The organism is Streptomyces sp. NPDC091279 (genome assembly GCF_044757465.1).
In the GTDB taxonomy this organism is placed as follows: domain Bacteria; phylum Actinomycetota; class Actinomycetes; order Streptomycetales; family Streptomycetaceae; genus Streptomyces.
This window is the reverse complement of sequence record NZ_JBIVVA010000009.1, coordinates 226,777-284,447: the sequence shown is the minus strand read 5'-3', so window position 1 is coordinate 284,447 and position 57,671 is coordinate 226,777. Positions and strand designations below refer to the sequence as shown.

50 protein-coding genes and 1 pseudogene (2 of these 51 only partly in view) are annotated in these 57,671 nt (G+C 70.0%); 36 read left to right on the top strand and 15 right to left on the bottom strand.

Annotated features, from left to right (window positions below; genetic code table 11):
- Together ACIQOU_RS23925 and mshC are read left to right on the top strand one after the other, a co-directional pair.
- Positions 1–200, top strand: partial view of an SCO1664 family protein gene (locus tag ACIQOU_RS23925; RefSeq protein WP_401538836.1) — the end only. It extends 619 nt beyond the left edge of the window; 200 of the gene's 819 nt are visible here — the last part of the coding sequence; its start codon lies beyond the left edge, outside the window; its stop codon occupies positions 198–200.
- Positions 201–398: 198 nt separating this feature from the next.
- A complete protein-coding gene (mshC, locus tag ACIQOU_RS23920) occupies positions 399–1,628 on the top strand; it encodes a cysteine--1-D-myo-inosityl 2-amino-2-deoxy-alpha-D-glucopyranoside ligase (RefSeq protein ID WP_401538835.1) in 1,230 nt (409 codons plus the stop codon).
- Positions 1,629–1,715: 87 nt separating this feature from the next.
- Here mshC and ACIQOU_RS23915 read toward each other — a convergent pair whose 3' ends face one another.
- The 6 genes from ACIQOU_RS23915 to ACIQOU_RS23890 all read right to left on the bottom strand — a co-directional run bounded on the left by ACIQOU_RS23915 (position 1,716) and on the right by ACIQOU_RS23890 (position 9,049).
- Entirely contained in the window at positions 1,716–2,702 is a 987-nt protein-coding gene (locus ACIQOU_RS23915) for a PAC2 family protein (RefSeq protein WP_401538834.1), read from the bottom strand.
- Between the two features lie 204 nt (positions 2,703–2,906).
- Positions 2,907–3,578, bottom strand: a complete 672-nt coding sequence (locus ACIQOU_RS23910) for a FadR/GntR family transcriptional regulator (RefSeq protein WP_401538833.1) — start codon at positions 3,576–3,578, stop codon at positions 2,907–2,909.
- Between the two features lie 185 nt (positions 3,579–3,763).
- Positions 3,764–5,380 carry an FAD-dependent oxidoreductase gene (locus ACIQOU_RS23905; protein WP_401538832.1) on the bottom strand — a complete coding sequence of 539 codons (1,617 nt, stop codon included), beginning with the start codon at positions 5,378–5,380 and terminating at the stop codon, positions 3,764–3,766.
- Positions 5,381–5,431: 51 nt separating this feature from the next.
- The gene (gene glpK, locus ACIQOU_RS23900; RefSeq protein ID WP_401538831.1) at positions 5,432–6,970 is read right to left on the bottom strand and encodes a glycerol kinase GlpK; all 1,539 of its coding nucleotides are present in this window, start codon (positions 6,968–6,970) and stop codon (positions 5,432–5,434) included.
- Positions 6,971–7,019: 49 nt separating this feature from the next.
- Positions 7,020–7,814: an MIP/aquaporin family protein gene (locus tag ACIQOU_RS23895; RefSeq protein ID WP_401538830.1), complete on the bottom strand. Its 795-nt coding sequence runs from the start codon at positions 7,812–7,814 to the stop codon at positions 7,020–7,022.
- A 470-nt stretch (positions 7,815–8,284) separates the two neighbouring features.
- Positions 8,285–9,049, bottom strand: coding sequence for an IclR family transcriptional regulator (locus tag ACIQOU_RS23890; protein ID WP_401538829.1), 765 nt, complete (start codon positions 9,047–9,049; stop codon positions 8,285–8,287).
- A 453-nt stretch (positions 9,050–9,502) separates the two neighbouring features.
- Between ACIQOU_RS23890 and metH the strand changes: the two genes are divergently transcribed.
- The 3 genes from metH to ACIQOU_RS23875 all read left to right on the top strand — a co-directional run bounded on the left by metH (position 9,503) and on the right by ACIQOU_RS23875 (position 15,884).
- Positions 9,503–13,015 (top strand): methionine synthase, encoded by a 3,513-nt coding sequence (gene metH, locus ACIQOU_RS23885; RefSeq protein WP_401538828.1) that lies wholly within the window; start codon positions 9,503–9,505, stop codon positions 13,013–13,015.
- Between the two features lie 128 nt (positions 13,016–13,143).
- Positions 13,144–13,842, top strand: a complete 699-nt coding sequence (locus ACIQOU_RS23880; RefSeq protein ID WP_401538827.1) for an HAD family hydrolase — start codon at positions 13,144–13,146, stop codon at positions 13,840–13,842.
- Between the two features lie 437 nt (positions 13,843–14,279).
- Positions 14,280–15,884 carry an ABC transporter substrate-binding protein gene (locus ACIQOU_RS23875; RefSeq protein ID WP_401538826.1) on the top strand — a complete coding sequence of 535 codons (1,605 nt, stop codon included), beginning with the start codon at positions 14,280–14,282 and terminating at the stop codon, positions 15,882–15,884.
- 79 nt (positions 15,885–15,963) lie between these two features.
- On the opposite strand, the gene ACIQOU_RS23870 is transcribed toward ACIQOU_RS23875, so the two are convergent.
- Both ACIQOU_RS23870 and ACIQOU_RS23865 read right to left on the bottom strand, forming a co-directional pair.
- The gene (locus ACIQOU_RS23870) at positions 15,964–16,635 is read right to left on the bottom strand and encodes a response regulator (protein ID WP_401538825.1); all 672 of its coding nucleotides are present in this window, start codon (positions 16,633–16,635) and stop codon (positions 15,964–15,966) included.
- Positions 16,636–16,649: 14 nt separating this feature from the next.
- On the bottom strand, positions 16,650–17,561 hold the full coding sequence (locus tag ACIQOU_RS23865) for a RecB family exonuclease (RefSeq protein WP_401538824.1): 912 nt from the start codon (positions 17,559–17,561) through the stop codon (positions 16,650–16,652).
- A gap of 178 nt (positions 17,562–17,739) precedes the next feature.
- Between ACIQOU_RS23865 and ACIQOU_RS23860 the strand changes: the two genes are divergently transcribed.
- The 3 genes from ACIQOU_RS23860 to ACIQOU_RS23850 all read left to right on the top strand — a co-directional run bounded on the left by ACIQOU_RS23860 (position 17,740) and on the right by ACIQOU_RS23850 (position 20,976).
- Complete coding sequence (locus ACIQOU_RS23860) at positions 17,740–19,239, top strand: site-2 protease family protein (RefSeq protein ID WP_401538823.1); 1,500 nt, start codon at positions 17,740–17,742, stop codon at positions 19,237–19,239.
- Between the two features lie 50 nt (positions 19,240–19,289).
- On the top strand, positions 19,290–20,192 hold the full coding sequence (locus ACIQOU_RS23855; protein ID WP_401538822.1) for a tRNA (adenine-N1)-methyltransferase: 903 nt from the start codon (positions 19,290–19,292) through the stop codon (positions 20,190–20,192).
- A 214-nt stretch (positions 20,193–20,406) separates the two neighbouring features.
- Positions 20,407–20,976, top strand: a complete 570-nt coding sequence (locus tag ACIQOU_RS23850) for a hypothetical protein (protein ID WP_401538821.1) — start codon at positions 20,407–20,409, stop codon at positions 20,974–20,976.
- Positions 20,977–21,034: 58 nt separating this feature from the next.
- Here ACIQOU_RS23850 and ACIQOU_RS23845 read toward each other — a convergent pair whose 3' ends face one another.
- Positions 21,035–21,340, bottom strand: a complete 306-nt coding sequence (locus tag ACIQOU_RS23845; protein WP_401538820.1) for a ferredoxin — start codon at positions 21,338–21,340, stop codon at positions 21,035–21,037.
- A 244-nt stretch (positions 21,341–21,584) separates the two neighbouring features.
- Here ACIQOU_RS23845 and arc point away from each other — a divergent pair, with 244 nt between their 5' ends.
- The 6 genes and pseudogenes from arc (at position 21,585) to prcA (ending at position 27,527) form a co-directional block, all read left to right on the top strand.
- The gene (gene arc, locus ACIQOU_RS23840) at positions 21,585–23,351 is read left to right on the top strand and encodes a proteasome ATPase (RefSeq protein ID WP_401538819.1); all 1,767 of its coding nucleotides are present in this window, start codon (positions 21,585–21,587) and stop codon (positions 23,349–23,351) included.
- Between the two features lie 232 nt (positions 23,352–23,583).
- Positions 23,584–25,095 carry a depupylase/deamidase Dop gene (dop, locus tag ACIQOU_RS23835; protein ID WP_401538818.1) on the top strand — a complete coding sequence of 504 codons (1,512 nt, stop codon included), beginning with the start codon at positions 23,584–23,586 and terminating at the stop codon, positions 25,093–25,095.
- Between the two features lie 190 nt (positions 25,096–25,285).
- Positions 25,286–25,504 (top strand): ubiquitin-like protein Pup, encoded by a 219-nt coding sequence (locus tag ACIQOU_RS23830; protein ID WP_401538817.1) that lies wholly within the window; start codon positions 25,286–25,288, stop codon positions 25,502–25,504.
- A 106-nt stretch (positions 25,505–25,610) separates the two neighbouring features.
- Positions 25,611–25,907 (top strand): annotated as a pseudogene (locus tag ACIQOU_RS23825) (endonuclease VII domain-containing protein); the annotation flags it as partial.
- On the top strand, positions 25,859–26,704 hold the full coding sequence (gene prcB / locus ACIQOU_RS23820; RefSeq protein ID WP_401538816.1) for a proteasome subunit beta: 846 nt from the start codon (positions 25,859–25,861) through the stop codon (positions 26,702–26,704). The pseudogene ACIQOU_RS23825 and the gene prcB, both read left to right, overlap by 49 nt.
- 58 nt (positions 26,705–26,762) lie before the next feature.
- Positions 26,763–27,527: a proteasome subunit alpha gene (gene prcA / locus ACIQOU_RS23815; RefSeq protein ID WP_401538815.1), complete on the top strand. Its 765-nt coding sequence runs from the start codon at positions 26,763–26,765 to the stop codon at positions 27,525–27,527.
- 64 nt (positions 27,528–27,591) lie between these two features.
- Here the strand turns inward: prcA and ACIQOU_RS23810 are convergent, their stop codons facing one another.
- Complete coding sequence (locus ACIQOU_RS23810) at positions 27,592–28,650, bottom strand: LacI family DNA-binding transcriptional regulator (protein WP_401539027.1); 1,059 nt, start codon at positions 28,648–28,650, stop codon at positions 27,592–27,594.
- 78 nt (positions 28,651–28,728) lie between these two features.
- Between ACIQOU_RS23810 and ACIQOU_RS23805 the strand changes: the two genes are divergently transcribed.
- The 16 genes from ACIQOU_RS23805 (at position 28,729) to ACIQOU_RS23730 (ending at position 45,159) form a co-directional block, all read left to right on the top strand.
- A complete protein-coding gene (locus ACIQOU_RS23805) occupies positions 28,729–29,988 on the top strand; it encodes an MFS transporter (RefSeq protein ID WP_401538814.1) in 1,260 nt (419 codons plus the stop codon).
- A 9-nt stretch (positions 29,989–29,997) separates the two neighbouring features.
- Positions 29,998–31,359 (top strand): Pup--protein ligase, encoded by a 1,362-nt coding sequence (gene pafA / locus ACIQOU_RS23800; RefSeq protein WP_401538813.1) that lies wholly within the window; start codon positions 29,998–30,000, stop codon positions 31,357–31,359.
- A gap of 134 nt (positions 31,360–31,493) precedes the next feature.
- Complete coding sequence (locus ACIQOU_RS23795; RefSeq protein ID WP_401538812.1) at positions 31,494–32,498, top strand: FKBP-type peptidyl-prolyl cis-trans isomerase; 1,005 nt, start codon at positions 31,494–31,496, stop codon at positions 32,496–32,498.
- A 61-nt stretch (positions 32,499–32,559) separates the two neighbouring features.
- Positions 32,560–32,931: an FKBP-type peptidyl-prolyl cis-trans isomerase gene (locus tag ACIQOU_RS23790; protein WP_401538811.1), complete on the top strand. Its 372-nt coding sequence runs from the start codon at positions 32,560–32,562 to the stop codon at positions 32,929–32,931.
- A 128-nt stretch (positions 32,932–33,059) separates the two neighbouring features.
- Entirely contained in the window at positions 33,060–34,013 is a 954-nt protein-coding gene (locus ACIQOU_RS23785; protein ID WP_401538810.1) for a helix-turn-helix transcriptional regulator, read from the top strand.
- Positions 34,014–34,031: 18 nt separating this feature from the next.
- Positions 34,032–35,081 (top strand): helix-turn-helix transcriptional regulator, encoded by a 1,050-nt coding sequence (locus ACIQOU_RS23780; protein ID WP_401538809.1) that lies wholly within the window; start codon positions 34,032–34,034, stop codon positions 35,079–35,081.
- Positions 35,082–35,092: 11 nt separating this feature from the next.
- Positions 35,093–35,389: a hypothetical protein gene (locus ACIQOU_RS23775; protein WP_401539025.1), complete on the top strand. Its 297-nt coding sequence runs from the start codon at positions 35,093–35,095 to the stop codon at positions 35,387–35,389.
- A gap of 10 nt (positions 35,390–35,399) precedes the next feature.
- Positions 35,400–35,594 (top strand): hypothetical protein, encoded by a 195-nt coding sequence (locus ACIQOU_RS23770; protein WP_401538808.1) that lies wholly within the window; start codon positions 35,400–35,402, stop codon positions 35,592–35,594.
- 262 nt (positions 35,595–35,856) lie between these two features.
- On the top strand, positions 35,857–36,138 hold the full coding sequence (gene tatA, locus ACIQOU_RS23765; RefSeq protein ID WP_401538807.1) for a Sec-independent protein translocase subunit TatA: 282 nt from the start codon (positions 35,857–35,859) through the stop codon (positions 36,136–36,138).
- A gap of 47 nt (positions 36,139–36,185) precedes the next feature.
- Positions 36,186–37,133: a twin-arginine translocase subunit TatC gene (gene tatC, locus ACIQOU_RS23760; RefSeq protein WP_401538806.1), complete on the top strand. Its 948-nt coding sequence runs from the start codon at positions 36,186–36,188 to the stop codon at positions 37,131–37,133.
- A 134-nt stretch (positions 37,134–37,267) separates the two neighbouring features.
- On the top strand, positions 37,268–40,120 hold the full coding sequence (locus tag ACIQOU_RS23755) for a DEAD/DEAH box helicase (protein ID WP_401538805.1): 2,853 nt from the start codon (positions 37,268–37,270) through the stop codon (positions 40,118–40,120).
- A 539-nt stretch (positions 40,121–40,659) separates the two neighbouring features.
- The gene (locus ACIQOU_RS23750) at positions 40,660–42,252 is read left to right on the top strand and encodes an ATP-binding protein (RefSeq protein ID WP_401538804.1); all 1,593 of its coding nucleotides are present in this window, start codon (positions 40,660–40,662) and stop codon (positions 42,250–42,252) included.
- A complete protein-coding gene (locus ACIQOU_RS23745) occupies positions 42,249–42,656 on the top strand; it encodes a roadblock/LC7 domain-containing protein (protein WP_401538803.1) in 408 nt (135 codons plus the stop codon). Before ACIQOU_RS23750 ends, ACIQOU_RS23745 begins: the two co-directional genes overlap by 4 nt.
- The gene (locus tag ACIQOU_RS23740) at positions 42,653–43,051 is read left to right on the top strand and encodes a DUF742 domain-containing protein (RefSeq protein WP_401538802.1); all 399 of its coding nucleotides are present in this window, start codon (positions 42,653–42,655) and stop codon (positions 43,049–43,051) included. Before ACIQOU_RS23745 ends, ACIQOU_RS23740 begins: the two co-directional genes overlap by 4 nt.
- Positions 43,032–43,652 (top strand): GTP-binding protein, encoded by a 621-nt coding sequence (locus ACIQOU_RS23735; protein ID WP_401538801.1) that lies wholly within the window; start codon positions 43,032–43,034, stop codon positions 43,650–43,652. Before ACIQOU_RS23740 ends, ACIQOU_RS23735 begins: the two co-directional genes overlap by 20 nt.
- 52 nt (positions 43,653–43,704) lie before the next feature.
- Positions 43,705–45,159: a cytochrome P450 gene (locus tag ACIQOU_RS23730; RefSeq protein ID WP_401538800.1), complete on the top strand. Its 1,455-nt coding sequence runs from the start codon at positions 43,705–43,707 to the stop codon at positions 45,157–45,159.
- Here ACIQOU_RS23730 and ACIQOU_RS23725 read toward each other — a convergent pair.
- Positions 45,153–46,103, bottom strand: a complete 951-nt coding sequence (locus ACIQOU_RS23725; RefSeq protein ID WP_401538799.1) for a pseudouridine synthase — start codon at positions 46,101–46,103, stop codon at positions 45,153–45,155. The two genes, ACIQOU_RS23730 and ACIQOU_RS23725, sit on opposite strands and share 7 nt — an antisense overlap.
- A 236-nt stretch (positions 46,104–46,339) precedes the next feature.
- Here ACIQOU_RS23725 and ACIQOU_RS23720 point away from each other — a divergent pair, with 236 nt between their 5' ends.
- Entirely contained in the window at positions 46,340–46,921 is a 582-nt protein-coding gene (locus tag ACIQOU_RS23720; protein ID WP_401538798.1) for a GNAT family N-acetyltransferase, read from the top strand.
- A 196-nt stretch (positions 46,922–47,117) separates the two neighbouring features.
- On the opposite strand, the gene ACIQOU_RS23715 is transcribed toward ACIQOU_RS23720, so the two are convergent.
- Both ACIQOU_RS23715 and ACIQOU_RS23710 read right to left on the bottom strand, forming a co-directional pair.
- On the bottom strand, positions 47,118–47,963 hold the full coding sequence (locus ACIQOU_RS23715; protein ID WP_401538797.1) for a siderophore-interacting protein: 846 nt from the start codon (positions 47,961–47,963) through the stop codon (positions 47,118–47,120).
- Between the two features lie 196 nt (positions 47,964–48,159).
- A complete protein-coding gene (locus tag ACIQOU_RS23710; protein ID WP_401539023.1) occupies positions 48,160–49,107 on the bottom strand; it encodes a 5'-3' exonuclease H3TH domain-containing protein in 948 nt (315 codons plus the stop codon).
- A 254-nt stretch (positions 49,108–49,361) separates the two neighbouring features.
- Here ACIQOU_RS23710 and ACIQOU_RS23705 point away from each other — a divergent pair, with 254 nt between their 5' ends.
- The 4 genes from ACIQOU_RS23705 (at position 49,362) to ACIQOU_RS23690 (ending at position 54,902) form a co-directional block, all read left to right on the top strand.
- Positions 49,362–50,447, top strand: coding sequence for a glycine betaine/L-proline ABC transporter ATP-binding protein (locus ACIQOU_RS23705; protein WP_401538796.1), 1,086 nt, complete (start codon positions 49,362–49,364; stop codon positions 50,445–50,447).
- Positions 50,440–53,052, top strand: a complete 2,613-nt coding sequence (locus ACIQOU_RS23700) for an ABC transporter permease/substrate binding protein (RefSeq protein ID WP_401538795.1) — start codon at positions 50,440–50,442, stop codon at positions 53,050–53,052. Before ACIQOU_RS23705 ends, ACIQOU_RS23700 begins: the two co-directional genes overlap by 8 nt.
- A gap of 561 nt (positions 53,053–53,613) precedes the next feature.
- Positions 53,614–54,177 (top strand): helix-turn-helix domain-containing protein, encoded by a 564-nt coding sequence (locus ACIQOU_RS23695; protein WP_401538794.1) that lies wholly within the window; start codon positions 53,614–53,616, stop codon positions 54,175–54,177.
- Positions 54,177–54,902: a helical backbone metal receptor gene (locus tag ACIQOU_RS23690; RefSeq protein ID WP_401538793.1), complete on the top strand. Its 726-nt coding sequence runs from the start codon at positions 54,177–54,179 to the stop codon at positions 54,900–54,902. The genes ACIQOU_RS23695 and ACIQOU_RS23690 overlap by 1 nt, the downstream gene beginning before the upstream one ends.
- 45 nt (positions 54,903–54,947) lie before the next feature.
- On the opposite strand, the gene ACIQOU_RS23685 is transcribed toward ACIQOU_RS23690, so the two are convergent.
- The gene (locus ACIQOU_RS23685; protein ID WP_401538792.1) at positions 54,948–56,141 is read right to left on the bottom strand and encodes a TDT family transporter; all 1,194 of its coding nucleotides are present in this window, start codon (positions 56,139–56,141) and stop codon (positions 54,948–54,950) included.
- Positions 56,142–56,211: 70 nt separating this feature from the next.
- Here ACIQOU_RS23685 and ACIQOU_RS23680 point away from each other — a divergent pair, with 70 nt between their 5' ends.
- Positions 56,212–57,135: a LysR family transcriptional regulator gene (locus ACIQOU_RS23680; protein ID WP_401538791.1), complete on the top strand. Its 924-nt coding sequence runs from the start codon at positions 56,212–56,214 to the stop codon at positions 57,133–57,135.
- Between the two features lie 17 nt (positions 57,136–57,152).
- Here the strand turns inward: ACIQOU_RS23680 and ACIQOU_RS23675 are convergent, their stop codons facing one another.
- Positions 57,153–57,671, bottom strand: the 3' portion of a protein-coding gene (locus ACIQOU_RS23675; RefSeq protein ID WP_401538790.1) for a gamma-glutamyl-gamma-aminobutyrate hydrolase family protein. Its footprint extends 168 nt past the window's final position; only the last 519 of its 687 coding nucleotides appear in the window; its start codon lies off the right edge, out of view; the stop codon is at positions 57,153–57,155.

Genomic DNA, 57,671 nt, shown 5'->3' with positions numbered 1-57,671 from the left:
TCACCGAGGAGGCCACCGGCGTCCTCACGTCCCTCCAGGACGCCCTGAGCCCCACCGGAGCGCTCACCGCCCGCCTCACCTCCCTGATCACCCCGGCCGAACTCGACGCCACCCGCGCCAGGGTCGACGCACTCCTCACCTCCGGCCGCCACCCGGAACCCAGCGGCGAGTGGCCGGCCATCCCCTGGCCGCCCGTCTAGAACCCCTGGCCGCCGTCCAGAACCTCCCGCCGCCGGTCCGGAACCTCCCCGCCCGCACCACCCGTTCGCCCTCGCCCGTCCCCGACCGGACCCGGTGGTGGCGGCACATCCGGGCGCCCGCGCGCAAGACCGCCTAACCGGCCAGCGGGCGACTGGTCCGGTTCGTATCCGGAAGTACCGTCCGGTTACGCTCATGACATGCATGCCTGGCCCGCTTCCGAGGTCCCCGCCCTGCCCGGTCAGGGCCGCGACCTCGCAGTCCACGACACCGCCACCGGGGGGCTCCGCACCCTCACCCCCGGTCCCGTCGCCCGTCTCTACGTCTGCGGCATCACGCCGTACGACGCGACCCACATGGGTCACGCGGCGACCTACAACGCGTTCGACCTCGTTCAGCGCGTGTGGCTCGACACCAAGCGGCAGGTCCACTACGTCCAGAACGTCACCGACGTCGACGACCCGCTGCTGGAACGCGCGATCCGCGACGGCGTCGACTGGGTCGCCCTCGCCGAACAGGAGACGGCCCTCTTCCGCGAGGACATGACCGCCCTGCGGATGCTGCCCCCGCAGCACTACATAGGAGCCGTCGAGGCCATACCCGGCATCGTGCCGCTCGTCGAGCGGCTGCGGGACGCGGGCGCCGCCTACGACCTCGACGGCGACGTCTACTTCTCCGTCGAGTCCGACCCCCACTTCGGCCAGGTCTCCCACCTGGACGCCACCGCCATGCGGCTGCTGTCCGCCGAGCGCGGCGGCGACCCCGAACGGCCCGGCAAGAAGAACCCGCTCGACCCGATGCTGTGGCTCGCTGCCCGCGACGGCGAACCCAGCTGGGACGGCGCCTCCCTCGGCCGGGGCCGCCCCGGCTGGCACATCGAGTGCGTGGCGATCGCCCTCGACCACCTCGGCATGGGCTTCGACATCCAGGGCGGCGGCTCCGACCTCGCCTTCCCGCACCACGAGATGGGCGCCTCCCACGCCCAGGTGCTGACCGGCGAGTTCCCCATGGCGCAGGCCTATGTGCATGCCGGGATGGTCGGCTACCAGGGCGAGAAGATGTCCAAGTCCAAGGGCAACCTCGTCTTCGTGTCGGCGCTGCGCCGCGACGGCGTCGACCCCGCCGCGATCCGGCTCGCCCTGCTCGCCCACCACTACCGCGCCGACTGGGAGTGGACCGACCAGGTCCTCCAGGACGCCCTGGCCCGCCTCGACCGCTGGCGGGCCGCCGTGTCCCGGCCCGACGGACCGTCCGCCGAGCCGCTGGTCGAAGAGGTCCGCGAGGCCCTCGCCCACGACCTGGACGCCCCGGCCGCACTCGCCGCCGTCGACCGCTGGGCCGCCCGGCAGGCGGAGCACGGCGGCACGGACCTCGGCGCCCCCGGTGTGGTCTCCCGCACCGTCGACGCCCTCCTCGGCGTGGCCCTGTAGTACGCGCAGCATCAGAAAGGCGCCCCCTTTGCTCCCAGGACGGGAAGGGGGCGCCTCTCGTATGCGTGCTTCTGCGTGCCGGTCCGCTCACTCCTCCGTGGAGTCGTCGTCGTCCGACGCCGGCTTCGGGGGTTTCGGCGGGCGCGTACGGCCCGGGTTGTCCCGCAGGTAGGCCGTCGAGCCGGGCCCGTCAGTGCCGTCCGCCGTCGCGTGCCCGCCGGCCGTCGGACCCGAGCCGTCCCGGCGCCGCAGATACCGTTCGAACTCCCGGGCGATCGCCTCGCCGGACGCCTCCGGCAGCTCCGCGGTGTCCCGGGCCTCCTCCAGCGACTGCACGTACTCGGCGACCTCGCTGTCCTCGGCGGCCAGCTGATCCACACCGACCTGCCAGGCCCGCGCGTCCTCGGGCAGCTCGCCCAGCGGGATACGCACGTCGATGAGGTCCTCAAGACGGTTCAGCAGGGCCAGCGTCGCCTTCGGGTTCGGCGGCTGCGACACATAGTGCGGAACGGCGGCCCAGAGACTGACGGCCGGGACACCCGCGTGCGTGCACGCCTCCTGAAGGACACCGACGATGCCCGTGGGCCCCTCGTACTTGGTCTCCTCCAGATCCATCCGCCGGGCCAGATCGGCGTCCGACGTCGTCCCGCTGATCGGCACCGGACGCGTGTGCGGGGTGTCCCCGAGCAACGCGCCCAGCACGACGACCAGTTCCACCCCCAGCTCATGGGCGAACCCCAGCAGTTCGTTGCAGAACGAACGCCAGCGCATCGACGGCTCGATCCCGCGGACCAGCACCAGGTCACGCGGTTTGTCCCCGCCGATCCTGACCACCGAGAGCCGGGTCGTCGGCCAGGTGATCTTGCGGACCCCCGCGTCCATCCACACCGTGGGCCGGTTGACCTGGAAGTCGTAGTAGTCCTCGGCGTCGAGCGCCGCGAACACCTCGCCCTTCCACTCCCGGTCCAGGTGCGCGATCGCGGTGGAAGCGGCGTCCCCGGCGTCGTTCCAGCCCTCGAACGCGGCCACCATCACTGGGTCGATCAGCTCGGGAACCCCCTCCAGCTCGATCACCCAGCGCCTCCTTCCGACGTGCCCTCGCGTACGTCTCAACCTTACGGCGTGCGACGGGGGCGCCCGCAGCCCCCTTGCGCGGGGCAGTGAACGGATCACTGCCCCGATCGGCCGCCCGAAACACCCCGGCCCCACCGCCCGCCGAAGCGCACTCCCGTACGAGGGAGCACCGGGACACCTCCGATGACCGGCTCACGGCCCGGCTCACAGCGTCGATCTGAGCCACTGCTCGACGCTCGCGATGTGCACAGTTGCCCAGGACCGCGCCGCCTCCGCGTCCCGGTCGCGCAGCGCGGCCAGGATCGCCCGGTGCTCGCGCAGGGTGCGCGCGAGGGCGTCCTCCTGGGTCAGACCCCGCCAGATCCGGGCCCGGGTGGTCGGCCCCGACAGCCCGTCCAGCAGCGAACAGAGCACCGAGTTGCCCGAGCCCTGCACGATGCCCCGGTGGAAGTCCAGGTCGCAGCCGACCAGCTCCGCCACCGACGGCGCCGCCCCCAGCTCGTCCAACTGGGCCTCCAGCACGTCCAGTTCCTTCTCGCTGATCCGGGACGCCGCCATCGCCGTCGCGGCCGGCTCCAGGATGCGGCGCACCGCGAGGAACTCCAGGACGGTGTCGTCGCGATGGAAGTCGACGACGAAACTCAGCGCCTCCAGCAGGAGTTGCGGGTCCAGACTGGTCACGTAGGTGCCGTCGCCCTGCCGCACGTCCAGGATGCGGATGAGCGACAGGGCCCGCACCGCCTCGCGCAGGGAGTTGCGGGACAGGCCCAGCTCGGCGGCGAGTTCGCTCTCCTTGGGCAGCCGGTCGCCGGGCCGCAGCGCGCCGGAGACGATCATCCCCTTGATCTTCTCGATCGCCTCGTCGGTGACTGCCATGGCGGGCCTCCCTGCCGTTCACGCATGCCGGTGAAGACATCCGATGTCTCAGCTCATTATGGCGGCTGCCCGACCCGCCGGAACGCCGAACGCTCAGGTCAGGGGAGGGCCCACGGCCCGCGCCCGCCCGGGCACGCGAGAGGGGCGGCCCCCGCCCGGGAACCGCCCCTGCACCGCCGTTGCGCCTACTTCTTGTCGAGCACGTCCTGCACCTTGGCGCGGATCTCGTCCGTGGCCAGGCCGCGGATGGTCAGCGTGGTGCGGCGGCGCAGCACGTCGTCCGGGGTCTCGGCCCACTCGTGGTCGCGGGCGTAGACGACCTGCGCCCAGATCTCCGGGGCGTCCGGGTGGACGCGCGCGGCCAGCTCCGGGTCGTCGTTGGCTATCCGGGCGATGTCGAAGGCCAGCGAGCCGTAGTGGGTCGCCAGGTGCTTCGCCGTGTCCGCCGACATCCGCGGACCGGGCGCCGGGTGGTCCACCAGGAGGCGGTGGGCGACCGCGCGCGGGTTGGCGACACCGGGCAGCGGCAGCTGCTTGGGCAGCGAGGCGATCGGCTCGAAGTCCTCACCCAGCGGCCGTCCCGGCAGCCGTTCCAGCTTCTGCATCACCGTGCGGCCGATGTGCCTGAACGTCGTCCACTTGCCGCCCGCCACCGACAGCATCCCGCCCCGGCCCTCGGTCACGACCGTCTCCCGCTTCGCCTTCGCGGTGTCACCGGGACCGCCCGGCAGCACCCGCAGACCCGCGAACGCGTACGTGATGAGGTCCCGGTCGAGCTGCTGGTCGCGCACCGAGAACGCGGCCTCGTCCAGGATCTGCGTGATGTCCTTGTCGTTGACGGCGACATCCGCCGGATCGCCCTCGTACTCCTCGTCGGTCGTGCCGAGCAGCAGCATGTCCTCCCAGGGCAGGGCGAACGTGATCCGGTACTTGTCGATCGGGGTGGCCAGCGCCGCCTTCCACGGCGCCGTCCGCTTCAGCACCAGGTGCGCCCCCTTGGACAGCCGGATCGACGGCGCCGCCTTCGGGTCCTCCATCCGGCGCAGGTGGTCCACCCACGGGCCGGTCGCGTTGAGCACCAGCCGGGCGCTCACCCCGAACTCGTCACCGGAGGTACGGTCGCGCAGCTCGGCGCCGGTCACCCGGCCGCTCGTGAAGCGCAGCCCGGTGACCTCGGCGTGGTTGAGGACGACGGCGCCCGCCTCGACGGCCGCGCGGACCGTCATCAACGCCATCCGCGCGTCGTTCATCTGGTCGTCGCCGTACACGGCCACGGCCTTGAGGTTCTCGGTGCGCAGCTCCGGCACGTCCTGCGCCGCCTTGGCGGGGGAGAGCAGGTGGCCGACGCCGTCGCCGAACGCGGAGAGCGCCGAGTAGGCGAAGACGCCCGCCCCGAGCTTCGCCGCGCCGTGCGGGCCGCCCTTGTACACGGGGAGGTAGAAGGTGAGCGGGTTCGCCAGGTGCGGGGCCACCTGGCGGGAGACCGCACGGCGTTCGAAGTGGTTCTCCGCGACCAGCTTCACCGCGCCGGTCTGGAGGTAGCGCAGACCGCCGTGGAGCAGCTTGGAGGAGGCGGAGGAGGTGGCGCCGGCGAAGTCACCGGCGTCGACCAGAGCCACCCGCAGCCCGGACTGCGCGGCGTGCCAGGCGGTGGAGATGCCCAGGATGCCGCCGCCGATCACGAGAAGGTCGTACGACGCCTTGGCGAGCTGCTCCCGGGTCTCGGCTCGGCTCGGGTTCGAGCCGGAGGCCGGGCGCGTGCCCAGGGCGGGCACGGACTGCATGGTGGACTGACTGGTCATGTGGGGTTCTTACTCCTCGTCAGCTGTCGGCCGGGTCACGGCCGCTCGCGGCTAGTTCTCGTCGTCGATCCAGCCCATGGTCCGCTCGACGGCCTTGAGCCAGCTCTTGTACTCACGTTCGCGGGTGTCCGCGTCCATGCGGGGGGTCCACTCGGCGGCCCGCCGCCAGTTGGCGCGCAGGTCGTCGGTGCTGTTCCAGAAGCCGACGGCGAGACCGGCGGCGTACGCGGCACCGAGGCAGGTGGTCTCGGCGACCATCGGGCGCACCACGGGGGCGCCCAGGAAGTCCGAGAGGGTCTGCATCAGCAGGTTGTTGGAGGTCATGCCGCCGTCGACCTTGAGGGCGGTCAGCTCGACGCCGGAGTCCTTGGTCATGGCGTCGCTGACGTCCCGGGTCTGCCAGGCGGTGGCCTCCAGGACGGCGCGCGCGATGTGCGCCTTGGTGACGTACCGGGTCAGGCCGGCGATCACGCCGCGGGCGTCGGAGCGCCAGTACGGGGCGAACAGGCCGGAGAAGGCCGGCACGAAGTAGGCGCCGCCGTTGTCCTCGACGCTCAGGGCGAGGGTCTCGATCTCGGCGGCGGTGGAGATGAGGCCCATCTGGTCGCGCATCCACTGCACCAGCGAACCGGTGACGGCGATCGAGCCCTCCAGCGCGTACACCGGCTTCTGGTCGCCGATGCGGTAGCCGACGGTGGTCAGCAGCCCGGAGTACGAGTTGATGATCTTCTCGCCGGTGTTCAGCAGCATGAACGTGCCGGTGCCGTACGTCGACTTGGCCTCGCCCTCGGCGAAACAGGTCTGCCCGAACAGGGCCGCCTGCTGGTCACCCAGGGCGGAGGCGACGGGGATGCCGCCGAGCAGCTCGCCGAGGCGTCCTCCGGTGACCTCGCCGTAGACCTCGGCGGAGGAGCGGATCTCCGGCAGCATCGCCATCGGGACGCCGATCGACTCGGCGATCTTCTCGTCCCACTCCAGGGTGTGCAGGCTCATCAGCAGGGTGCGGGAGGCGTTGGTGACGTCGGTGTAGTGCTTGCCGCCGTTGACGCCGCCGGTGAGGTTCCAGATGACCCAGCTGTCCATGGTGCCGAAGAGGATGTCGCCGGCCTCGGCGCGCTCGCGCAGCCCCTCGACGTTGTCGAGCAGCCAGCGGGCCTTGGGGCCGGCGAAGTAGGACGCCAGCGGCAGGCCGGTCTGACGGCGGAAGCGGTCCTGGCCGACGTTGCGGCCCAGCTCCTTGCAGAGGGCGTCGGTACGGGTGTCCTGCCAGACGATGGCGTTGTGGACGGGCTCACCGGTGTGCTTGTCCCACAGCAGCGTCGTCTCGCGCTGGTTGGTGATGCCGATGGCCTTGATGTCGTCGCGGGTGATCCCGGCCTTCTGGATGGCGTTGGCGACGACCTCCTGGACGTTGGTCCAGATCTCGGCGGCGTCGTGCTCGACCCAGCCCGGCTTCGGGAAGATCTGCTCGTGCTCCTTCTGGTCGACGGAGACGATGCGTCCGTCGCGGTCGAAGATGATGCAGCGGGACGAGGTGGTGCCCTGGTCGATCGCGGCGATGAACGGCCCGGTGGTGTGTGCGTCGGTCACGGTGTGCTCCTGGGGTTCCGTGCGGAAGGGGTGGGTGCTGCCCGGTGCGTCAGGCGAAGGCGATGTTGTAGAGGCCTGCTCCGAGGGCGGCGCCGATCAGCGGGCCGACGATCGGAATCCAGGCGTAGCGCCAGTCGGAACCGCCCTTGTTGGGCAGCGGCAGGAGCGCGTGCACGATGCGCGGGCCGAGGTCACGGGTCGGGTTGATGGCGTACCCGGTGGGGCCGCCGAGGGAGAGACCGATGGCGACGACGACCAGGGCGGTGATGAGGCCGCCGAGGGCGCCGAGACCCTTGCCGCTGTCGTTGAGGCCCTCGGTGAGGACCGCGATGATCAGGACCACCGTGGCGATGATCTCGGTGGCGAGGTTCTGCCAGGCGACGCGGACCTCGGGGCCGGTGGAGAAGATGCCGAGCACGGGGCCCGCGGCCTTCTCCTCGGCCTCGACGGACTTGACCTTGACCGGCTGCCGGGGCGGCTCGCCCACGATCTCGCGGTCGGTGAGGTGCGCGTGGAACTGGCCGTAGTAGACGATCCAGACCAGGGCCGCGCCGATCATCGCGCCGAGCAGCTGGCCGCCCCAGTAGACGGGCAGCGTGCTCCAGTCGTCGTTCTTGATCGCGAGCGCGAGGGTCACGGCCGGGTTGAGGTGGGCGCCGGAGAGCGGCGCCGAGACGTAGACCGCCGTGAGGACCGCGAAACCCCACCCGAAGGCGATCGCGAGCCAGCCGGCGTTACGGGCCTTGGAGGCCTTCAGCGTGACGGCGGCGCAGACGCCACCGCCGAGCAGGATGAGCAGGGCGGTACCGATGGTCTCGCCGATGAAGATGTCGGAGCTGGACACCCGCGACTCCTTTGTCCTTCGTCCAGGGAAGCCGAACCCCGAGTCCCTTCGGGGGTCTGGCGCCCTCTCAGGGGGTGAGAGGGGTACCGGTCCTTGGCGTTGTCACACTCTAGCGCGTATTGCCGGTAGGTGTTCGACAATGCCGACCGATGGACGGGAGTCTCGCTCCGGCATCACGCGCACGTCAAGGGTTCATTTGTCGAAAGTGCGAACTGTGCTGATTGCTGTGAGCTGTCGATCTTGTACTGAGGTCATTGTAGGCTTTTGTGACCAATGTCCACCTGGGGGAGAGGTGACGGCAACGGCGGGAGCGCGGCGCGAACGGGATCGGGAACGGGTCGGGCGGAGCCGGAACGGGGTCGGGGCGGGCTCGAAGCCGGGCCGGGATAAGCCGAAGGGCCGGGACATCGACATGACGTCCCGGCCCGTTCCCCCACGGACTCCCGGGTAATCCCCGGCGCTCCGAACCGTCAGAACCGCCCGGCGCCCAGATCCCTCGAAACCGCGCGGGCGCAGTCCCGCACCGCCGCGATCAACTCGGGACGCAGCTCACCCTCCGGGCACAGCCGCTCCACCGCACCGGTGACGCCGACCGCCCCCACCGGCATCCGGCGCCGGTCGTGCACCGGCGCCGCGACCGACGCCACGCCCTCCCAGGTCTCCTCCACGTCCGCCGCGTACCCGCGCGCCCGGGTCAGGTCGAGCGCCTGCTCGAACCCCGCCGGGTCGGTCACCGTGCGGTCGGTGAACGCCGTGCGCACCGCCTCCAGGGCCTCGCTGTGGGCCACCGGGTCGTACGCCGAGAGCACCTTGCCCAGCGCCGTGCAGTGCAACGGCTGCATCGCCCCGATCTCCAGCACCTGCCGGCTGTCGTCGGGGCGGAAGACGTGGTGCACGATCAGCACGCCCTGCTGGTGCAGCACGCCCAGGTACACGCTCTCGCCGCTGGAGCGGGCCAGGTCGTCCGTCCACACCAGGGCCCGCGCCCGCAGCTCGTGCACGTCCAGATAGGTGGTCCCCAGGCGCAGCAGCTCCGCGCCCAGCTGGTAGCGGCCCGAGGCGTCGTCCTGCTCCACGAACCCCTCCTGCTGGAGGGTGCGCAGGATGCCGTGCGCGGTGCCCTTGGCGAGACCGAGCGACGAGGCGATGTCCGACAGGCCGAGTCGACGCTCGCCGCCGCCGAGCAGCCGCAGCATCGCCGCCGCCCGTTCGAGCGACTGGATGTTCCGTGCCATCGCCGTCCTGCCTCCGTCCCCATCGACCGCGACGCATTCCGCCGCAGCCACCGTTCGGCAATGCCGAACACTACCGGTCCATGTCGACCTGCCGCCAATGATCGACGGAGACCAGCCACATGACCTCACATCCCCCCACCGACACGCACAGCACCCCCCGACAACCGCCCCCCACCCCCTCACCGGCCCCCCAGCCACCGCCGTGCACGACACTCCCGAACCATCCAGGCGCCGCCCCGTACAACACCCCCCCGACGCCCAGCGGGCCGCCCCGCACGACACCCCCGGACTCCTAGGGGGTGACCCGCACGGGCGCCCCCTATTCCTCGTCCGGCACCCGGACACCTCACCCGTGAGGCCGCTGTCCCGGTTACCCTGACCGGGTGCGCCCACCGCGGAGAAGTCCCCGGGCCGCGCAAAGCCGACAGCCGTCGCATCTCTGGGAGCCCCTTCATGGCCTCGTCGCCACTGACCCCTTCCGACAGCCGGACCCGCGTGTCCGCGCTCCGACAGGCACTCGCCACCCGCGTGGTGGTCGCCGACGGAGCCATGGGCACCATGCTCCAGGCACAGGACCCCACACTCGACGACTTCGAGAACCTTGAGGGCTGCAACGAGATCCTCAATCTCACCCGCCCCGACATCGTGCGCTCCGTGCACGAGGAGTACTTCGCCGTCGGCGTCGACTGCGTGGAGACCAACACCTTCGGCGCCAACCACTCCGCCCTCGGCGAGTACGACATCCCCGAACGCGTCCACGAACTGTCCGAATCCGGCGCCCGCGTCGCCCGCGAGGTCGCCGACGAGTTCACCGCGAAGGACGGCCGCCCCCGCTGGGTCCTCGGCTCCATGGGCCCCGGCACCAAGCTGCCCACCCTCGGCCACGCCCCCTACACCCTGCTGCGCGACGCCTACCAGCAGAACGCCGAAGGCCTCCTCGCCGGCGGCGCCGACGCCCTCCTCGTCGAGACCACCCAGGACCTCCTCCAGACCAAGGCCGCCGTCCTCGGCGCCCGCCGCGCCCTGGAGATCGCCGGCCTCGACGCCCCGCTGATCGTCTCCGTGACCGTCGAGACCACCGGCACCATGCTCCTGGGCTCCGAGATCGGCGCCGCGCTCACCGCCCTTGAGCCGCTCGGCATCGACATGATCGGCCTGAACTGCGCGACCGGCCCCGCCGAGATGAGCGAGCACCTGCGCTACCTCGCCCGGCACTCCCGCATCCCGCTGTCCTGCATGCCCAACGCCGGCCTGCCCGTCCTCGGCAAGGACGGCGCCCACTACCCGCTGGGCGCCCCCGAACTCGCCGACGCGCAGGAGACGTTCGTCCGCGACTACGGCCTCTCCCTGATCGGCGGCTGCTGCGGCACCACCCCCGAACACCTGCGCCAGGTCGTCGAGCGGGTCCGCGACCTCACCCCCACCGAGCGCCACCCGCACCCCGAGCCCGGCGCCGCCTCCCTCTACCAGACCGTCCCCTTCCGCCAGGACACCTCCTACCTGGCCATCGGCGAGCGCACCAACGCCAACGGCTCCAAGAAGTTCCGCGAAGCCATGCTGGAGGCCCGCTGGGACGACTGCGTGGAGATGGCCCGCGACCAGATCCGCGAAGGCGCGCACATGCTCGACCTGTGCATCGACTACGTGGGCCGCGACGGCGTCGCCGACATGGCCGAACTCGCCGGCCGCTTCGCCACCGCCTCCACCCTCCCCATCGTCCTCGACTCCACCGAGGTCCCCGTGCTCCGCGCGGGCCTGGAGAAGCTCGGCGGCCGCGCGGTCATCAACTCCGTCAACTACGAGGACGGCGACGGCCCCGAATCCCGCTTCGCCCAGGTCAGCGGCCTGGCCCGGGAACACGGCGCCGCCCTGATCGCGCTGACCATCGACGAGGAGGGGCAGGCCCGCACCCCCGAGAAGAAGGTCGCCATCGCCGAACGGCTCATCGACGACCTCACCACCAACTGGGGCATCCACGAGTCCGACATCCTCATCGACACCCTGACCTTCACCATCTGCACCGGCCAGGAGGAGTCCCGCGGCGACGGCATCGCCACCATCGAGGCCATCCGCGAACTCAAGCGCCGCCACCCCGACGTCCAGACCACCCTGGGCCTGTCGAACATCTCCTTCGGCCTCAACCCGGCCGCCCGCATCCTCCTCAACTCCGTCTTCCTCGACGAATGCGTCAAGGCCGGACTCGACTCGGCGATCGTCCACGCCTCCAAGATCCTCCCGATCGCCCGCTTCGAGGAGGAAGAGGTCGCCACCGCGCTCGACCTCGTCTACGACCGGCGCTCCGAGGGCTACGACCCGCTCCAGAAGCTGATGGCCCTGTTCGAGGGCGCCACCGCCAAGTCCCTGCGGGCCGGCAAGGCCGAGGAACTCGCCGCCCTCCCGCTCGACGAGCGCCTCAAGCGCCGCATCATCGACGGCGAACGCAACGGCCTCGAAGCCGACCTCGACGCCGCCCTCCAGGACCGCCCGGCCCTCGACATCGTCAACGACACCCTCCTGGACGGCATGAAGGTCGTCGGCGAACTCTTCGGCTCCGGCCAGATGCAGCTGCCGTTCGTCCTCCAGTCCGCCGAGGTCATGAAGACCGCCGTCGCGCACCTCGAACCGCACATGGAGAAGTCTGATTCCGAGGGCAAGGGCACCATCGTGCTCGCCACCGTCCGCGGCGACGTCCACGACATCGGCAAGAACCTCGTCGACATCATCCTGTCCAACAACGGCTACAACGTCGTCAACCTCGGCATCAAGCAGCCCGTCTCCGCGATCCTCGACGCCGCCCAGGAACACCGCGCCGACGTCATCGGCATGTCCGGCCTCCTCGTGAAATCCACCGTGATCATGAAGGAGAACCTGGAGGAGCTGAACCAGCGCGGCATGGCCGCCGACTTCCCCGTCATCCTCGGCGGCGCCGCCCTCACCCGCGCCTACGTCGAGCAGGACCTCCACGAGATCTACGAGGGCGAGGTCCGCTACGCCCGCGACGCCTTCGAGGGACTGCGCCTCATGGACGCCCTCATCGGCGTCAAGCGCGGCGTCCCCGGCGTCACCCTCCCCGAGCTGAAGCAGCGCCGGGTCCGCGCCACCCCGGCCGTCCAGGTCGAGGAACGGCCCGAGGAAGGACACGTCCGCTCGGACGTCGCCGTCGACAACCCCGTCCCCGAGGCGCCCTTCCGCGGCACCCGCGTCATCAAGGGCATCCAGCTCAAGGAGTACGCGAGCTGGCTCGACGAAGGCGCCCTCTTCAAGGGCCAGTGGGGCCTCAAGCAGGCCCGCACCGGCGAGGGCCCCAGCTACGAGGAACTCGTCGAGAGCGAGGGCCGGCCCCGGCTGCGCGGCCTCCTCGACCGCCTCCAGACCGACAACCTCCTCGAAGCCGCCGTCGTCTACGGCTACTTCCCCTGCGTCTCCAAGGACGACGACCTCATCGTCCTCGACGACGAGGGCAACGAACGCACCCGCTTCACCTTCCCCCGCCAGCGCCGCGGCCGCCGCCTGTGCCTCGCCGACTTCTTCCGCCCCGAGGAGAGCGGCGAGACCGACGTCGTCGGCTTCCAGATCGTCACCGTCGGCAACCGCATCGGCGAGGAGACGGCCCGCATGTTCGAGGCCAACGCCTACCGCGACTACCTCGAACTGCACGGCCTGTCCGTCCAGTTGGCCGAGGCCCTCGCCGAGTACTGGCACGCCCGGGTCCGCTCCGAACTCGGCTACGCCGGCGAGGACCCCGCCGACATCGAGGACATGTTCGCCCTCAAGTACCGCGGCGCCCGCTTCTCCCTCGGCTACGGCGCCTGCCCCGACCTGGAGGACCGCGCCAAGATCGCCGCCCTCCTGGAACCCGAGCGGATCGGCGTCCACCTCTCCGAGGAGTTCCAGCTCCACCCGGAACAGTCCACCGACGCCATCGTCATCCACCACCCCGAGGCGAAGTACTTCAACGCCCGCTGACCCTCTCCACCAGGCGTCGCAGAGAAATCGAGCGCGCCGCCCGACGGAGTCGTAGACTGGTCGGTCCACTTGCAGGCCGGTTCCCGCACGGGAACCGGCCTGGTCGTCCCTCATGGAGGTGCGCCAGGATGACCAGCACGGTCCCCGCGCTCGGAACCCTTACGGCCGAAGGCTCAGCACTCCAGGCCGTGCTCCTCGACATGGACGGCACCCTCGTCGACACCGAGGGCTTCTGGTGGGACGTCGAGGTGGACGTCTTCGCCCGCCTCGGCCACACCCTCGACGACTCCTGGCGGCACGTCGTCGTCGGCGGGCCCATGACCCGCAGCGCCGGCTTCCTCATCGAGGCCACCGGCGCCGACATCACCCTCCCCGACCTCTCCGTCCTCCTCAACGACGGTTTCGAGGCCCGCATCGCCACCGCCCTGCCGCTCATGCCCGGCGCCGCCCGGCTGCTGGCCGAGCTGTCCGAGTACGAGATCCCCACCGCCCTCGTCTCCGCCTCCCACCGCCGCATCATCGACCGCGTCATCGCCTCCCTCGGCCCCCGGCACTTCCGGCTGACCGTCGCGGGCGACGAAGTACCCCGCACCAAACCGCACCCCGACCCCTACCTCGCCGCCGCGGCCGGACTCGGGGTGAATCCGGCCAGGTGCGCCGTCATCGAGGACACCGCCACCGGCGTCGCCGCCGCCGAGGCCGCCGGCTGCCACGTCGTCGCCGTCCCCTCCCTCGCCCCCATCGCCCCCGCCGCCCGCCGCACCGTGGTCTCCTCACTCGAAGAGGTCGACCTGACTTTTCTGCGCGGCCTGATCACCACCTCATGACGGAAATGCGCCCCCCCGTTCACCCAGCGTGCAACGCCAATGACGCGGTAATTCTCGGAGCCCTCGCGCACCGGAATTCCAGCTAGTGGATGGCCGAATTCCGGTCCGCTCCGAGCCCATGAGAACCTGTGAGGTTCCCCACGCCCCAGAGGGTCGACACCCGGCAGGGCGTGTGCTGTTCACCCCGATTCGGGCGGCGCGAACACGCCCTTGTGTCCCGATTGATGGGACGCTGCACGAATCCTTCCGCCAGCGGGTTTTCAGTCCGTCCACGACCGGTTCCGCAGCGTGATGGCACGTCAAGTGAACTCCCCGCAGGCCCCCCAGTGAGCGCGGACTAATCTCGACGCGAGAACATCGCCCTTACCCCGTGCTCGGCCCGCGACACCCCTTGCATGCCGGATACACGGACTCGACAGCTCTGGAGAAAATCGAGCATGAACCGCAAGACTTTGGTGCTGCCGGCCGTGGTCGGTCTGCTCGCGCCGGTGCTCGCCGCCTGTGGCGGGTCCGAAGGCGGGAGCAGCGGCGGCGACGCGATCGCCGTGGGCACCACGGACCGGTTCACCGCCACCAAGGACGTCCCGGCCCCGCTCGACCCCGCCTACGCCTACGACGTCGGCTCCTGGAACATCCTGCGCCAGACTGTCCAGACCCTCATGGTCCAGCCCAAGGGCGACGGCGACCCGGTCCCCGAGGCCGCCGAGAGCTGCGGCTTCACCGACACCGGCAACGAACGCTACGCGTGCAAGCTCCGCGAGGGCCTGAAGTTCTCCAACGGCGACCCCATCACCGCGGCCGACGTGAAGTACTCCATCGACCGCGCCCTCGCCATCAAGGCCGACTCCGGCGTCTTCGCCCTCCTCTCGACCATCGACACCGTCGAGACCTCCGGCGACCGCGACGTGATCTTCCACCTCAAGACCGCCGACGCCACCTTCCCGTACAAGCTGTCGACCCCCGTCGCCGGCATCGTCAACCCCGACGACTACGTGAAGAACAAGCTCCGCGACGGCTTCGCGATCGACGGCTCGGGCCCGTACACCATGAAGGCCGAAGTCAAGAACGACGAGCTGGTGAAGGCCACCTTCACCAAGAACCCCCACTACAAGGGCGTTCTCAAGCTCCAGAACGACCAGGTCGACATGGTGTCCTACAAGGACGCCGACGCCATGGGCACCGCCCTCACCAAGGGCGACATCGACGTCATGACCCGCTCCATGACCCCCGAGCAGGTCCAGAAGCTGTCCGACGACGCCGACAGCAACATCGACCTCGTCGAGATGGCCGGCCTGGAGATCCGCTACCTCGCCTTCAACACCGACGCCCCCACGGTCAAGAACAAGGCCGTCCGCCGGGCCATGGCCGAGCTGATCAACCGGGCCGAGCTGGTGTCCAAGGTCTACGGCTCCCAGGCCGAACCCCTCTACTCCCTGGTCCCGGCGAGCATCACCGGCCACTCCAACTCGTTCTTCAACAAGTACGGCGACCCCAGCGTCACCAAGGCCAAGAACACCCTCGTCGCCGCCAACATCACCACCCCGGTCAAACTGACCCTGCACTACACGACCGACCACTACGGCACGGTCACCAAGAAGGAGTTCGAGCAGCTCAAGCAGCAGCTCAACAGCAGCGGCCTCTTCGACGTCACCATCAAGGGCGCCCCCTGGTCCACCTTCGTCCCCGCCGAACGCAAGGGCAAGTACGACGTCTGGGGCATGGGCTGGTTCCCCGACTTCCCCGACGCCGACAGCTACGTCGCGCCCTTCCTCGACAAGGACAACTTCCTCAACTCGCCCTACCGCAACAGCAACATCATCAACAACCTGATCCCCGAGTCCCGCCGCGCTGCCGACCGCCTCTCCGCCGCCGGCACCCTCACCCAGATCCAGGACATCGTCGCGGACGACGTCCCCTTCATCCCGCTGTGGCAGGGCAAGCAGTACGTCGCCGCCCGCGACGACATCACCGGCACCGCCTACGCCCTCAACTCCTCCTCCTCGCTCCAGCTCTGGGAGCTGGGCCGAGGCGTCGGCGGCTGACCAACGGCCCCACCGGCCACCCACGCATGAGGCGCCCCACCCGACCGGGTGGAGCGCCTCACACGTATACCCACGAGGGTCACTGCGCCCCAGGACGCACCAGACCACTCTCGTACGCGTACACCGCCGCCTGCACCCGGTCCCGCAACCCCAACTTCGTCAGCACATGCCCCACATGCGTCTTCACCGTCGTCTCGCTCACGAACAGGTCCGCCGCGATCTCCGCGTTCGACAACCCACGCGCCACCAGCTTCAACACCTCCACCTCACGATCCGTGAGCGTGTGCAAGGTGTCCGGCACCGACTCCTCACCCGACGGCAGATGCGTCGCGTACTTGTCCAGCAACCGCCGCGTGATACTCGGCGCCAACAACGCCTCCCCCGCCGCGACCACCCGGATCGCCTGCACCAACTCGTTCGCCGGAGCGTCCTTCAGCAGGAAACCGCTCGCCCCCGCCCGCAACGCCTCCACGACGTACTCGTCGAGATCGAACGTCGTCAGCACCAGCACCTTCGCCGGACCGTCCCGACCCGGCCCCGTGATCTGCCGCGTCGCCTCCACCCCGTCCATCCGCGGCATCCGGATGTCCATCAACACCACATCGGGCTGCAACGCCCGCACCTGATCAAGAGCCTGGAGACCGTCACCGGCCTCGCCGACGACCGCCAGATCCTGCTCCGCCTCCAGAATCATCCGGAACCCGGTCCGCAGCAACGGCTGGTCATCGACAAGTAGGACACGGATGGCCACGTGACACTCCTTCGCTAGTCCGGGCCCATTCTGCCCTGCACGCCCCCCTCGGACCCGACCGCCCTGACCGGCAACGGATACGGCGGGGGAGTCCCACCGAACTCCGGACACCGCTCCTGGTGATCACACCACCCACACAGCTTCGTCGGCCGCGGCACCCACTCACCCGTCCGCGTCGCGAGCCGGATCGCCTCCCACAACGCCAGCAGCTTGCGCTCCACCCGCTCCAGATCCGCCGGCACCGGGTCGTACGTCACCACATCCCCGCTGCCCAGATACACCAGCTGAAGCCGGCGCGGCACCACCTTCTTCAGCCGCCACACCACCAACGCGTAGAACTTCATCTGGAACAACGCCCCCTCCGCGTACTGCGGCCGAGGCGCCTTCCCCGTCTTGTAGTCCACGATCCGGACCTCGCCCGTCGGCGCCACATCCACCCGGTCGATGATCCCGCGCAACCGAAGCCCCGAATCCAGCTCCGCCTCCACGAACAACTCCCGCTCCGCGGGCTCCAACCGCGTCGGGTCCTCCAACGTGAACCAGCGCTCCACCAACGCCTCGGCCTCACCCAGCCACCGCGCCAGCCGCTCACCGTCGGGATCGTCCGCGAACAGCTCCACCACCTCGGGACGCGACTCCCGCAACCGCTCCCACTGCCCCGGCACCAACGACCGCGCCCCCGCCGCCGTCCGCTCCGCCGCCGGCACGTCGAACAACCGCTCAAGCACCGCGTGCACCAACGTCCCCCGCGTCGCCGCCTCACTCGGCCGCTCCGGCAACCGGTCGATCACCCGGAACCGGTACAGCAGCGGACACTGCATGAAGTCACCCGCCCGCGACGGCGACAGACTCGCCGGCGCCACCGCCACCCGCGCCGCAACCGCTTCCTCCGGCGCCGCCACAACGCCCTCCACGCTCGTCTCCATGCCCCAGACCCTACGACCCACCACTGACAGTCACCCCCCACCCCGGCCCCGAACCCACGCAACGCCCGCGAAAACACAGGGGGTGCCGGGGCGAAACACGCCACGACCGCCGCATACCATCGACCACAGACCCTTCCGCGCCGGCCGGCCCGGAAGACGCTGCGAACGAGGGGACACCGTGGACGAGAGCGGCGGGAGCGGTCAGCCGCAGTCCGACACCGACAAGCCCGGCACGTCGACCCCCCGACCCGGCACCCCCGACACCACCGGCACCCCCGCTGACGACCGGCCCACCCCCGCGCCACCCACCCGACCGCCCGGCGACGAAGCCAAGGGAGACGCCGCGATGGGCAACGACCCGCACCCCCCGACCCCCGACGCCGGCCACGACGAGAAACCCCAGCACCCCGACGGGAACGACCACGCAGGCGCGGACGACAGCGCCGGTGCCGACACCCCCGGCCCCGCCGACCGCACCCCGGCCGGCCCCGCCGCCCACGGCACCCGCCCGCCCACACCGCCCCGCGAACCCCGCGGCGGACTCCTCATGGGCCGCCCCTTCGGCGTTCCCGTCTACGTCGCCCCCAGCTGGTTCCTCGTCGCCGCCCTCATCACCTGGGTCTTCGGCGGACAACTCGAACGCGTCCTGCCCGAACTCGGCGCCCTGCGCTACCTCGTCTCCCTCTTCTTCGCCGTCGCCTTCTACGCCTCCGTCCTCATCCACGAACTCGCCCACACCGTCGCCGCGCTCCGCTTCAAACTCCCCGTCCGCCGCATCCAGCTCCAGTTCTTCGGCGGCGTCTCCGAGATCGAGAAAGAAGCCGAGACCCCCGGCCGCGAATTCATCCTCGCCTTCGTCGGACCCCTTCTCTCCCTCGCCCTCTCCGGCGTCTTCTACCTCGCCATGCAACCCGTCGAACCCGGCACCGTCCCCGGCGTCCTCCTCGCCGGCCTGATGATCTCCAACCTCATCGTCGCCGCGTTCAACCTCCTGCCCGGCCTCCCCCTCGACGGCGGACGCATGCTCCGCGCCATCGTCTGGAAGATCACCGGCAAGCCCATGACCGGCACCATCGCCGCCGCCTGGGTCGGCCGCGCCCTCGCCGTCACCGTCCTCATCGGCCTCCCCCTCCTCACCCAGTCCGGCGCCCTCGGCACCACCGCCGAGACCAACGTCGGCATGGACACCGTCACCGACGCCCTTCTCGCCGCGATCCTCGCCGCCATCATCTGGACCGGCGCCGGAAACAGCCTCCGCGTCGCCCGCCTGCGCGAGCACCTCCCCGAACTCCGCGCCCGCAACCTCACCCGCCGCGCCGTCCCCGTCGAGAACGACACCCCCCTCTCCGAGGCCCTCCGCCGCGCCAACGCCGCCGGCGCCCGCGCCCTCGTCGTCGTCGACCCCGACGGCACCCCCCTCTCCCTCGTCCGCGAGGCCGCCATCGTCGGCGTCCCCGAACACCGCCGCCCCTGGGTCGCCGTCAGCGGCCTCGCCCAGGACCTCACCGACGGCATGCGCGTCTCCGCCGAACTCGCCGGCGAAGACCTCCTCGACGCCCTCCGGGCCACCCCCGCCACCGAATACCTCGTCGTCGAGGACACCGGCGCCATCTACGGCGTCCTGTCCGCCGCCGACGTCGAGCGCGCCTTCGTCAAGGCCATGGCCCGCCCCAGCTGAACCACCCCCACATGGTCGGCGACCCCCACAAACGCCGGTAGGCTGGTCACATGTCCGAACCGACCGGTGCCGCCCGCAGGCGCGGGCCCTTCACGGTCGGGGACCAGGTACAGCTGACCGACCCCAAGGGCCGCCACTACACGTTCACGCTCGAAGCCGGGAAGAATTTCCACACCCACAAGGGTTCCTTCCCGCACGACGAACTGATCGGCGCACCCGAGGGCAGCGTTGTCCGCACCACCGGAAACGTCGCCTACCTCGCGCTGCGCCCCCTGCTCCCCGACTACGTCCTGTCCATGCCCCGCGGCGCCGCCGTGGTCTACCCCAAGGACGCGGGGCAGATCCTCGCCTTCGCCGACATCTTCCCCGGCGCCCGCGTCGTCGAAGCAGGCGTCGGCTCCGGCTCCCTCAGCAGCTTCCTGCTGCGCGCCATCGGCGACCAGGGCATGCTCCACAGCTACGAGCGCCGCGAGGACTTCGCCGAGATCGCCCAGCAGAACGTGGAGCGCTACTTCGGTGGCCCCCACCCCGCCTGGCAACTCACCGTCGGCGACCTCCAGGACAACCTGTCCGACACCGACGTCGACCGCGTCATCCTCGACATGCTCGCCCCCTGGGAGTGCCTGGAGGCCGTCTCCAAGGCCCTCGTGCCCGGCGGCATCCTCTGCTGCTACGTGGCCACCACCACCCAGCTCGCCCGCACCGTCGAATCCATCCGCGAGATCGGCAGCTTCAACGAACCCACCTCCTGGGAATCGATGATCCGCAACTGGCACGTGGAAGGCCTCGCCGTCCGCCCCGACCACCGGATGATCGGCCACACCGGCTTCCTCCTCACCGCCCGCCGCCTGGCCGACGGTGTCGAACCCCCCATGCGTCGCCGCCGCCCCGCCAAGGGCGCCTACGGCGACGACTACGACGGACCGAACGCAGGTGCAGGCGCCGGCCGCTGAAACGGCCCCCTGCCGCGTCCAACGAACGGGCGGCGCGGCCTGGTTCCCCGACCGACCGGGCAACCAGGCCGCGCCGCCCACCTGTTGACACCCCACCGCGAAACGACCACCCGGCGCACGCCCACCGCACCCCGCCGTTCCCCCCACCTGTGACATGTGGCACGATGCTGGCCACCCCACCCCACCGGCACAGCCCTCACAGGAGACGCTCCTAGTGCAGCATTCCGCCGTCCCGGAACTGGCACAGACGCACACCCGCCCGATCCACTGGGTCGCCACCGCCACGGCCATCGCCGGCGTCATGGCCCTCAGCTCGGTCCTGCACCCCAACTCCGCGACCGCGGCTCAGCCGGCCGACGCCGGAGCACGCACCACCCACGCCGCCGCCCCCGACCCCACCGGCGTCCACTTCCCGCTCACCTGCGGACCGGTCAAAGCCGTCGTCCACAAGAAGGCCACCGGCGACCTCGACGGCGACGGCAGCCCCGAGACGGTCGCCGTCGTCCACTGCGACGCCCCCATGGGCACCCCGCCCGACGGCGTCTACGTCGTCACCCGCTCCACCGACGGCGCCCCGCGCATCGTCGCCACCCTCGTCGACCCCAAGGACGGCACCACCGTCCGCGACGTCTCCGTCGACGACGGCACCGTCCTCGCCACCCTGCTCGGCTACTCCTCGACCGACGTGCCCCGCTGCTGCCCGGACGTCACCACGAGCGCGCAATGGCAGTGGAAGAACGGCGCGTTCACCCGCTCCACGCCCGCCGGAGCACACCGCGTCTGACCCGCCTCAGCGGCGCCCGCGAGACCCCCGACAGACGTCACGCGATGCAACGATTTGATTACTCCGCGTCCGGACCGAACACTTCGACACTGTCCGAAACCCGCCGCACATGGATGCACTCACCCGGACACTCCTTCGCCGAGTCCACGACATCCACCAGAAGCGGCAACGGCACCGGAGTCGACGCACCCCGGTCCTGCAACAGCTCCTCGCCCTCACCCTTCACATAAGCCAGACCATCGATGTCCAGCTCGAACACCTCCGGCGCGTACTGCACGCAGATCCCGTCACCGGTACACAGGTCCTGATCGATCCAGACCTCCAGAGCCTCACCATCGACCCCGGTCCCCTGCTGCACGCTCATGTCTCCTGCCATTTCTGCCCCGCGCCCACCAGGAATCCGGCCAGCGCTGACGGGTGTTGAACACTTCGACCCTACCTTCGCCCGCTTCCCAATCATGTTCGGTGGGTATTCCCCTGGCGTGAGGGAGAGCGCAAGGGTGAAGATCGGACACACCTCTACAGTCTTTGTGATCTAGGGGTTTCAATCGACACCCACCCAGGTAGGGTCTGGAAGCGTCCAGCTCCCCTTGGAGGAGGTGAGGACCGTGGCAGCCCACGACGACGACATGAACCGCGGCATCCGCCCGGGACGAGGGTCCGACGACCCCGCCGGACAGATTGCCTACCTTGAGCAGGAGATCGCCGTCCTGCGGCGCAAGCTCGCCGACTCTCCGCGACACACGAGAATCCTCGAAGAGCGGATCGTCGAGCTACAGACCAATCTGGCCGGCGTCTCGGCCCAGAACGAAAGACTCGCCAACACGCTCCGCGAGGCCCGCGACCAGATCGTCGCCCTCAAAGAGGAAGTCGACCGGCTCGCCCAGCCACCGGCCGGCTTCGGAGTCTTCCTGCAAGCCAACGAGGACGGCACCGCCGACATCTTCACCGGAGGACGCAAACTCCGCGTGAACGTCAGCCCGAGCGTCGACACCGACGAACTCCGGCGCGGCCAGGAACTCATGCTCAACGAAGCACTCAACGTGGTCGAGGCCATGGAGTACGAGCGCGTCGGCGACATCGTCACCCTCAAGGAGATCCTTGAGGACGGCGAACGCGCCCTGGTGCTCGGGCACACCGACGAGGAACGGGTGGTACGGCTCGCCGAGCCGCTGCTGGACGTCACCATCCGCCCCGGCGACGCCCTCCTGCTCGAACCCCGCTCCGGCTACGTCTACGAGATCGTCCCCAAGAGCGAGGTCGAAGAACTCGTCCTCGAAGAAGTACCCGACATCGGCTACGAACAGATCGGCGGCCTCGGCGGCCAGATCGAAGCCATTCGCGACGCCGTCGAACTTCCTTACCTCTACCCCGACCTGTTCAAGGAGCACGAACTCCGACCGCCCAAGGGCGTCCTCCTCTACGGACCCCCCGGATGCGGCAAGACGCTCATCGCCAAAGCCGTCGCCAACTCGCTGGCCAAAAAGGTCGCCGAAGTCACGGGACAGGCCCAAGGCAAGAGCTTCTTCCTCAACATCAAGGGCCCCGAACTCCTCAACAAATACGTCGGCGAGACCGAACGGCAAATCCGCCTCGTCTTCCAACGAGCCCGCGAAAAAGCCAGCGAAGGAACCCCCGTCATCGTCTTCTTCGACGAGATGGAGTCCCTCTTCCGCACCCGCGGCTCCGGCGTCAGCTCCGACGTCGAGAACACCATCGTCCCGCAGCTCCTCGCCGAGATCGACGGTGTCGAAGGCCTCCAGAACGTGGTCGTCATCGGCGCCTCCAACCGCGAGGACATGATCGACCCCGCCATCCTGCGCCCCGGCCGCCTGGACGTGAAGATCAAGATCGAACGTCCCGACGCCGAAGCCGCCAAGGACATCTTCGGTAAATACCTCACCGAACGGCTCCCGCTCCACTCCGACGACCTCGGGGAGCACAGCGGCAGCAGGGCCACCACCGTCCAGAGCATGATCCAGACGGCCGTCGAGCACATGTACGCCGAATCCGAGGAGAACCGCTTCCTCGAAGTCACCTACGCCAACGGTGACAAGGAAGTCCTCTACTTCAAGGACTTCAACTCCGGCGCCATGATCGAGAACATCGTCGGCCGCGCCAAGAAGATGGCCATCAAGGACTTCCTCGACAGCCAGCAGAAGGGCCTCCGCGTCTCCCACCTCCTCCAGGCCTGCGTGGACGAGTTCAAGGAGAACGAAGACCTCCCCAACACCACCAACCCGGACGACTGGGCCCGCATCTCCGGCAAGAAGGGCGAACGGATCGTCTACATCCGCACCCTCATCACCGGAAAGCAGGGCGCGGACACCGGGCGCTCCATCGACACCGTGGCCAACACCGGTCAGTACCTGTAAAACACAGGGCGGCTGCGGGTCCCCTCACCGGGTACCCGCAGCCGACTGTTTTTCAGCACCCGGCCGGAGCAACCAATGACGCAAATGATCTCCCCACCACCGCAGCGGCGTTCTAGGCTCTTCCTACCGCCGAAACGCGCAGTGCGGGGACGGGCACCGCACACGCACCGGAGCGCCAGCGGTACTTGAGCGGCGTCCCCGACCGAGGACACCGCCGGGCAAGGAGGGCCGCATGACCGTACGGCGAGTAATGGGCATCGAGACGGAATACGGGATCTCCGTCCCCGGCCACCCCAACGCCAATGCCATGCTCACCTCATCCCAGATCGTCAACGCCTACGCCGCGGCGATGCACCGGGCCCGCCGGGCCCGCTGGGACTTCGAGGAAGAGAACCCGCTGCGAGACGCGCGAGGCTTCGACCTCGCCCGCGAGGCCGCCGACTCCAGCCAGCTCACCGACGAGGACATCGGCCTCGCCAACGTGATCCTCACCAACGGAGCACGGCTCTACGTCGACCACGCCCACCCCGAATACAGCTCACCCGAAGTCACCAACCCCCGCGACGCCGTCCTCTGGGACAAGGCCGGCGAACGCATCATGGCCGAGGCCGCCGAACGAGCCGCCCAACTCCCCGGCGCCCAGCCCATCCACCTCTACAAGAACAACACCGACAACAAGGGCGCCTCCTACGGCACGCACGAGAACTACCTGATGAAGCGGGAAACCCCCTTCTCCGACATCGTGCGCCACCTCACCCCCTTCTTCGTCTCCCGCCAGGTCGTCACCGGCGCCGGACGCGTCGGCATCGGCCAGGACGGCCACGAGCACGGCTTCCAGATCAGCCAGCGCGCCGACTACTTCGAAGTCGAGGTCGGCCTGGAGACCACCCTCAAGCGCCCCATCATCAACACCCGCGACGAACCCCACGCCGACGCCGACAAGTACCGCCGCCTCCACGTGATCATCGGCGACGCCAACCTCTCCGAGATCTCCACCTACCTCAAACTCGGCACCACCGCCCTCGTCCTCTCCATGATCGAGGACGGCTTCATCGCCGTCGACCTCGCCGTCGACCAACCCGTACGCACCCTCCACCAGGTCTCCCACGACCCCGGACTCCAGCGCCTCGTCACCCTCCGCAGCGGCCGGACACTCACCGCCGTCCAGCTCCAGATGGAGTACTACGAGCTGGCCAGGAAATACGTCGAGGAGCGCTACGGAGCCGACGCCGACGACCAGACCAGGGATGTTCTCAGCCGTTGGGAGGACACCCTCAACCGTCTGGAGAACGACCCCATGAGCCTCGCCGGCGAACTCGACTGGGTCGCCAAACGCGAACTCATGGAGGGCTACCGGCGCCGCGACGACCTTGACTGGGACGCCGCCCGACTGCACCTCGTCGACCTCCAGTACGCCGACGTACGCGCCGACAAGGGCCTCTACAACCGGCTCGCGGCCCGGGGGCGCATCAAACGGCTCCTGGACGACACCGAGGTCGAGCGGGCCCGCACGAAGCCGCCGGAGGACACCCGCGCGTACTTCCGCGGACGGTGCCTTGAGCAGTACGCCGACGACGTCGCCGCGGCCTCCTGGGACTCGGTCATTTTCGACCTGCCGGGCCGGGACTCGCTCCAGCGGGTCCCAACCCTCGAACCGCTTCGCGGAACGCGTAATCACGTTAAGGAACTCCTGGACCGCTGCCGTACCGCGGAAGACCTGGTCAAGGTCCTGTCGGGCGGCTGAACCGATTCCGATCTCCCGGCCGCGAACCGGGGTGGAAACCCCGGCGGCCGGGAATCATCGAGGTGGCCTCCGTACGTTGTGGAAACTGCGGGGCCGATGTCGGACCCGGCTTGTAGGGTCTGATTCATTACCGATCGGCAGGAATGCAGACCTGTCGACCATGTCGGGCGAACTGAGCGGGGTGAGGGTTATGGCGACCAAGGACACCGGCGGCGGCCAGCAGAAGGCGACGCGCTCCACCGAAGAGGTCGAGGAGCAGGCAGCGGAAACGCAGGCCTCCGAAGACCTCAAGGAGCGACAGGAAAAGCTGAGCGACGACGTGGACTCGGTTCTTGACGAAATCGACGATGTCCTGGAGGAGAACGCGGAGGAGTTCGTGCGCTCATTCGTTCAGAAGGGCGGAGAATAGCCTTCGGATTGAAGGTTCGGGGGGTGCTCGGTGTGGAGATCGAAGACAGTGTGGAGCGTTGCTCGCGGTGCGAGGTTCACACGCCGCGAGCGGCGTTCGCCCATGCGTGAGGGGCCGCCGGCGACACCTGAAGCGGCACCACGGTCTCACCGAGGCTGAGCGGGATGCGTTGATTGCTGGTCAGGCGGGTGTCTCTGGCATCTGTCCTGCGGCATCGCCTGAACATGTGGATCACTGCCATGAGACGGGTAGGGTCCCTGGCGTACTGTGCTTCAGCTGCAATGCCGCGCTGGGGCAGTTCAAGGATCGGCCCGATGCCATAAGGCGGGCTGCTGCCTATCTGGAAGGAAACGCGTGGAAGCCAACACTCGTAGCACCGGGCGTCTACCAGCTGCCTTCCTGACGCCTGGGTCTTCTTCGTTCATGGACTTTCTTGCCGAGCAGCAGCCGGAGTTGCTGCCTGGTAAGCGTCAGTTGCTCCCGGTGCAGGGTGTCGTCGAGGCGCCGCACGGGACGACGATCGTCGCGGTGACGTTCCCGGGTGGTGTCGTGCTGGCGGGTGACCGGCGGGCGACGATGGGGAACATGATCGCGCAGCGGGACATCGAGAAGGTGTTCCCGGCGGACGAGTACTCGGCGGTGGGTATCGCCGGTGCGGCCGGCCTGGCTGTCGAGATGGTGAAGCTGTTCCAGCTGGAGCTGGAGCACTTCGAGAAGGTCGAGGGGGCGCAGCTCTCGTTGGAGGGCAAGGCGAACCGGTTGTCGACGATGATTCGTTCCAACTTGGGTATGGCGATGCAGGGGTTGGCGGTGGTGCCGCTGTTCGCGGGTTATGACGTGGATCGTGGGCGGGGCCGGGTCTTCTCGTACGACGTGACGGGTGGTCGTTCGGAGGAGCAGGGTTATGCGTCGACGGGTTCGGGGTCGATCTTCGCGCGGGGGGCGATGAAGAAGCTGTTCCGTGAGGATCTGACGGAGGAGCAGGCGACGACTCTTGTGGTGCAGGCGCTGTATGACGCGGCTGATGATGATTCGGCGACCGGTGGGCCTGATGTGGCACGCCGGATCTATCCGATCGTCACGGTGATCACCGAGGATGGTTTCCGTCGGTTGACGGACGATGAGTCGGCGGGGATCGCTCGTTCGATCCTGGAGCGGCGGCTTGAGCAGCCTGATGGTCCTCGGGCTGCGTTGCTGTAGTTCCGGTCGTTCTTGGGTAGGTGGTCCAGTGACTCTGACAGAAAGGGACGGTTAACCGGTGTCGACGCCGTTCTATGTCTCACCTCAGCAGGCGATGGCGGACCGTGCGGAGTATGCCCGCAAGGGTATTGCGCGTGGTCGCAGTCTGGTGGTGTTGCAGTATGCCGATGGCATTGTGTTCGTCGGTGAGAATCCGTCCCGTGCGCTGCATAAGTTCAGCGAGATCTATGACCGGATCGGCTTTGCGGCTGCCGGTAAGTACAACGAGTACGAGAATCTGCGGATCGGTGGTGTGCGCTACGCGGATCTGCGCGGGTACACCTATGACCGGGACGATGTGACGGCTCGTGGGTTGGCCAATGTCTATGCGCAGACGTTGGGCACGATCTTCTCCAGTGCGGCCGAGAAGCCGTACGAGGTGGAGTTGGTCGTGGCGGAGGTGGGTGACACTCCGGATGGCGATCAGATCTACCGGTTGCCGCATGACGGTTCGATCGTGGACGAGCACGGTTCGGTCGCGGTGGGCGGTAATGCCGAGTTGATCGGTACGTATCTGGATCAGCGTCATCAGGACGGGATGAGTCTGGCCGAGGCGCTGAAGCTGGCGGTGCAGGCGTTGTCGCGTGAGTCGAACGGGTCGCAGCGGGAGATTCCGGCGGAGCGGCTTGAGGTGGCGGTGTTGGACCGGACGCGTCCGCAGAAGCGGAAGTTCAAGCGGATCGTCGGGCGTCAGTTGGATCGGTTGCTTGAGGTGGGTGGCGCGTCGACGGCTGCGGAGGCCGAGGAGAGCGAGGGCGAGGGGCCCGAGTCCAAGGACGGTTAGTCGTTCGGCGTCGTTGTCGGTTGTGTGTGCCCCGGTCGTGGTTGCGGCCGGGGCACTGTGGTGTTCAGGGGCTGGGTGGGGGCGCCGTGGAGCCGCGGACGATGAGGCGGACGGGGATGTCGCCGGGGGTGGGGGTGCGGCCTTCGAGGACGGCGAGGAGGGCGGTCATGCCGTGTTCGCCGAAGAGTTCGGCGTCGAGGTGGACGGTGGTGAGTTCGGGGTCGAGGGCGGTGGCGAGGGCGAGGTCGTCGATGCCGGTGATGGAGAGGTCGTCGGGGATGTGGAGGCCGAGGCGGCGGGCCGCTTTGTAGGCGCCGGCGGCGAGTTTGTCGTCGTCGCAGACGAGGGCGGTGGGGCGGGGGCCGGGGGTGCGGAGGGCTGCTTCGGTGGCGGTGAGGGCGTCGTGGATGGTGATGGGGGCGTGGGCGGTGCGCAGGGTGGTGCCGGGGGTGGTGGTGAGGCGGGTGGCGAGTTCGCGGGCGCGGACGTCGAAGGTCCAGGAGGCGATGTCGGCGGCGAGGTGGAGGAAGTGGCGGTGCCCGAGGCCGAGGAGGTGGTCGGCGATCTGGCGGGTGCCGTCGGCGATGTCGAGGTTGACGGTGGTGGCGCCGTGGCTGCCGTGAGGGTCGCTGTCGAGCATGACGAGCGGGAGGTGGTCGCCGCGCAGGGCGGTCAGGGCGTCGGCCGCCATGGAGGAGGCGATGATGCCGTCTAGGGCTGCCTGGGCGGAGGCGAAGGGGTCGCGGGCGGGGCCGATGCCTTGCGGGGAGGGGTAGAGGACGAGGCCGAAGCCGTGGTCGGCGGCGACGCGGGCGGCGCCGGTGTAGACGCCCGCGAAGAATTCGGTGGTGAGGGCGGGGACGACGAGGAGGACGGTGCGGGTGCGGCCGAGGCGGAGGTTGCGGGCGGCGAGGTTGGGGCGGTAGCCGAGGTCGTGGGCGGCGGTGCGGACGCGTTGGGCGGTGGTCTCGGAGACGCGGCCGCGCCATTTGTCGCCCAGGACGAGGGAGACGGCGGCTTGGGAGACGCCGGCGGCGTGTGCGACGTCCCGGCTGGTGGGGCGGGGGTTGTCTGGGGCCACCGTCGGGGTGCTCCTTCGTGTGGGCTGGTGGACAGCGCACATGGTACGTATGCTCATCGACGTTATACGTAAAACGTGGGTGCCTGGTGCGGGTGCCTTCGCCGGCGGGAAGGTGGGGACATGGCCACGGGTTACCTGGAGATCCTCCGGGCACGGCATGCGGCGCGGCTTCTGGTGGGGACATTGGTGGGCCGGTTGCCGAATGCGACGGCGCCGATCGCGATCGTGTTGTTCGTGCGGGCGGAGGGCGGCAGTTACAGCCTGGCCGGGGCGTTGGCGGCGGTGTACGGGGTGGCCAACGCGGTGGGGCAGCCGGTGTTGGGGCGGTGGGTGGATCTGCGGGGGCAGCCACGGGTGCAGTTGCCGGCGGCGGTGGTGTCGGCGCTGGCCATGGCGGCGTTCGCGTTCGGGGGGATCGGTTCGTTGTGGGCGGCGTATGCGGCGGTGGTGGGGGCGGGGTTGTGCACGCCGCCGCTTGAGGGCGGGCTGCGGGCGCTGTGGCCGAGTGTGCTGGGCAAGGAGGAGAAGGTGCACACGGCGTACGCGATGGATGCCGTGGCGCAGGAGGTGATGTTCACGGCGGGGCCGTTGCTGGTGACGTTGTGCACGTCGTTGTGGTCGGCGCAGGTGGCGTTGTTGGTGATGAACGGGGTGGGGGTGCTGGGGGCGTTGTCGGTGGTGGTGTCGCCGCCGTCGCGTGCGTGGCGTTCGGCGCCGCGGGAGGCGCACTGGTTGGGGGCGTTGCGGTCGCCGGGGTTGGTGGCGTTGCTGGGGGCGTTCGTCTTCGTGGGGATGGCGTTGGGGTCGATCACGGTGGCGTCGGTGCCGTATGCGGACGCGCACGGTGGGGACGTGGTGTACGGGTGGCTGATGGCGGCGTTGGGGCTGGGTGCGCTGGTCGGGGGCGGGGTGTACGGGGCGCGTCGGTGGACGGGGGCGCCGGGGCGCCGGTTGCAGGTGCTGGTGGCGTTGCTGGCGGTGTGTTACCTGCCGTTGATGGTGAGGCCGGGGGCGGTGGCGATGGTGGCGTTGACGGCGTTGGCGGGGGTGTTTCTCGCGCCGGCGATCGCGTGTGCGTTCGTGTTGGTGGATCGGCACGCGCCGGCGGGGACGGTGACGGAGGCGTTCTCGTGGTTGGTGACGACGTTCACGGTGGGGGCGTCGGTGGGGACGGGGCTCGCGGGGCCGGTGGTGGAGGCGGGTGGGGCGTTGTGGGGTTTCGCGGTGCCGGGGGCGGCGGGGGCTGCGTCGTTGGCGGTGCTGTTGGCGACGTCGCGGGTGCTGGCGGGTCCTGGTGGGCGGGTGGTGGTTGCGGCTTCATCGGAAAATGATCCAAACCGTGCCGTCGAACCCCGTTTCAGCTCGGGTGATCGGGCGTAATGTTCAGTCATGGACCGCCGCATTTTCGGGCTGGAGAACGAGTACGGCGTCACGTGCACGTTCAGGGGACAGCGCCGCCTGTCGCCTGACGAGGTGGCGCGGTACCTCTTCCGCCGTGTCGTGTCATGGGGCCGTAGCAGCAATGTCTTTCTGAGAAACGGGGCTCGCCTCTATCTCGACGTGGGGTCACATCCGGAATATGCGACACCGGAATGTGACAACGTGACCGAGTTGGTCACCCACGACAAGGCCGGCGAGCGCATTCTCGAAGGACTCCTGGTGGACGCAGAACGACGCCTGCACGAGGAAGGAATCGCGGGCGACGTCTACCTCTTCAAGAACAACACCGACTCGGCCGGCAACTCCTACGGGTGTCACGAGAACTACCTCGTGGCGCGGCACGGGGAGTTCTCCCGGCTGGCGGACATTCTCATTCCGTTCCTGGTCACGAGGCAGCTTCTGTGTGGTGCCGGCAAGGTGCTACAGACTCCGCGGGGCGCGGTCTACTGCGTCAGTCAGCGGGCGGAGCACATCTGGGAGGGTGTCTCGTCGGCGACGACGCGGTCGCGGCCGATCATCAACACGCGGGACGAGCCGCACGCGGATGCGGAGCGTTACCGTCGGCTGCATGTGATCGTGGGCGATTCGAACATGTCCGAGACGACGATGCTGTTGAAGGTCGGTGCGACCGATCTGGTGCTGCGCATGATCGAAGCGGGCACGGTGATGCGGGATCTGACGCTGGAGAACCCGATCCGGGCGATCCGGGAGGTCAGTCACGACATCACGGGCCGCCGTAAGGTCCGGTTGGCGAGCGGCCGGGAGGCGTCGGCGCTGGAGGTGCAGCGGGAGTACTTCGAGAAGGCCGTGGACTTCTGTGAGCGGCGGGGGATTCGTACCGGCACGATCGAGCAGGTGCTCGAACTGTGGGGACGGACGCTCGACGCGATCGAGGCGGAGGATCTGGACCGGATCGGTACCGAGATCGACTGGGTGATGAAGTACAAGCTCATCGAGCGGTATCGGGCCAAGCACAACATGACCATGTCGCATCCGCGGGTCGCGCAGATAGACCTCGCGTATCACGACATCCATCGTCGTCGGGGCCTTTACTACCTCCTGGAGAGGAAGGGTCAAGCAGCCCGGATCTGCAACGACTTGAAGATCTTCGAGGGCAAGTCGGTTCCGCCGCAGACGACTCGGGCGCGGTTGCGTGGTGACTTCATCCGTCGGGCTCAGGAGCAGCGCCGGGACTTCACCGTCGACTGGGTGCATCTGAAGCTGAACGACCAGGCGCAGCGCACGGTGTTGTGCAAGGACCCGTTCCGTTCGGTGGACGATCGGGTGGAGAAGCTGATCGCGGGAATGTGAGTGTGGTGAGCAACGCGTTCCGGTGAAAGACCGGAACGCAACACGGGCGTCGCACGTTTTCAGTGCGGCGCCCTTCTCACGTCGTAGAGTTGCGCGCACTCCATCCACAAGATCGATTGATTGAGGCCCCCACCGTGCGCCGTCGCTCCCTTCTGATCGCTGTTCCCACCGGACTTGTCGCCGTCTCGGGGTGTGGCAGTGACACGTCCGATTCGAGTCGGGCGGCTGACAGCGCGTCGCCGTCGGCTTCGGCGTCGGAGTCCGCGGCGCCGCCGCCGAAGATCGTGGACGGTCCGTTGCCGGCGATCACGGCGGGGACGAAGTTCGACGAGAAGCCGACGGTGGCGAAGGGCAGTGGTGATCCGTCGAAGCAGCTCGCGGTGAAGACGGTGATCGCGGGGGGCGGGAAGACGGTCGCGGAGGGCGATTACCTTCAGGCGAACTACCTGGGGCAGGTGTGGTCTTCGGGGAAGGTGTTCGACAACTCCTACGATCGGAAGACGCCGTTGTTGATCCAGCTGTCGCAGGGGACGATCATCGACGGCTGGCGGTATGCGCTGGCGGGGAAGAAGGTGGGCAGCCGGGTGGAGTTCTCGGTGCCGCCGACGTGGGGGTACGGCACGCGGGGCAACCCGCAGGGTGGGATCAAGGGGACGGACACGCTGGTGTTCGTGGTGGATGTGCAGGACACGTTCAACGCGAAGAGTTCGGCGAAGGGCACCGAGGTCGCGCAGAGCGACGCGAAGTTGCCGAAGGTGGGGACGGACACGGACGGCAAGGCGCCGTCGATCGAGGTGCCGAAGACGGCTGCGCCGACGAAGCTGGTGGCGGAGTACATCATCGAGGGGGACGGCGCGGAGGTCGCCGCGGACTCCACGGTGCTGGTGCAGTACAAGGGCGTGCTGTGGGACTCGGGTAAGGAGTTCGACTCGACGTACAGCAGGAAGATGCTGACGTCGTTCTCGTTGCAGCAGGTCGTCAAGGGGTGGGCGCAGGGGCTGACCGGGAAGAAGGTGGGCAGCCGGGTGTTGGTGGTGGTGCCGCCGAGCCTGGGGTACGGGGACAAGCCGCCGGCGGGCAGTGGCATCAAGAAGGACTCGGTGCTGGTGTTCTCGGTGGACATCCTCGCGAAGATGTGAGGCGCCGGGGATGTAAGACTGTGATCGTTGCCTTACCGCAGACCAAGCAGGAGCTAGAGACGTGAGCATCGAGAAGCCCGAGATCGACTTTCCCGAGGGCGACGTGCCGGCGGACCTTGAGATCAAGGACCTCTGGGTCGGCGAGGGTGAGGAGGCCAAGGCCGGCCAGACCGTCACCGTGCACTACGTCGGTGTGTCGTTCAGCACCGGCGAGGAGTTCGACGCCAGCTGGAACCGTGACCAGCCGTTCCGTTTCCCGCTGGGCGGCGGACGGGTCATCAAGGGCTGGGACCAGGGCGTGCAGGGCATGAAGGTCGGCGGCCGTCGCCGGCTGACGATCCCGCCGCACCTGGCGTACGGGAGCCAGAGCCCGAGCCCGCTGATCAAGGCCAATGAGACGCTGATCTTCGTCGTGGACCTGCTCGCGGTCTGAGCGGAGTCCGACCGGACCCGATCACCTGGGGCCCATGCCTGTTCGGGCGTGGGCCCTCGGCTTTTGTCCTGACACGTCGGGGCGGTACGGTCATCGCCGGTGTGTACTGAGGGAGGCGAAGGGCGTCGATGGCCATTGCCAAGGCCGAGCGGCTGATGAACCTGGCGTTGTGTCTGCTCGGGACGCGGCGGCCCCTCAGCAAGCGCGAGTTGCGTGAGTCCCTGGAGGCGTATCTGGAGGCGGGCTCGGACGACGCGTTCAACCGGATGTTCGAGCGGGACAAGGACGATCTGCGCGAACTGGGCCTGGTCATCGAGACCGTGGAGAACCTGGACGGCGAGACGGGGTACCGGGCGCGCCGGGACAGCAACCGGCTGCCGCCGATCACGCTGGACGCGGAGGAGGCCGCCGCGCTGGGGCTGGTCGCCAAGGTGTGGCAGCAGGCGCGGTTGGCCGGTGCGGCGAGCGGCGCGTTGCAGAAGCTGCGGGCGGCGGGGCTGCCCGAGGACGTCGATCCGTATGAGGCGCACGGTGCGTTGGAGCCGCGGATTCCGGTGCATGAGGCGGCGTTCGAGCCGTTGATGCTGGCGTGCCGGGACCGTCGGCCGGTGGTGTTCGACTATCGCAAGGCGACCGCGGCCCGTCCCGAGCAGCGGCAGGTGGAGCCGTGGGCGCTGGAGTGCTGGCGCGGCCACTGGTATCTGGCGGGCTGGGACCGGGACCGGGGTGCGGAACGGGTGTTCCGGTTGTCGCGGATCACCGGTCGGGTGCGCAGCCGCAACGGGCAGTTCACGGTCGAGGTGCCGGATGTGGTCACGGTGCGGGACACGGTGGCGGAGTGGGCGGGGGAGACCGCCGACCGGTCCGCGGTGATCCGGCTGCGCAAGGGCTCCGGTTACCCCCTTCGGGCGAAAGCCTCGGCGGTGCGGGAACTCGGTGACGGCTGGGACGAGTTGGAGATTCCGTACGGGCACGGTCTCGACGCGTGGCTGGTGGAGTTCGGTCCGGATGTGGTGGTCGTGGAGCCCGCGGAGCTGCGGGTGGACGTGGTGGACCGGCTGCGGGCCGTGGCCAGGGGCTGAGGGGGAGCGGACAACACTGTGGCAGGCAAACCGGTCAGGGCCGTCAACGCCATCGACCAGACCCGGCGGATGCTCTCGCTGGTGACGTATCTGCGGGAGCGTCCGGGCGCCCGTATCGAGGACGTCGCCCGCGCGTTCGGGGTCACGGAGGACGAGCTGGTCTCGGACCTGGACGTGCTGCCGATGTGCGGCACCAGTTTCCGGGGCGGTGATCTGCTGGACATCGACACCGACGGTGAGCGCATCTGGTGGCACAACCCGGCCGCGCTGGCCGCAGAGGCCGCCGAGCCGTTGCGGTTGGCGGCGGACGAGGCGACGGCGTTGTTGGTGGCCGCGCGCGCGGTGGCGACGTTGCCGGGGCTGCGGGAGAGCGACCGGCAGGCGTTGCTGCGGGCGACGGCGAAGGTGGAGACGGCGGCGGGCGAGGCGGCCGGGGCGAGTGCGCGGCTGTCGGTGACGTTCGAGTCGGAGGGCGGGGTCTTCGCGGACGTCGACCGGGCGATCTCGGAGCGGCGGCGGCTGTGGATTCGCTACTACTCGCCGGCCCGGGACGAGGTCACCGAGCGGGAGATCGACCCGATCCGGCTGGTCAGCGTCGGGCACACCTATGTGGAGGCGTGGTGCCGGCGGTCCGAGGCGCGGCGGACGTTCCGGCTGGACCGGGTCGCCGAGATCAAGATCCTCGACGAGCCGTCGGCGCCGCCGGAGGTGGAGCTGCGGGATCTGTCGGAGGGGCTGGTGCAGCCCGCCGCCGAGGACCCGGAGGTGGTCGTCGAGGTGGGGCCCGGGGGCCGTTGGGTCGCGGAGTACTACCCGCACGACAGTGCGGAGGAGCTGGCCGGGGGCGGGCTGCGGATCACGTTGCGCACGCCGGAGCCCGCGTCGTTGCGGAGGCTGGCGCTGCGGCTGGGCGGGGACGGCCGGATCGTGTCGCCCGCCGCTCTGGCCGACAGTGCCCGGCGGGCGGCGCTCGACGCGCTCGGGGCGTACGCCGATGACGGGGCGGCCGGGGTGGCCGGGGCCGGGGTTCACGACGGGGAGTGCGACAGGCGGGAGCAGGGGCTGTGAGCGAGTCGTCGATGTCCGAGTCGATGTCCGGGGTCGAGGTGCGGGGCGTGTCGGTGGCGTCCGCGTTCGCCGGGATGAGAAGTGTCGCGCCGGTGCTGTTCCGGGCGGGCTGCCCGGAGTGCCGGGGGCGTTTCGAGCTGGCCGCGAGTGCGCTGCGCCTCGCGATAGGTGCGACGAGCCGGACCACGTTCTACTCCTTCACCTGCCCGGACTGCGGTGCGCTGGTGCGCAAGCCGGCCGGGGAGCGGATCGTGGAGCTGCTGACCGGGGGCGGGGTCAGGACGTTGCGCCTGCACTCCACCGTCTAGGCTCCCCCTCATGTTCTGGGCGATGGTCGCGGTGGCGGTGGGGTTCCTCGGTCTTGTGGTGCTCGGGGTGTTCGCCGTGCGGGTGTTCCTGGCGGCGCGGCGGCTGGGCGCGCAGGTCACGGACTCGGCGCGGCGCATCAACCGGGCCGCGGAGGACCTGGAGCGGGCCGCCGCCGGGACGGCCCGGGCTGTGGACGCGCTGTGAGTGCGGCTGTGGGGATCATGTGAGTGCGGGGGCTGGGGCGTTTTGCGTCACTTCTCCCTGTCACGCCGACGGTCGCGGCAGGTACGCTGCTGGTCGCGACCCGGAGAACGAGGCCCGGACCGCGGACCCGGGAGTACGCACGGGGATTGCCTCACGTTCACCCCTGAGCGTTACGATCGCTGTCAGCACGATCGATCGGACGTGTGTCCGACCGGTCGGACGGCACCCCCACCCAGCCGCCTCGGTGAGAAGGTAAAGACTTATGTTCGGAAGGCTCGGAGCCCCCGAGATCATTCTCATCCTCGTCGTCATCATCCTGCTGTTCGGCGCGAAGAAGCTTCCGGACATGGCGCGCTCGCTCGGCAAGTCCGCGCGCATCCTCAAGAGCGAGGCCAAGGCGATGAAGAGCGAGGGCAGCAGCAGCGAGACGGCTCCGGCCGACCCGCCCACTCCGGGTGAGGCGCAGCGCACCATCCAGGCCGCCCCGGGCGACGTGAACAGCTCCCGCCCGGTGACCGAGCCCACGGACACGACCAAGCGCTGAACTGCGGGGCCGGTGATCTCCGGTCCGCTACGAGATGGGAACGTGGGTTGCTGAAGTCTTCCCGCAAGCAGGAGAGGGACCCCGAGGGGCGGATGCCTCTGGTGGATCATCTCCGTGAGCTGCGCAACCGGCTCGCGAAAGCGATGCTGGCGATCGTCATCGGCGCGGTCATCGGCGCGGTGTACTACCAGGAAATCATCAATCTGCTCACGGGGCCGATCCAGGACGCCGTGGGCTGCTCCAAGTCGTTCTCGGAGCTGGCCAAGCAGAGCGACGGAGTCTGCGGCAACATCACCGTGTCCGGTCTGCTCGGGCCGTTCACCCTGATGATCAAGGTGGCGCTGACGGCCGGTGTCGTCATCGCCTGCCCGGTGTGGCTCTTCCAGCTCTGGGCCTTCGTCGCGCCCGGCCTGCACCGGCACGAGCGGAAGTACGCGTACGCGTTCGTCGGTACGGGCGTTCCGCTGTTCCTGGCGGGCGCGTGGTTCTCGTACCACGTGCTGCCGGCGGCGGCCAAGGCGCTGATCACCCTCACGCCCACCGACGCGGTCAACCTGCTCCCGTTGGACGACCTGCTGGACCTGGTCACCCGCATGGTGATCGTCTTCGGTCTCTCCTTCGAGCTGCCGCTGCTGCTCGTCATGCTCAACCTCACCGGGATGGTCACCGGTCGCCGCATGCTCGGCTGGTGGCGCGGCATGATCCTCGGTGTCACGATCTTCGCGGCGTTCGCGACGCCGACGGTCGACCCGATCTCGATGCTCTCGCTGGCCACCCCGATCGTCGGTCTGTACTTCCTGGCCACCGGTTTCGCCCTCTTCAACGACCGCCGCAAGAAGCGCCGCGAGGCCGAGGGCCCCGATGACGACGAGGCGTCCGAGCTGGACCTCACGCCGGCGGACATCGGCGAGGTCGAGTCGGTGCCCTCCGCCCGCGCGCTGCCGGAGCTGGGCACCGAGCATGACCGGGTGAACGGCTACGACGACGTCACCTGACGTCCACACCGTCCGCACTGCCTGCACCGCCTGCACCATCCGCACGGCCCGTCCGTCGCCCACGCGACCGGCGGGCCGTCGCCGTATCCCCGTGAGCTGCGCGGACCAGAGGTTTACCGAACGCGATCCGGATAATGATCGTCACGTTGTCAGTGGGGCCCGGTACGCTCGAAAGCACGATGACAGAGGATCTCTCACCGGCCGAGCGGTATGCGGCAGCCCGCCTGCGGGCAGCCGAGCAGGCCACCGCACTCGCGGGCTTCCGCGAGATGTACGACTTCGGCCTCGACCCCTTCCAGATCGAGGCCTGCAAGGCACTTGAGGCGGGCAAGGGCGTCCTGGTCGCGGCACCCACCGGCTCCGGCAAGACGATCGTGGGCGAGTTCGCCGTCCACCTCGCTCTCGGCCAGGGCAAGAAGTGCTTCTACACGACCCCCATCAAGGCGCTGTCGAACCAGAAGTACGCCGACCTGAGCCGCCGTTACGGCGCCGACAAGGTCGGACTGCTCACCGGTGACAACAGCGTCAACTCCGACGCCCCGGTGGTCGTGATGACCACCGAGGTGCTGCGGAACATGCTGTACGCCAACTCCCAGGCCCTGATCGGCCTCGGGTATGTGGTCATGGACGAGGTGCACTACCTCTCCGACCGCTTCCGGGGCGCCGTGTGGGAAGAGGTGATCATCCACCTGCCCGAGTCGGTGACCCTGGTCTCCCTGTCGGCGACCGTGTCGAACGCCGAGGAGTTCGGCGACTGGCTCGACACCGTCCGCGGGGACACCGAGGTGATCGTCTCCGAGCACCGGCCGGTTCCGCTGTTCCAGCACGTGCTGGCCGGGCGACGGATGTACGACCTGTTCGAGGAGGGCGAGGGGCAGAAGAAAGCCGTCAACCCCGACCTCACCCGGCTGGCCCGGATGGAGGCCGGCCGGACCTCCTTCCAGGACCGCAAGCGCGGCCGGGCGATGCGCGACGCCGACCGGGAGCGGGAACGCCGCCAGCGGTCGCGGGTGTGGACGCCCGGGCGGCCCGAGGTCATCGAGCGGCTCGACGCCGAGGGCCTGCTGCCCGCCATCACCTTCATCTTCAGCCGCGCCGCCTGCGAGGCCGCCGTTCAGCAGTGTCTGTACGCGGGGCTGCGGCTCAACGACGACGCGGCACGGGAGCGGGTGCGGTCCCTCGTCGAGGAGCGCACCGCGTCCATCCCCTCCGAGGATCTGCACGTCCTGGGCTACTACGAGTGGCTGGAGGGCCTGGAGCGCGGTATCGCCGCCCACCATGCCGGGATGCTGCCGTCGTTCAAGGAGGTCGTCGAGGAGCTGTTCCTGCGCGGCCTGGTCAAGGCGGTCTTCGCCACCGAGACCCTCGCCCTCGGCATCAACATGCCCGCCCGCTCGGTGGTGTTGGAGAAGCTCGTCAAGTGGAACGGCGAGCAGCACGCCGACATCACGCCCGGCGAGTACACGCAGTTGACCGGCCGCGCGGGCCGCCGGGGCATCGACATCGAGGGGCACGCGGTCGTCCTGTGGCAGCGCGGGATCAGCCCCGAGCACCTCGCGGGCCTCGCCGGGACGCGGACGTATCCGCTGCGCTCCAGCTTCAAACCGTCGTACAACATGGCGGTCAACCTCGTCGAGCAGTTCGGGCGGCACCGGTCGCGGGAGCTGCTGGAGACGTCGTTCGCGCAGTTCCAGGCCGACCGGTCGGTGGTCGGGATCTCCCGGCAGGTGCAGCGCAACGAGGAGGGGCTCGACGGCTACAAGGCCTCGATGACCTGCCACCTCGGTGACTTCGAGGAGTACGCGCGGCTGCGCCGGGAGTTGAAGGACCGGGAGACGGAGCTGGCCCGGCAGGGGGTGGCCCAGCGGCGCGCCGAGGCCGCCGTCGCCCTGGAGAAGCTCAAGCCGGGCGACGTCATCCACGTGCCGACCGGCAAGTACGCCGGGCTCGCCCTGGTCCTCGACCCCGGGCTGCCCGCCGGGCGGTCCAACGGCCACCGCGGCTTCGAGCACCACGACGGGCCGCGCCCGCTGGTCCTCACCGCGGAACGGCAGGTCAAGCGGCTGGCGTCGATGGACTTCCCGGTGCCGGTCGAGGCGTTGGACCGGATGCGGATTCCGAAGTCGTTCAACCCGCGCTCGCCGCAGTCCCGTCGTGACCTCGCCTCCGCGCTGCGTACCAAGGCCGGGCACATTCCGCCGGAGCGGGCCCGTAAGCAGCGGGCGCAGGCCGCCGACGACCGGGAGATCGCGCGGCTGCGCACCGCGATCCGCGCGCACCCCTGCCACGGGTGCGACGAGCGGGAGGACCATGCCCGGTGGGCCGAGCGCTATCACCGGCTGATGCGGGACACCTCGCAGTTGGAGCGGCGCATCGAGGGCCGCACCAACACCATCGCGCGGACCTTCGACCGGATCGTCGCGCTCCTGACCGAGCTGGACTATCTGCGCGGCGACGAGGTCACCCAGCACGGCAAGCGGCTCGCCCGGCTCTACGGCGAACTCGACCTGCTCGCCAGCGAGTGCCTGCGGGCCGGTGTGTGGGAGGGGCTCGAACCCGCTGAACTCGCCGCGTGCGTCTCGGCGTTGGTGTACGAGGCGCGGGTCAGCGACGACGCGATGGCGCCGAAGCTGCCGGCCGGGAAGGCGAAGGCCGCGCTCGGGGAGATGGTGCGGATCTGGGGGCGGCTGGATGCGCTGGAGGAGGACTTCCGGATCTCCCAGACCGAGGGGGTCGGGCAGCGGGAGCCGGATCTCGGGTTCGCGTGGGCCGTGTACATGTGGGCCTCCGGGAAGGGGCTCGATGAGGTGTTGCGGGAGGCGGAGATGCCGGCGGGGGACTTTGTGCGGTGGTGCAAGCAGGTGATTGATGTGTTGGGGCAGGTGTCTGCGGCTTCTCCTGCGGAGGGCTCTGGGGTGGGGAGGGCTGCGCGTAAGGCGGTGGATCAGGTGTTGCGGGGGGTTGTGGCGTACTCGTCGGTGGGGTGAGGCGTCTCTTTGGGGGCGGGCGTTTTGCGCAGTTCCCCGCGCCCCTGGGATGCGTGGTTCTTCGCGCGCCTGAGATGCGCAGCTCCCCGCGCCCCTGAGCTGAGTTGCGCCGTTTTTGTGGGGGTGGTGAGCAGGCTGCGGGTGCGTTGTGGCTTGTCGCGCAGTTCCCCGCGCCCCTTGGGTGGGTGGGGGTTGGCGTTTGTTGGGGAGTTCGCCGGGCCTCCTGGGTGGGTGAGGGGTGGCGTTTGTTGAGTGTGTGAGGTTGGCCGTCAGGTGGGGGTGCCTGGCGGTTGTTTTTTGGGGTGTGGGGGTTACTTGGTGTGGTCGGGTGGGTTCTCTGCGTGGCAAAAGTATCGAGGGTACTCCTGTTGGGGGGCGGGTTTCAGGGGGTTGCTGGATATGACACGGGGTTGATCCGGTCGGACTAAGCTCGCCCGCAGCGCACCGAGTTGAGTTGGAATCGTGCGTTTGTTCCCCAATATTCCGAAAGTCCCGGACAGCCCCTTCATGCCCCCAGTCGATTCGTTTCAGAGGCCTACATGGTGAGTGTTCAAACCCCACCCGGACGCCGCGAACTCCCGTACGCGCGCGTGCTGTTGCTGCCCGCCATACTGTTGGCCGCGGCGACCGGAGGCGCCGTCGCCACGGTGGCGGAGTCCGCCAGGACCGCGGTCGGCTGGTGCGGCGCCGTCGCCACGGTCCTGGTGATCGCCACGGCCGCCGAAGCCGTCCGGCGTGGCCGTGCCCTGCGGGCGCTGCGCGCCGAGAGCGACCGTCGCATCGTGCGCCTGGAACAGCGGATCGTCGACCACGACCAGGGAATGATCCGCTTCGCCGACGAGATCGCGCCCGTCGCGCTGGAACGGATGCGCCGCGGAATCTCACCCGGAGAGGTGATTCGCAGGATCGACGAGATCGACCCGTCCTACGGCGACCTCTCCGACGCCGAGCTGCGGTTGCTGAAGACGGTGCTCGACATCGTCGACAAGGAAGAGGCCGTGCGGGACTCCTCGCACCGCTCCTTCGTCAGCATCGCCCGCCGCGTGCAGGCCATCGTCCACCAACAGGCCAAGGAACTCCGGGAGATGGAGGAGGACCACGGCCGCAACCCCGAGGTCTTCGACGACCTCCTGCGCATCGACCACGGCACCGCCCTGATCGGCCGGCTCGCCGACTCCATCTCCGTCATCGGCGGCGGCCGCCCCGGCCGGCAGTGGCCCGAGCCCGTCCCGCTGTACAGCGTGCTGCGCGGCGCCATGTCCCGCATCCTGGAGTACCGGCGCATCTCGCTCGACTCCATCGCCAACGTCAACATCAGCGGCGTCTCCGTCGAGCCGGTCATCCACGCCTGCGCCGAGATCCTCGACAACGCCACCCGCTACTCGCCCCCGCAGACACAGGTCCACGTCACCGCCACCGAGGTGCAGACCGGCGTCGCCATCGAGATCGAGGACGCCGGCGTCAGCCTCAGCGAGGAGGCCAGGGCCCGCGTCGAGAACCTGCTGGAGCGGGCCAAGGCGGGCGGCGACACCCAGGACCTCGGCGACGCCCCGCGCCTCGGCTTCGCTGTCGTCGGCCGCCTGTGCACCGCCTACGACATGCAGGTCTCGCTGCGCTCCTCCGCGTACGGCGGGGTCCGTGCCGTGGTGGTCGTGCCGCGCGCCATGATGACCAACGACCCGGCACCCGGCATCGCCCACGGCATCGGCGCCACCGCCGTCCCGAAGATCGAACTCGGCGCGCTCGAAGGCCCCAAGCGCCCCCCGAAGAAGCGCCGCCCCACCAGCCCGCGCATCCCGGCCCATGTCTCCATGGAGGACGAGGTACCGGAGATCACCGAATGGACGGCCGGCGGACTGCCGCAGCGGCGCAGCCGGATGAAGGTGCCGCTGAGCAGGCGGCTCGCCGAACAGGCCGCCATGGAACGCACCGAGCGCGATGCCCTGGAGGCGCACTCCGCCTGGTCCGCGCCCGTGGCACCGGCCGCGCCGGAGCCGGACGAACCCGCACCCGGCCTGTGGGTCGACGCCTTCATGAGCGGCCTCAAGGGCGACCCGGACCCCACCGCGTTCACCCAGCCGAAGACCGAGCCGGCCCGTGCCGAGGCCGACGACGAGAGGGACCTCAAGTGATCCAGCAGCGCGCGAACTTCGACTGGATGCTCAAGGATCTCGCCGACGGCGTACCGGGCATCGAGATGATCGTGGTGCTCTCCGCCGACGGCCTGCGCATCGCCCGCTACGGCGGCGACCCCGACGCCGCCGACCGTGTCGCCGCCGCCTGCGCCGGACTTCAGAGCCTGGCGGGCGCCGTCGCCCACGAGATCCCGGACAGCGACGGCCGGATGAAGATGGTCATCATCGAGATCAACGGCGGCTACTTCTACCTGATGGCCGCCGGCGCCAACGCCTATCTCGCCGTCCTCTCCGACGTCGTCGCCGAACCCGGTCTGATGAGCAACCGGATGCGTGACCTCGTCGTGCGGATCGGCGCCCACCTCACCAGCCCGCCCCGGCACAACGGGCAGCCCGTATGACCCCTCCGCGCCGCAGGCGGCGGCAGGCCGTTGCCGGGCCGCCGCCACCGCAACCCGCCAAAGAGGGCGACGGAAAGATCCCGGAGCGCCTGTACGTGGTGGCAGGGCCCGGCGGCGAACGCGCCGACCTCGACCTCGTCACCCTGGTCGTGGCCCGCGCCACCCCGTCCCCGTCCGCCACGCCGGAGCACTCCGCGCTGCTCAGGCTCTGCGCGGCACCCCTCTCGGTGGCCGAACTCTCGGCCTACCTCAGCCTGCCGTTCAGCTCGGTGACCGTCCTGCTGACCGAACTGCTCACGGCCGAACTGGTGCAGGCGCGCGCCCCGATCGTCCGTCAGGCGCTTCCCGACCGTTCCCTCCTCGAAGCGGTGATGCATGGACTTCAACGGCTCTGACACCCTCCCCGGTCCGCGCACCGAGGACCATCTCCCGCACACCACCCAGGCCGCGGTGAAGATCGTCATCGTGGGCGGGTTCGGCGTCGGCAAGACGACCATGGTCGGGGCGGTCAGCGAGATCCGGCCCCTCACCACCGAGGAGACCATGACGCAGGCCGGGGTCGGCGTCGACGACAACTACGGCTCCGACTCCAAGACCGCCACCACCGTGGCCATGGACTTCGGCCGCATCAGCATCACCGACCAGCTCGTCCTGTACCTCTTCGGCACCCCCGGCCAGGAACGCTTCTGGTTCCTGTGGAACGGCCTGTTCGAGGGTGCCCTCGGCGCGGTCGTCCTCATCGACACCCGGCGCCTGGAGGTCAGCTACGACGTCATGGGGCGCCTGGAGGAGCGCGGCGTGCCGTTCGTCGTCGCCGTCAACTCCTTCCCGGACGCGCCCCGTTACCCCGTGGAGGATCTGCGGGCGGCGCTCGACCTCTCCGCCGAGATCCCCATCGTCGACTGCGACGCGCGCCGCCGCGCCTCCAGCCGGGACGTCCTGATGACGCTGATGCACTTCCTGCACTCCCTCGCCACGACCGGCGCCCTCACCTGACCTGCCGGCCCAACTCCCCCTCACGACAACGGATTTCCCCGGAGCGACCACCGTGACGCCTGAACCCACCACCACGACCGGAACGGACGATGACACGTCGAGTCCGCCGCCCGGCTGCCCCGCGCACGGCCGTGGCCCCGGCGGACTGCACCGGCTCTACGGCCCCGAGGCCGAGGACCTGGCCGCCCTCTACGAGCAACTCCGCGAAGAGCACGGCCCGGTGGCGCCCGCACTGCTCCACGACGACGTCCCGATGTGGGTCGTCCTTGGCCACACCGAGAACCTGCACATGGTGCGCACGCCCTCGGCGTTCTGCCGCGACAGCCGCATCTGGACCCCGCTCATCGAAGGCATGATCAAGCCCGACCACCCGTTGATGCCGCACATCGCCTGGGAGCCCATCTGCTCCTACGCCGAGGGCGACGAGCAACTGCGGCTGCGCGGCGCGGTCACCGGCGCGATGGCCACCATCGACCACCGCAGCCTGCGCCGTTACATCTACCGCTCCACCCAGCACCTGGTGAACCAGTTCTGCGAGCGCGGCAGCGCCGATCTCGTCGGGGAGTTCGCCGAGCATCTGCCGATGGCCGTGATCTGTGAAGTCCTCGGCATGCCCGAGGAGTACAACGACCGGCTCGTGCAGGCCGCCCGCGACATGCTCAAGGGCTCCGACACCGCGATCGCCAGCCACGGCTACGTCCTGGACGCGCTGCAACGGCTCACCGCGCGCCGTCGGCAGCAGCCGACCGAGGACTTCGCCAGCCACCTCGTCCTGGACTCGGCCCAGCTCACCGACGACGAGGTCACCAAGCACCTCTGGCTGGTCCTGATGGCCGCCTACGAGGCCACCGTCAACCTCACCGCCAACGTGCTGCGCATGGTCCTCACCGACCCCGGCTTCCGTGCCCGGCTCAACGGCGGCCAGATGACCGTGCCCCAGGCGGTCGAGCAATCCCTGTGGGACGAACCGCCGTTCAGCACCGTCTTCGCCTATTACGCCAAGCACGACACGGAGTTGGGCGGCCAGCACATCAAGCGGGGCGACGGGCTGCTCTTCGGTATCGCGCCGGGCAACGTCGACCCCCGGGTACGGCCCGACCCCACCGCCCACATGATGGGCAACCGTTCCCATCTCGCCTTCGGCGGCGGCCCGCACGAATGCCCCGGGCAGGACATCGCCCGTGGCATCGCGGACACCGGCGTCGACGCGCTGCTGATGCGGCTGTCGGACATCCGACTCGCCGTCCCCGAGGAGGAGTTGAGCTGGACCCAGTCCATCTCCTCCCGCCACCTCGTGGAGCTGCCGGTGGCCTTCGAGCCGAAGCAGCAGCAGGACGTCATGGCCAAACCGAGCCACAAGCCGCTCCCGCCGCCCCGCGACAGCCGCCGGGTCGGTGTCCCCGCCGCCGCCCAGCCCGAACCGGCCCCCGCCGCGCCGGAGACCGAGGAGGCGGCACCCCAACCGGGCGCCTGGCAGCGGTTCGTGAGGTGGTGGCGCGGCTACTGACCGGCCCAGGCGGCGGGCGACGACCAGGCTTCGAGGGTGCGGGTGCTGCGCAGGCGGTGTTCGATCCCGGTCACCGGATCGGTGAACTCCAGGGTGCGCGCCAGCAGTTGGAGAGGGCGCCGGAAGTCGCCGGCCGGGACCCGGTCGGCGACCACGGGGTACAGCGGGTCACCGAGGAGGGGGACACCGAGGGCGTTCATGTGGACGCGCAGCTGATGCGTCTGCCCCGTCGTCGGCGTCAGCCGGTACCGGCCGAGCCCGTCGGCCGCCCGGTGCTCGGCCAGTTCGACACGGGTCACGGCGTTCGGCTCGCCCTCGACCTCGTAGGCGGCCAGCACCCCGCGCTCCTTCACGATCCGGCTGCGCACGGTCCGGGGCAGCGCGAGCCCGGGAGCGAACGGCGCCACCGCCTCGTACTCCTTGCGCACCCGTCGGTCGCGGAACAGCGCCTGGTACGCGCCGCGTTCCTCCGGGCGCACGGTGAACAGCACGAGCCCGGCGGTGAGCCGGTCGAGCCGGTGCGCGGCGCCCAGCGTCGGCAGCTCCAGTTCGCGGCGCAGCCGGGCCAGGGCGGTTTCGGTGACATGGCTGCCGCGCGGGACGGTGGCCAGGAAGTGCGGCTTGTCGGCGACGACCAGATGCGCGTCCCGGTACACGACCTCGACCGGGAACGGCACCGGCACCTCGGTGGGCAGATCGCGGTGGAACCACACGAACAGGCCCGGCACATACCCGGCGTCCGGCGCCACCGGCCGACCGTCCTCGCCGACGACCCGGCCCGCCTCGAACATCCCGGTGACGGTCTCGGCGTCCGCCGACAGCCGCTCGACCAGGTGTTCACGCACCGTGGCCCACGTCCCGTCCAGGGGCAACCGCACCCGCACCGCGTCGACCCCTTCACGCTGGGGGAGGGGCGAGGGCGGCACACGACGTCGACGGGTCACGCTGGCCAAGGGTACGAGGCGGGGCGGGAGCGGGTGACCGGCGCGGGCCGGACAGCCGTTCGGTGTGCGACGCGGGGAGGGCGGTGGGCTTCCGGTCGGGTGGGTGCGCTGCCGAACCCCGGGTGGAGCGGGCAGCCGCTGGTCTGCGGACCTCGGCCGCTTCGCTCTCGGGGCCCGCACCGCCGTTGCCCCGAAAATCGGTGGGCCCCTGCCCGCTCGCTTGCGACGATGCCCTCATGCCCTATCTGATCGGTCCCGTTCTGCCGCCCGGCACGCTCGCCCGCACCCCGCAGCCCAGCCTTCCCACCGGTGACGGGCTGGTGCTGCGGCCCTTCCGGGAGGCGGACGCGCCCGCCGTGCACGCCGCCTTCCAGGACCCCCTGCTTCAGCGGTGGCATGCCCGCACCGCCGATTCCGAGGACGAGGTGCGGGGCTGGCTGGGGGAGTGGATCGCGGGGTGGGGCGAGGAGAGCATCGCCCAGTGGGCTGTCGTCGACACCGGTACCGGCGTGCTGCTCGGGCGGGCGGCGCTGCGGGAGGTCCGCCTTGACGAGGGCAGCGCCGAGATGGCGTACTGGACGGTTCCCGCCGCCCGGGGGCAGGGCATCGCCGCCCGTGCCACGACCGCCCTCGCCCGCTGGGCCCTCGACGACATCGGCTTCCACCGCCTCGAACTCCAGCACGCCGTCGGCAACGACTCCTCCTGCCGGGTCGCCGTGAAGGCGGGGTTCACGCTGGAGGGCACCAAGCGGAGCGCGGTCCTGCACGCGGACGGCTGGCACGACATGCATCTCCACGCACGGATACACGGCGACTGACCTGCCCAACGTGCCTGCCGCGAACGGCAGTTCAGCGCGCCCCGCGCCGGCGCGCGGACGTGAGACTCCCGCCCGTCCGTTCTTCCGTGGCCGACCCGCCCGACCTGCCCCGGCGTCGGCCCGCAGTGCCCCGGAAACGCGGAGAAGCGGCGCCGCTTCCGCCGGAGGGGCCGCCGCTTCCGCCGGGCGCGAGGGGTCACGCGGCCGGGGGCGTGCCCTCCTGCTCGGCCTCGATGCGCGCGTTCCACTCCCGCTTGGAGGCCTGCCAGCCGTCCTCGTTGTGGCCGAGCCGCCAGTACCCGGAGATCGACAGGTCCTCGCGCGGCAACGCCAGGTCGACGCGGAGCAGTTGACGCAGCTCCTTCACGAAGTGCGCCTCGCCGTGCACGAACGCGTGCACCCGGCCCGCCGGGAACTCCAGCGCCCGCACGGCTTCGAGGAGGGCCTCACCGACCGGACGCCCACCCCGGTGCAGCCAGACGACCTCCACATCGGAGTCGATCTTCTGCTCCTCCTCGGGCCCGGCCACCTCGATGAAGGCGTGCGCCGTGGCACCCGTCGGCAGCGACTCCAGGGAGCGGGCGATCGCGGGCAACGCGCTCTCGTCACCGGCCAGGAGATGCCAGTCGGCGTCGGGGGAGGGGGCGTAGGCGCCGCCGGGGCCCATGAAGCGGACCGTTTCTCCGGGCTGGACGCGGGCCGACCAGGGGCCCGCGAGACCCTCGTCGCCGTGGACCACGAAGTCCAGGGTCAGTTCGCGCAGTTCGGCGTTCCACTCGCGCACCGTGTAGGTGCGGGTCACCGGCCACTGCTCACGCGGGAACTCCGCGCGGATGCGCTCCAGATCGAACGGCTCCGGGTAGGTCGCTCCCCCGGCGGGGAACAGGATTTTCACATAGTGGTCCGTGCTGGTGTCCGCGGAGAACCCGGCCAGACCCTCGCCGCCGATCACCACGCGCTGCATCTGCGGTGTCAGCCGTTCGGTACGGATGACCTGCGCGGAGTGGGCTTTGCGTGGCTTGCGTGCCGGGCGTTCTGCCATGACGACCTCCGTGTCCCTGACTTAGGTATACCTAAGTTAGCATCTTCCCCCTGCTCGCCTCGGTGATGCGGCTCCCGCCCGCCGGGCCGAAAATGAATCTACCCCAAGGTCAGAGCCGCTTTCCTGGCCGACGAGAAGGTCATTCACTTATACGAGAACCCCGTGTGGACAACGGACGCGGGCCGGGCAGCGCCGGTCAGCGCTCGCGCCTCTTCTGCGCGTCCAGCGTGATCAGCAGGCGGTGCAGGGAGTTGCCCAGGCCCCAGCGGGCGCCCAGCGCGTCCAGGGCTGCGGGGTCGCGCGGGGCGTGCGGGAGGGTCAGATCGACGTCCGGGAGGGGGACGTCGTCGGCCACCTTGACGACCTTCGGCGCCACCGCGAGATACGGGCGGGCCCCGTCCAGGCGCGTCCGCTGGGTCGGCGTCAGCTTCGCCTTCGGGTCGTCGAGCGCGGCGATGATCCCGGCCAGGTCCCCGAACGCGTCGAGCAGCTTCGCGGCCGTCTTCTCGCCGACCCCCGGCACGCCCGGCAGGCCGTCGCTCGGGTCGCCGCGCAGGGTCGCCAGGTCCGCGTAACCCCGGCCGTCCACGCCGTACTTCTCACGCAGGGCGGATTCGTCGGTCAGCGCGAGGGAGCCGACGCCCTTGAGGGGGTAGAGGACCCGCACCCCGCGCGCGTCGTCGACCAGTTGGTAGAGGTCGCGGTCGCCGGTGACGATGTCGACCGGGCCCCTCGCGCGCGCCGTGAACGTGCCGATCACGTCGTCCGCCTCGTAGCCGGCGACGCCCACGCGCGCGATGCCGAGCGCGTCCAGGACCGATTCGATGATCGGGACCTGTGGGGAGAGGGTGTCCGGGATCTCCTCCGCGTCCGGGCCGAAGGCGCGCTCCTCGGCGACCCGGTGCGCCTTGTAGGAGGGGATCAGATCGACCCGCCACTGCGGGCGCCAGTCGGCGTCCATGCAGGCCACCAGCGCGTCCGGGTGGTGGTCCTTGACCAGGCGGTCGATGAATTCGAGGAGTCCGCGCACGGCGTTCACCGGCGTGCCGTCGGGAGCCTTCACGGACTCCGGGACGCCGAAGTAGGCGCGGAAGTAGAGCGAGGCGGTGTCGAGGAGCATCAGTCGTCCGGTCACGTCCCGCATCATGCCGCACGCCACTGACAGCCACGGTCCGGCGCGACCCCGTGTGTGACGTGCACCGTTCAAGGGAAACGCGACCCGGGCTCCAGGGAAATGCGACCGAGGCTCCAGGGAAATGTGACCTGGAACACTCTTGCGTTTGGTCCGTACCGGTGGGGGCAGGCGCCGCCTCGGAGCGATACCGGTTGCTCATTCAACTGAACGGTGGTGTGCGGCGCTGTCGTCTCCTTCCCTTGCCGCCGAGACAAGAGGTACCTGTGTCCTCCAGACTTGAGGCCCAGCACCTGTACAAGGTGTTCGGCAGACGTCCCGACGAAAGTGTTGAACGGCTCCAACAAGGGGCTGACCGGGAGGAGTTGCGCGCCGACGGCATCACCGCCGCCGTCATCGACGCCTCCTTCACGGTCGAACCGGGGCAGATATTCGTCGTGATGGGCCTGTCCGGGTCCGGCAAGTCCACGCTGCTGCGCATGCTCAACGGCCTTCTTGAGCCGACCTCGGGCCAGGTGCTGTTCGACGGCCAGGACCTGACCGCCCTCGGCGACCGCGAGCTGCGCGAGGTCCGCGCCCACAAGATCAGCATGGTCTTCCAGCACTTCGCGCTCTTCCCGCACCGCAGCGTGCTGGAGAACGCCGCCTACGGCCTCGCCGTGCAGGGCGTGCCCCGCGCCGAGCGTGAGCGGCGGGCCGCCGAGGCGCTGGCCCTGTGCGGCCTCGGCGGCTGGGAGAAATCCTGGCCCGACGAACTGTCCGGCGGCATGCAGCAGCGCGTCGGCCTGGCCCGCGCGCTCGCCACCGACGCCGATCTGCTGCTCATGGACGAGTCGTTCAGTGCGCTCGACCCGCTGATCCGCCGGGACATGCAGGACCAGCTGCTCCAGCTCCAGCAGACCCTCAAGAAGACGATCGTGTTCATCACCCACGACCTCAACGAGGCCATGCGGCTCGGCGACCGCATCGCCGTCATGCGCGACGGCGAGATCGTCCAGACCGGCAGCGCCGAGGACATCCTGATCCGCCCCGCCAACGACTACGTCGCCTCCTTCATCCAGGACGTCGACCGCTCCCGGGTCCTGACCGCCGGCGCCGTCATGGACACCGACGTACGCGGCGACGAGGCCGACTGCGCCTGCGAGACCGCGACGCCCGACACGCCGTTCACCGAACTCTGCGCGATCAGCGCCCGGTTGAGCCACGCCGTCGCCGTCCTCGACACGGAACGCCACGTGGTGGGCGTCGTGGGGCGACAGCGTCTGGTCGGCTTCATCGGGGACGAGCAGGGCGCGCCCGGTGCCTGCGACTCCTCAACGGGCAACGACGGCAAGGCGGTGGCCCATGCCTAGGATTCCGCTCGGTACCTGGGTCAACGACGCCGTCGACTGGCTGCTCGCCCATGTGAACTGGCTCTTCGAGTTCTTCAAGACCGTCTGCACCGGCACCTACGACGGCATCGAGACCGTTCTCCAGGCGCCCGAACCGCTGCTCCTCGCCGGTATCTTCGCGGTGCTCGCGTTCTGGCTGCGCGGCACCCTCGCCGGTGTCCTGACCTTCGTGGGGTTCGCGTTCATCGACTCCCTCGAACTGTGGGACGACGCGATGGTCACCCTCTCGCTCGTCCTGGTCGCCACCATCATCGCGCTGGTGATCTCGGTACCGGTGGGCATCTGGGCGGCGCGCTCCGACCGGGTCAGCGGACTGGTCCGCCCGGTCCTCGACTTCATGCAGACGCTGCCCGCGATGATCTACCTCATCCCGGCGATCCTGTTCTTCGGCACCGGCGCCTCCGCCGGCATCGTCGCCACCCTGATCTTCGCGCTCGCCCCCGGCGTGCGCATGACGGAGCTGGGCATCCGGCAGGTCGACAAGGAACTGGTCGAGGCCGCCGAGGCGTTCGGCACCTCACCCCGCGACACCCTGCTCCGGGTCCAGCTGCCGCTGGCGCTGCCGACCGTGATGGCCGGCGTCAACCAGGTCATCATGCTCGGCCTGTCGATGGCCGCGATCGCCGGCATGGTCGGCACCGGCGGCCTCGGCGGCGACGTCAACGAGGCCATCGGCCAGCTGAACGTCGGGCTCGGCTCCGAGGCCGGCGTCGCCATCGTGATCCTCGCGATCTACCTCGACCGCATGACCAGCGCCCTGGGCAGCCAGGTCTCCCCGCTCGGCCGCCGCGCCGCCGCCAAGGCCCGGGCCGCCGGGGGCCTGAAGATCTGGTCCTACCGGCCCAGCCCGCAGATCGCCGTGGTCGGCGTCGTCGTCCTGGCTCTGGTGGCCGGCGGCATGGGCATCTTCGGCGGCGCCTCCGGAGGCTCCACCCAGGTCGCCGACGGCAAGAACGTCGGCCAGGGCAAGAAGCTCACCCTCGGCTACATCCCGTGGGACGAGGGCGTCGCCTCCACGTTCCTCTGGAAGGAGATCCTGGAGCAGCGCGGCTACCAGGTCGACGCCAAGCAGTTCGACGCCGGGCCGCTCTACACCGCGCTCGCCCAGGGCACCGTCGACTTCGAGACGGACTCCTGGCTGCCGACGACACACGCCCAGTACTGGAAGAAGTACGGGAGCAAGCTCGACGACCTCGGCGCCTGGTACGACAAGACGTCCCTGGAGCTGTCCGTCCCCGCCTACATGAAGGACGTCAACTCCCTTGCGGATCTGAAGGGCAAGGCGTCGACCTTCGACGGGAAGATCACCGGCATCGAGTCCAGCGCCGGTGAGATGAGCCTGCTCAAGAGCAAGGTGCTCAAGGAGTACGGGCTCGACAAGGAGTACAAGGTCGTCGACAGCTCGACGCCCGCCATGCTGGCCGAGCTGAAGCGCGCGTACAGCAAGCAGGAGCCGATCGTCGTCACCCTGTGGTCCCCGCACTGGGCGTACAACGACTACGACCTGAAGAAGCTCAAGGACCCCAAGGGCGCCTGGGGCGAGGGCGACGGCGTGCACACGCTGTCCCGCAAGGGGTTCGCCGACGACAACCCGACCGTCGGCAGCTGGCTGAAGGACTTCAAGCTGAGCGAGAAGCAGCTCACCAGCCTGGAGGCCGAGATCAACAAGGTCGGCAAGGGCAAGCAGCAGGACGCCGTGCGCACCTGGCTGAAGCAGCACCCGGGTCTCGTCGACAAGCTGGCCCCGGTCAAGAACGCCCAGGCCGCCGCCGAGACCAAGCGGACCGTGAACGTCGCCTGGTTCCCGTGGGACGAGGACGTCGCCGTCACCTATCTCTGGAAGAACGTCCTGGAGCGGCGCGGCTACCGGCTGAACCTGAAGCAGATGGACGTCGGCCCCGTCTACACCGGCCTCGCCGCAGGGGATCTCGACCTCAACTTCGACGCCTGGCTGCCGTACGCGCAACAGAACTACTGGGACAAGAGCAAGGACAAGCTCAAGGATCTCGGCACCTGGTACCAGCCGACGTCCCTGGAGGTCGCCGTCCCGTCCTACGTCAAGGGCGTCAAGACGCTTGAGGACCTCAAGGGCAAGGCGTCCACCTTCGACGGGAAGATCATCGGGATCGAGCCAGGCACCGGTGAGATGAACCTGCTCAAGACGAAGGTGCTGCCCGGCTACGGGCTGGACAAGGAGTACCAGGTCGTCGACGGTTCCACGCCGGCGATGCTGGCCGAGCTGAAGCGCTCCTACGCCCAGCACAAGCCGGTCGCCGTCGTCCTGTGGTCGCCGCACTGGGCCTACAGCCGCTACGACCTCACCAAGCTGAAGGACGACAAGAAGCTCTTCGGCGAGGGCAACACGATCCGCACCATTTCCAACGAGAAGTTCCCCGAGCAGTACCCCCAGCTCACCGAGTGGATCAAGAAGTTCCGGATGTCCGAGAGTGAACTCGGCAGCCTGGAGAGCGAGATCAACACGATGGGCCAGGGCAAGGAGGAGGCGGCCGTCGCCGCCTGGCTCAAGAAGCACCCGGAGATGGTCGACCGGATGACCCCGCAGTAACCCGGCACCCGCCACCTCCCGAGGGGTGGGCCTCCCCCGCGCCCTGACCGCGCGCGGCGAGGCCCACCCCTCGGCCATGTCCGGGGGCGAGGGGGACGTTCGACAGGCGTGTTCGAGGGGGACGTTCTGTACGGAAAAGATTCGGCCAACCACAGAGCGCTATACCGTTGCCCAGAACTCGGGTGCGGGGGCGTCCGCTGCCAGGGAGCGTCCACCGAGGGGAACACGGACGGACGTTCGCGCATTGAACTGAAGGGCGGGTGCGCCGTCACTGGTCGAGGCCACGGGCAACGCGCTGTGCCCGGCACCGGCCGCCGGGGCCCCGTATCCCCGCTGGCCAGGGTGTTCGTCCCGATGGAGGGATCGGTGCCCGGCCGGTCCTGCGGCCCCATCTCCCGCCGTGAGATGGCGAATTGACGGCACACGGCGTGTACGGGCATGTGACAGCCGCATGAAACGGTTTGCCGAACCTGCGTAAGGTGCAGAGAACTCCACAGGAGTTCCGCGCCCCGGACTCCGGTGCGTGCGGACGGCCGACGGGTGAAGGAGGGAGCCGGAGCCATGGGCGATCACAAGGACCAGCCACTGCGCGTGGGCGCGGCCGTGCGCCGGCGACGCAGGTCACTGGAGCTGACCCTCTCCGTCGTGGCCCAGCGCAGCGGCCTGTCGGTGCCGTTCCTCAGCCAGATCGAGAACGAACGCGCCCGGCCGAGCCAGGCCTCCCTGGAGAAGGTCGCCGATGCCCTGCGCACCACCGCCGTGGAGTTGCTCGCGGCCGCCGACCCGGCGTGCAGTGTCGACGTGGTGCGCGCGGACCCCGGCGAGGCGGGCGAGCCCCGCGCGCGGTCCCTGGTGCGCGGTCACCATCAGATGCACGCCTCGGAGTTCACCGGCGACCATGACGCGGGCCGTGAATTCCAGTACCGCAACGACCAGTTGATGTACGTCGCCGACGGCGCCGTGGAGGTCGAGGCCGAGGGCCGCGCCTACCGCCTTGGCCGGGGCGACACCCTGTACCTGACCGGCGGGGTGCGGCACCGGTGGCGGGCGACCGTGTCCGACACCCGCGTGGTCGTCGTCGCCGTCTCCGAACACATCGAGGCGGTCCGGGACCGGAAACGGTAGTGCCGCCCCGGGTCGTCTCGCTGGTGCCGTCGCTCACCGAGGCGGTCGCGGTGTCGGTGCCGGGCGCGCTGGTCGGCGCCACCGACTGGTGCAGCCACCCGGCCGGCCTCGACGTCCCGCGCGTCGGCGGCACCAAGAACCCCCGGCTCGACCGGGTCCTCGCCCTCACCCCGGACCTGGTGATCGCCAACGAGGAGGAGAACCGCGCCCCCGACCTCGCCGCCCTGCGCGACGCGGGCGTCGAGGTCCTGGTGACCGAGGTGCGGGACGTGGCGGGGGCGTTCACGGAACTCGCCCGGGTGCTGGCCGCGTGCGGCGCCGGGGACCGGCCGGGCTGGCTGCGGGAGGCGGCGGAGACGTGGGCCGGGCTGCCGGTGCCCGAACGCCGTTCGACCGCTGTCGTCCCCGTCTGGCGGCGGCCCTGGATGGTGCTGGGCCGCGACACCTTCGCCGGTGACGTGCTCGCCCGCCTCGGCGTCGACCACCTCTGGGCGGGCCACGCCGAGCGCTATCCGCGGGTGCCGCTCGACGCGCTGCGGGCGGCGGCCCCGGACCTCGTCGTGCTGCCCGACGAGCCGTACCGTTTCACCTCCGACGACGGCCCCGAGGCATTCCCCGACCTCACCTGCGCCCTCGTCAGCGGACGCCATCTCACCTGGTACGGACCGTCGTTGGGCGAAGCGCCCCGGGTACTCGGCGCGGCGCTGCGAGCAGCTCGCCGCTGAGCGCACCGCGTACGGTGCCGGGGCCGGAGACGGCCCGGTCGGGTCTCAGGTGGCGGCGGCCGCCGTCGGGTGAGGTGCCCCGCGCCCTTGCTGCGGCGCTGCGAGCAGCTCGCCCCTGAGCGCGCCCCGCGCGGTGCCGACGGCGCCGACCGTCCACGCGGCCACCAGCACGCCGTACAGCCCGACCGCCAGCCAGCCGTAGCAGGACAGCCCGGTGTGCCGGGCCAGTGAGGCGGCCCCGGTGACGCAGGTGCCCACCGGGAACGTGAACGCCCACCACGTCATCGCGAACCGCATCCCCGCCCGCCTGGCCCGCACCACGTGCGCGGTCGCCAGCGCCAGCCACAGCAGCGCGAACCCCGTCACCGGCACCCCGTACAGCACCGCCAGCGCCCCGAAACCCTCGCTGTACGGCGCCGGAACGACCCCGGGCGCCCCGTCCGCGAACGCCCCGACGGCGCTGGTGGACTGCCCGAGCGGCCCCAGGACCAGGAACAACGTCGGCGTCAGCGCGAGCGGCAGCGGCCCGCAGGTCAGCAGCCTCCCGAACACCAACGGCAGCATCAGCAGCGTGGCCAGCAGACTGAGCCCGAACATCCCGAAGCAGGCCAGCAGCAGCGTCGCGCGCGCCTGCCCGGCCGGCAGATACGGCACCAGCGCCGGGCCGAGCGCCGCCGACACCATCGGCGCGACCAGCGGCAACAGCCACACCGGCGTCGCCATCGACGGCTCCACCCGGTGCCGCACCGCCATCAGATACGGAACGGCGACGGCGGCCACGAGCCCGACGACGGTCCCGGCGCCGAACAGCACGGCGTCCACGACCACGGCGCCCCGCACCCCGATCCAGTCCCGGCCCACCGTGAGCGCGCCCCCGCCGACCGCGAGCAACGCCATGGCCAGACAGCCGTAGAAGGGTGCCGTCGCCGGGTCGAGCAGATGGGCGCGGGCCTGATCACGGTGGTGGGTCCAGTGCAGGGCGCGGGCGACCAGGAGCGCGACCAGCGTGAGCGCGGCCAGCGCCCAGACGGCCGTGCAGGCGGCGTGCAGGCCGGGCAGCGCCGACACGGGCGCGGGGAGAGCGGCACCGGCGACGGCGACCGCGGCGGTGCCCATGACGCAGGCGTACCAGTTCGGGCCGAGATGGCGGACGGCGCTGTGGCGCGGGGGGCGGGACGCGGCCGGGGTGGCCGGGGCCGGGGGAGCGGTGGGTGCGGTGGTGCTGGTGGCGGGGACCATGGGTTCACGGTCGCTCCGGTCGGCGGGGGCGACCAGGGAGCGTTGCCCTATGAGCACATAAGCTGGGTTTATGAGCGAGAACGAGGGGCGTGCCCTGCCCGCCGGTGTGCTCGCGCACCGGGTGCCGGACCTGGGCGCGCTGGAACTGCTGTTGGCCGTGGCGCGACTGGGCAGTCTGGGGGCGGCGGCCCGCGAGGTCGGTATCACCCAGCCGGCCGCCAGCAGCCGCGTCCGGTCCATGGAACGGCAACTGGGCGTGGCCCTGGTCGACCGCTCACCGCGCGGATCACGGCTCACCGACGCCGGGGCCCTGGTGACGGACTGGGCGCGGCGGATCGTCGAGGCGGCCGAGGCGTTCGACGCGGGTGCGCAGGCGCTGCGGGACCGGCGGGACTCACGGTTGCGGGTGGCGGCCAGCATGACCATCGCCGAGTATCTGCTGCCGGGCTGGCTGCTGGCGCTGCGGGCGGGGCGGCCGGACACGGCGGTCTCCCTGCACGCCGGGAACTCCACGGTCGTCGCGGCGCGGCTGCTCGCCGACGAAGCGGACCTGGGGTTCGTGGAGGGGGTGCGGGTGCCGGCCGGGCTGGACTCCGCGGTGATCGCCCACGACCACCTGATCGTCGTCACCGCGCCGGGCCACCCCTGGGCCCGCCGCAGCCGTCCCCTCACCGCCGACGAACTCGCCGCGACCCCCCTGATCCTGCGCGAACAGGGCTCCGGCACCCGCCAGGTCCTCGACACCGCCCTCGGCGGCCTCGCCCGCCCCCTCATCGAACTCTCCTCGACGACGGCGGTGAAGGCGGCGGCGGTCAGCGGCGCGGGCCCCGCGGTCCTCAGCGAACTCGCCGTCGGCGAGGAACTCGCCATGCGCCGACTGGTCCGAATCCCGGTCGCGGGCATCTCCCTGGCCCGGGACCTCCGCGCGGTCTGGCCGACAGGCCACCGGCCGACGGGCCCGGCGAGGGAACTGCTGTCGCTGACGCGAGGGTGAGGGGGAGGCGGGGCGGCTCAGGACGCGGCCGCGATCAGGGCCTGCATCACCCGCAGGTCCTCGCCCATCTCCGGGTGCCACTGGACGCCCAGGACCCAGCCCTGGGACGCCGGGAGTTCGAGCGCCTCGACCGTGCCGTCGGCCGCGTGGGCGGACGGGATCAGACCCGCGCCGAGCCGGTCGACCGCCTGATGGTGATAGGTCGGCACCGATGTCTCCTCCGGCGCCGCCGCCGCGTACCGGGTCCCCGGCACCGGCCTCACCAGGTGCCGTCCGAAGACCCCCGGCACCTCCGCGTGGCCGTCGATGTGCTGGACCAGGGTGCCGCCGAGGGCGACGTTCAGGAGCTGCATGCCCCGGCAGATGCCGAGCAACGGGACGCGGGCGGCGAGGGCGGCGTCGATCAGGGCGAGTTCCCAGGCGTCCCGGGCGAGTGCGGGCGGGCCGGTGCGGGGCTGGCGGTCGGCGCCGTAACGGGCCGGTTCCACATCGGGGCCGCCCGCGATGACCAGGCCGTCGAGACGGGCGACGGCTGA

Bases quoted from the DNA above. Each gene is read 5' to 3' on its own strand.
- mshC (WP_401538835.1), top strand. From the start codon at position 399: ATGCATGCCTGGCCCGCTTCCGAGGTCCCCGCCCTGCCCGGTCAGGGC.
- ACIQOU_RS23910 (WP_401538833.1), bottom strand. From the start codon at position 3,578: ATGGCAGTCACCGACGAGGCGATCGAGAAGATCAAGGGGATGATCGTC.
- ACIQOU_RS23905 (WP_401538832.1), bottom strand. From the start codon at position 5,380: ATGACCAGTCAGTCCACCATGCAGTCCGTGCCCGCCCTGGGCACGCGC.
- ACIQOU_RS23890 (WP_401538829.1), bottom strand. From the start codon at position 9,049: ATGGCACGGAACATCCAGTCGCTCGAACGGGCGGCGGCGATGCTGCGG.
- metH (WP_401538828.1), top strand. From the start codon at position 9,503: ATGGCCTCGTCGCCACTGACCCCTTCCGACAGCCGGACCCGCGTGTCC.
- ACIQOU_RS23880 (WP_401538827.1), top strand. From the start codon at position 13,144: ATGACCAGCACGGTCCCCGCGCTCGGAACCCTTACGGCCGAAGGCTCA.
- ACIQOU_RS23875 (WP_401538826.1), top strand. From the start codon at position 14,280: ATGAACCGCAAGACTTTGGTGCTGCCGGCCGTGGTCGGTCTGCTCGCG.
- ACIQOU_RS23865 (WP_401538824.1), bottom strand. From the start codon at position 17,561: ATGGAGACGAGCGTGGAGGGCGTTGTGGCGGCGCCGGAGGAAGCGGTT.
- ACIQOU_RS23855 (WP_401538822.1), top strand. From the start codon at position 19,290: ATGTCCGAACCGACCGGTGCCGCCCGCAGGCGCGGGCCCTTCACGGTC.
- ACIQOU_RS23845 (WP_401538820.1), bottom strand. From the start codon at position 21,340: ATGAGCGTGCAGCAGGGGACCGGGGTCGATGGTGAGGCTCTGGAGGTC.
- dop (WP_401538818.1), top strand. From the start codon at position 23,584: ATGACCGTACGGCGAGTAATGGGCATCGAGACGGAATACGGGATCTCC.
- ACIQOU_RS23830 (WP_401538817.1), top strand. From the start codon at position 25,286: ATGGCGACCAAGGACACCGGCGGCGGCCAGCAGAAGGCGACGCGCTCC.
- ACIQOU_RS23810 (WP_401539027.1), bottom strand. From the start codon at position 28,650: ATGTGCGCTGTCCACCAGCCCACACGAAGGAGCACCCCGACGGTGGCC.
- ACIQOU_RS23805 (WP_401538814.1), top strand. From the start codon at position 28,729: ATGGCCACGGGTTACCTGGAGATCCTCCGGGCACGGCATGCGGCGCGG.
- pafA (WP_401538813.1), top strand. From the start codon at position 29,998: ATGGACCGCCGCATTTTCGGGCTGGAGAACGAGTACGGCGTCACGTGC.
- ACIQOU_RS23785 (WP_401538810.1), top strand. From the start codon at position 33,060: ATGGCCATTGCCAAGGCCGAGCGGCTGATGAACCTGGCGTTGTGTCTG.
- ACIQOU_RS23775 (WP_401539025.1), top strand. From the start codon at position 35,093: ATGTCCGAGTCGATGTCCGGGGTCGAGGTGCGGGGCGTGTCGGTGGCG.
- ACIQOU_RS23770 (WP_401538808.1), top strand. From the start codon at position 35,400: ATGTTCTGGGCGATGGTCGCGGTGGCGGTGGGGTTCCTCGGTCTTGTG.
- tatA (WP_401538807.1), top strand. From the start codon at position 35,857: ATGTTCGGAAGGCTCGGAGCCCCCGAGATCATTCTCATCCTCGTCGTC.
- ACIQOU_RS23755 (WP_401538805.1), top strand. From the start codon at position 37,268: ATGATCGTCACGTTGTCAGTGGGGCCCGGTACGCTCGAAAGCACGATG.
- ACIQOU_RS23750 (WP_401538804.1), top strand. From the start codon at position 40,660: ATGGTGAGTGTTCAAACCCCACCCGGACGCCGCGAACTCCCGTACGCG.
- ACIQOU_RS23740 (WP_401538802.1), top strand. From the start codon at position 42,653: ATGACCCCTCCGCGCCGCAGGCGGCGGCAGGCCGTTGCCGGGCCGCCG.
- ACIQOU_RS23735 (WP_401538801.1), top strand. From the start codon at position 43,032: ATGGACTTCAACGGCTCTGACACCCTCCCCGGTCCGCGCACCGAGGAC.
- ACIQOU_RS23720 (WP_401538798.1), top strand. From the start codon at position 46,340: ATGCCCTATCTGATCGGTCCCGTTCTGCCGCCCGGCACGCTCGCCCGC.
- ACIQOU_RS23715 (WP_401538797.1), bottom strand. From the start codon at position 47,963: ATGGCAGAACGCCCGGCACGCAAGCCACGCAAAGCCCACTCCGCGCAG.
- ACIQOU_RS23710 (WP_401539023.1), bottom strand. From the start codon at position 49,107: ATGCGGGACGTGACCGGACGACTGATGCTCCTCGACACCGCCTCGCTC.
- ACIQOU_RS23700 (WP_401538795.1), top strand. From the start codon at position 50,440: ATGCCTAGGATTCCGCTCGGTACCTGGGTCAACGACGCCGTCGACTGG.
- ACIQOU_RS23695 (WP_401538794.1), top strand. From the start codon at position 53,614: ATGGGCGATCACAAGGACCAGCCACTGCGCGTGGGCGCGGCCGTGCGC.
- ACIQOU_RS23685 (WP_401538792.1), bottom strand. From the start codon at position 56,141: ATGGTCCCCGCCACCAGCACCACCGCACCCACCGCTCCCCCGGCCCCG.
- ACIQOU_RS23680 (WP_401538791.1), top strand. From the start codon at position 56,212: ATGAGCGAGAACGAGGGGCGTGCCCTGCCCGCCGGTGTGCTCGCGCAC.